Annotated in this window: 51 protein-coding genes and 1 tRNA gene (1 of these 52 cut by a window edge); 23 read left to right on the top strand and 29 right to left on the bottom strand. The window is 68.1% G+C overall.

Going from position 1 to position 56,243, the window contains the following annotated elements; translation table 11 throughout:
- The first annotated feature begins 252 nt into the window (after positions 1–252).
- Positions 253–1,074 (top strand): carbon-nitrogen hydrolase family protein, encoded by an 822-nt coding sequence (locus tag ABIC51_RS28870; protein ID WP_175854074.1) that lies wholly within the window; start codon positions 253–255, stop codon positions 1,072–1,074.
- Positions 1,075–1,114: 40 nt separating this feature from the next.
- On the opposite strand, the gene ABIC51_RS28865 is transcribed toward ABIC51_RS28870, so the two are convergent.
- Genes ABIC51_RS28865 through ABIC51_RS28855 form a run of 3 tightly spaced genes read right to left on the bottom strand, consistent with a single transcriptional unit; the run spans position 1,115 to position 4,125 of the window.
- Positions 1,115–1,426: an AtuA-related protein gene (locus ABIC51_RS28865; protein ID WP_027787796.1), complete on the bottom strand. Its 312-nt coding sequence runs from the start codon at positions 1,424–1,426 to the stop codon at positions 1,115–1,117.
- Positions 1,426–2,784, bottom strand: coding sequence for an acyclic terpene utilization AtuA family protein (locus ABIC51_RS28860; RefSeq protein WP_175854146.1), 1,359 nt, complete (start codon positions 2,782–2,784; stop codon positions 1,426–1,428). Before ABIC51_RS28860 ends, ABIC51_RS28865 begins: the two co-directional genes overlap by 1 nt.
- A gap of 42 nt (positions 2,785–2,826) precedes the next feature.
- The gene (locus ABIC51_RS28855; protein WP_175854076.1) at positions 2,827–4,125 is read right to left on the bottom strand and encodes a CitMHS family transporter; all 1,299 of its coding nucleotides are present in this window, start codon (positions 4,123–4,125) and stop codon (positions 2,827–2,829) included.
- A gap of 97 nt (positions 4,126–4,222) precedes the next feature.
- Between ABIC51_RS28855 and ABIC51_RS28850 the strand changes: the two genes are divergently transcribed.
- Positions 4,223–5,119, top strand: coding sequence for a LysR family transcriptional regulator (locus ABIC51_RS28850; RefSeq protein WP_027787799.1), 897 nt, complete (start codon positions 4,223–4,225; stop codon positions 5,117–5,119).
- A 51-nt stretch (positions 5,120–5,170) separates the two neighbouring features.
- Here ABIC51_RS28850 and ABIC51_RS28845 read toward each other — a convergent pair whose 3' ends face one another.
- Together ABIC51_RS28845 and ABIC51_RS28840 are read right to left on the bottom strand one after the other, a co-directional pair.
- Positions 5,171–5,755: a flavin reductase family protein gene (locus ABIC51_RS28845; protein WP_027787800.1), complete on the bottom strand. Its 585-nt coding sequence runs from the start codon at positions 5,753–5,755 to the stop codon at positions 5,171–5,173.
- A 134-nt stretch (positions 5,756–5,889) separates the two neighbouring features.
- On the bottom strand, positions 5,890–6,315 hold the full coding sequence (locus tag ABIC51_RS28840) for a VOC family protein (RefSeq protein WP_059695678.1): 426 nt from the start codon (positions 6,313–6,315) through the stop codon (positions 5,890–5,892).
- 112 nt (positions 6,316–6,427) lie between these two features.
- Between ABIC51_RS28840 and ABIC51_RS28835 the strand changes: the two genes are divergently transcribed.
- Positions 6,428–7,318, top strand: a complete 891-nt coding sequence (locus ABIC51_RS28835) for a LysR family transcriptional regulator (protein ID WP_059695676.1) — start codon at positions 6,428–6,430, stop codon at positions 7,316–7,318.
- A gap of 15 nt (positions 7,319–7,333) precedes the next feature.
- Here ABIC51_RS28835 and ABIC51_RS28830 read toward each other — a convergent pair whose 3' ends face one another.
- The 4 genes from ABIC51_RS28830 to ABIC51_RS28815 are packed head-to-tail and all read right to left on the bottom strand — an operon-like array spanning position 7,334 to position 12,308.
- A complete protein-coding gene (locus tag ABIC51_RS28830; protein WP_175854078.1) occupies positions 7,334–8,122 on the bottom strand; it encodes a hypothetical protein in 789 nt (262 codons plus the stop codon).
- A 55-nt stretch (positions 8,123–8,177) separates the two neighbouring features.
- On the bottom strand, positions 8,178–10,754 hold the full coding sequence (locus ABIC51_RS28825) for a TonB-dependent siderophore receptor (protein ID WP_175854080.1): 2,577 nt from the start codon (positions 10,752–10,754) through the stop codon (positions 8,178–8,180).
- Positions 10,755–10,808: 54 nt separating this feature from the next.
- Entirely contained in the window at positions 10,809–11,795 is a 987-nt protein-coding gene (locus ABIC51_RS28820; protein WP_175854082.1) for a FecR domain-containing protein, read from the bottom strand.
- 3 nt (positions 11,796–11,798) lie between these two features.
- Entirely contained in the window at positions 11,799–12,308 is a 510-nt protein-coding gene (locus ABIC51_RS28815) for a sigma-70 family RNA polymerase sigma factor (RefSeq protein ID WP_060193784.1), read from the bottom strand.
- Positions 12,309–12,781: 473 nt separating this feature from the next.
- On the opposite strand from ABIC51_RS28815, the gene ABIC51_RS28810 reads away from it, so the two are divergent.
- The 3 genes from ABIC51_RS28810 (at position 12,782) to ABIC51_RS28800 (ending at position 15,579) form a co-directional block, all read left to right on the top strand.
- Positions 12,782–13,942 (top strand): porin, encoded by a 1,161-nt coding sequence (locus tag ABIC51_RS28810; RefSeq protein WP_175897736.1) that lies wholly within the window; start codon positions 12,782–12,784, stop codon positions 13,940–13,942.
- A 23-nt stretch (positions 13,943–13,965) separates the two neighbouring features.
- Positions 13,966–14,118 carry a hypothetical protein gene (locus ABIC51_RS28805; RefSeq protein WP_175897737.1) on the top strand — a complete coding sequence of 51 codons (153 nt, stop codon included), beginning with the start codon at positions 13,966–13,968 and terminating at the stop codon, positions 14,116–14,118.
- Between the two features lie 237 nt (positions 14,119–14,355).
- Positions 14,356–15,579, top strand: coding sequence for a lytic transglycosylase domain-containing protein (locus ABIC51_RS28800; RefSeq protein WP_124535648.1), 1,224 nt, complete (start codon positions 14,356–14,358; stop codon positions 15,577–15,579).
- Positions 15,580–15,610: 31 nt separating this feature from the next.
- On the opposite strand, the gene ABIC51_RS28795 is transcribed toward ABIC51_RS28800, so the two are convergent.
- On the bottom strand, positions 15,611–16,129 hold the full coding sequence (locus ABIC51_RS28795) for a hypothetical protein (protein ID WP_226128674.1): 519 nt from the start codon (positions 16,127–16,129) through the stop codon (positions 15,611–15,613).
- Between the two features lie 47 nt (positions 16,130–16,176).
- Entirely contained in the window at positions 16,177–16,446 is a 270-nt protein-coding gene (locus tag ABIC51_RS28790; RefSeq protein ID WP_081078874.1) for a hypothetical protein, read from the bottom strand.
- Between ABIC51_RS28790 and ABIC51_RS28785 the strand changes: the two genes are divergently transcribed.
- Positions 16,445–16,582: a hypothetical protein gene (locus tag ABIC51_RS28785; protein WP_162269106.1), complete on the top strand. Its 138-nt coding sequence runs from the start codon at positions 16,445–16,447 to the stop codon at positions 16,580–16,582. The genes ABIC51_RS28790 and ABIC51_RS28785 overlap by 2 nt on opposite strands.
- Positions 16,583–16,787: 205 nt before the next feature.
- On the opposite strand, the gene ABIC51_RS28780 is transcribed toward ABIC51_RS28785, so the two are convergent.
- Positions 16,788–17,534 carry a MipA/OmpV family protein gene (locus ABIC51_RS28780; protein WP_226128672.1) on the bottom strand — a complete coding sequence of 249 codons (747 nt, stop codon included), beginning with the start codon at positions 17,532–17,534 and terminating at the stop codon, positions 16,788–16,790.
- A 246-nt stretch (positions 17,535–17,780) separates the two neighbouring features.
- Here ABIC51_RS28780 and ABIC51_RS28775 point away from each other — a divergent pair, with 246 nt between their 5' ends.
- Positions 17,781–18,506 (top strand): response regulator, encoded by a 726-nt coding sequence (locus ABIC51_RS28775; RefSeq protein ID WP_027787824.1) that lies wholly within the window; start codon positions 17,781–17,783, stop codon positions 18,504–18,506.
- A complete protein-coding gene (locus tag ABIC51_RS28770) occupies positions 18,507–19,883 on the top strand; it encodes an ATP-binding protein (RefSeq protein ID WP_175897738.1) in 1,377 nt (458 codons plus the stop codon).
- Positions 19,884–19,937: 54 nt separating this feature from the next.
- Here ABIC51_RS28770 and ABIC51_RS28765 read toward each other — a convergent pair whose 3' ends face one another.
- Genes ABIC51_RS28765 through ABIC51_RS28750 form a run of 4 tightly spaced genes read right to left on the bottom strand, consistent with a single transcriptional unit; the run spans position 19,938 to position 24,869 of the window.
- The gene (locus ABIC51_RS28765) at positions 19,938–20,978 is read right to left on the bottom strand and encodes a FecCD family ABC transporter permease (protein ID WP_175897739.1); all 1,041 of its coding nucleotides are present in this window, start codon (positions 20,976–20,978) and stop codon (positions 19,938–19,940) included.
- Complete coding sequence (locus ABIC51_RS28760; RefSeq protein ID WP_175897740.1) at positions 20,975–21,991, bottom strand: ABC transporter substrate-binding protein; 1,017 nt, start codon at positions 21,989–21,991, stop codon at positions 20,975–20,977. Before ABIC51_RS28760 ends, ABIC51_RS28765 begins: the two co-directional genes overlap by 4 nt.
- On the bottom strand, positions 21,988–22,764 hold the full coding sequence (locus ABIC51_RS28755) for an ABC transporter ATP-binding protein (RefSeq protein WP_457766337.1): 777 nt from the start codon (positions 22,762–22,764) through the stop codon (positions 21,988–21,990). Before ABIC51_RS28755 ends, ABIC51_RS28760 begins: the two co-directional genes overlap by 4 nt.
- 20 nt (positions 22,765–22,784) lie before the next feature.
- Positions 22,785–24,869 carry a TonB-dependent receptor gene (locus ABIC51_RS28750; RefSeq protein ID WP_175897936.1) on the bottom strand — a complete coding sequence of 695 codons (2,085 nt, stop codon included), beginning with the start codon at positions 24,867–24,869 and terminating at the stop codon, positions 22,785–22,787.
- Positions 24,870–25,247: 378 nt separating this feature from the next.
- On the opposite strand from ABIC51_RS28750, the gene ABIC51_RS28745 reads away from it, so the two are divergent.
- Complete coding sequence (locus ABIC51_RS28745; RefSeq protein WP_175897742.1) at positions 25,248–25,547, top strand: hypothetical protein; 300 nt, start codon at positions 25,248–25,250, stop codon at positions 25,545–25,547.
- A 34-nt stretch (positions 25,548–25,581) separates the two neighbouring features.
- Here ABIC51_RS28745 and ABIC51_RS28740 read toward each other — a convergent pair whose 3' ends face one another.
- Together ABIC51_RS28740 and ABIC51_RS28735 are read right to left on the bottom strand one after the other, a co-directional pair.
- Positions 25,582–26,490 (bottom strand): SphA family protein, encoded by a 909-nt coding sequence (locus ABIC51_RS28740; protein WP_175897743.1) that lies wholly within the window; start codon positions 26,488–26,490, stop codon positions 25,582–25,584.
- 162 nt (positions 26,491–26,652) lie between these two features.
- A complete protein-coding gene (locus ABIC51_RS28735) occupies positions 26,653–27,576 on the bottom strand; it encodes a LysR family transcriptional regulator (RefSeq protein WP_175897744.1) in 924 nt (307 codons plus the stop codon).
- Between the two features lie 117 nt (positions 27,577–27,693).
- Between ABIC51_RS28735 and ABIC51_RS28730 the strand changes: the two genes are divergently transcribed.
- The 5 genes from ABIC51_RS28730 to ABIC51_RS28710 are packed head-to-tail and all read left to right on the top strand — an operon-like array spanning position 27,694 to position 32,748.
- Positions 27,694–28,575, top strand: coding sequence for an intradiol ring-cleavage dioxygenase (locus ABIC51_RS28730; RefSeq protein WP_175862808.1), 882 nt, complete (start codon positions 27,694–27,696; stop codon positions 28,573–28,575).
- A complete protein-coding gene (locus ABIC51_RS28725; protein ID WP_027787834.1) occupies positions 28,572–28,874 on the top strand; it encodes a Dabb family protein in 303 nt (100 codons plus the stop codon). Before ABIC51_RS28730 ends, ABIC51_RS28725 begins: the two co-directional genes overlap by 4 nt.
- Positions 28,875–28,881: 7 nt before the next feature.
- Positions 28,882–29,949: a maleylacetate reductase gene (locus ABIC51_RS28720; protein WP_060086611.1), complete on the top strand. Its 1,068-nt coding sequence runs from the start codon at positions 28,882–28,884 to the stop codon at positions 29,947–29,949.
- A 50-nt stretch (positions 29,950–29,999) separates the two neighbouring features.
- On the top strand, positions 30,000–31,658 hold the full coding sequence (mhpA, locus tag ABIC51_RS28715) for a bifunctional 3-(3-hydroxy-phenyl)propionate/3-hydroxycinnamic acid hydroxylase MhpA (RefSeq protein ID WP_175897745.1): 1,659 nt from the start codon (positions 30,000–30,002) through the stop codon (positions 31,656–31,658).
- A gap of 13 nt (positions 31,659–31,671) precedes the next feature.
- Complete coding sequence (locus ABIC51_RS28710; RefSeq protein WP_226128668.1) at positions 31,672–32,748, top strand: alpha/beta hydrolase family protein; 1,077 nt, start codon at positions 31,672–31,674, stop codon at positions 32,746–32,748.
- Positions 32,749–32,931: 183 nt separating this feature from the next.
- Here the strand turns inward: ABIC51_RS28710 and ABIC51_RS28705 are convergent, their stop codons facing one another.
- Positions 32,932–33,372 (bottom strand): nuclear transport factor 2 family protein, encoded by a 441-nt coding sequence (locus ABIC51_RS28705; protein ID WP_060193757.1) that lies wholly within the window; start codon positions 33,370–33,372, stop codon positions 32,932–32,934.
- 44 nt (positions 33,373–33,416) lie between these two features.
- On the bottom strand, positions 33,417–35,441 hold the full coding sequence (locus ABIC51_RS28700; protein ID WP_175897747.1) for an oxidoreductase: 2,025 nt from the start codon (positions 35,439–35,441) through the stop codon (positions 33,417–33,419).
- 150 nt (positions 35,442–35,591) lie between these two features.
- On the opposite strand from ABIC51_RS28700, the gene ABIC51_RS28695 reads away from it, so the two are divergent.
- Complete coding sequence (locus ABIC51_RS28695) at positions 35,592–36,128, top strand: PadR family transcriptional regulator (protein WP_175897748.1); 537 nt, start codon at positions 35,592–35,594, stop codon at positions 36,126–36,128.
- A 100-nt stretch (positions 36,129–36,228) separates the two neighbouring features.
- On the opposite strand, the gene ABIC51_RS28690 is transcribed toward ABIC51_RS28695, so the two are convergent.
- The 6 genes from ABIC51_RS28690 to wecB all read right to left on the bottom strand — a co-directional run bounded on the left by ABIC51_RS28690 (position 36,229) and on the right by wecB (position 44,731).
- The gene (locus tag ABIC51_RS28690; protein WP_175897749.1) at positions 36,229–37,209 is read right to left on the bottom strand and encodes an NADPH:quinone oxidoreductase family protein; all 981 of its coding nucleotides are present in this window, start codon (positions 37,207–37,209) and stop codon (positions 36,229–36,231) included.
- Positions 37,210–37,357: 148 nt separating this feature from the next.
- Positions 37,358–39,187 (bottom strand): acyl-CoA dehydrogenase, encoded by a 1,830-nt coding sequence (locus ABIC51_RS28685; protein ID WP_175897750.1) that lies wholly within the window; start codon positions 39,185–39,187, stop codon positions 37,358–37,360.
- Between the two features lie 110 nt (positions 39,188–39,297).
- Positions 39,298–40,065 carry a class II aldolase/adducin family protein gene (locus ABIC51_RS28680; RefSeq protein WP_175856047.1) on the bottom strand — a complete coding sequence of 256 codons (768 nt, stop codon included), beginning with the start codon at positions 40,063–40,065 and terminating at the stop codon, positions 39,298–39,300.
- Between the two features lie 68 nt (positions 40,066–40,133).
- Positions 40,134–42,458: a xanthine dehydrogenase family protein molybdopterin-binding subunit gene (locus ABIC51_RS28675; RefSeq protein WP_175856045.1), complete on the bottom strand. Its 2,325-nt coding sequence runs from the start codon at positions 42,456–42,458 to the stop codon at positions 40,134–40,136.
- Entirely contained in the window at positions 42,455–42,916 is a 462-nt protein-coding gene (locus tag ABIC51_RS28670; RefSeq protein WP_021157241.1) for a (2Fe-2S)-binding protein, read from the bottom strand. The genes ABIC51_RS28675 and ABIC51_RS28670 overlap by 4 nt, the downstream gene beginning before the upstream one ends.
- A gap of 597 nt (positions 42,917–43,513) precedes the next feature.
- Positions 43,514–44,731 (bottom strand): non-hydrolyzing UDP-N-acetylglucosamine 2-epimerase, encoded by a 1,218-nt coding sequence (gene wecB, locus ABIC51_RS28665; protein ID WP_059695625.1) that lies wholly within the window; start codon positions 44,729–44,731, stop codon positions 43,514–43,516.
- Positions 44,732–46,054: 1,323 nt separating this feature from the next.
- Between wecB and ABIC51_RS28660 the strand changes: the two genes are divergently transcribed.
- Together ABIC51_RS28660 and glmS are read left to right on the top strand one after the other, a co-directional pair.
- The gene (locus ABIC51_RS28660; protein WP_301761455.1) at positions 46,055–47,143 is read left to right on the top strand and encodes a hypothetical protein; all 1,089 of its coding nucleotides are present in this window, start codon (positions 46,055–46,057) and stop codon (positions 47,141–47,143) included.
- A gap of 49 nt (positions 47,144–47,192) precedes the next feature.
- Positions 47,193–49,010 carry a glutamine--fructose-6-phosphate transaminase (isomerizing) gene (gene glmS, locus ABIC51_RS28655; RefSeq protein WP_027787847.1) on the top strand — a complete coding sequence of 606 codons (1,818 nt, stop codon included), beginning with the start codon at positions 47,193–47,195 and terminating at the stop codon, positions 49,008–49,010.
- Between the two features lie 48 nt (positions 49,011–49,058).
- Here the strand turns inward: glmS and ABIC51_RS28650 are convergent.
- A tRNA-Arg gene (locus ABIC51_RS28650) sits at positions 49,059–49,135 on the bottom strand.
- A 180-nt stretch (positions 49,136–49,315) separates the two neighbouring features.
- Positions 49,316–50,146 carry an undecaprenyl-diphosphate phosphatase gene (locus tag ABIC51_RS28645; RefSeq protein ID WP_027787856.1) on the bottom strand — a complete coding sequence of 277 codons (831 nt, stop codon included), beginning with the start codon at positions 50,144–50,146 and terminating at the stop codon, positions 49,316–49,318.
- A 477-nt stretch (positions 50,147–50,623) separates the two neighbouring features.
- On the opposite strand from ABIC51_RS28645, the gene ABIC51_RS28640 reads away from it, so the two are divergent.
- The 5 genes from ABIC51_RS28640 to ABIC51_RS28620 all read left to right on the top strand — a co-directional run bounded on the left by ABIC51_RS28640 (position 50,624) and on the right by ABIC51_RS28620 (position 56,169).
- A complete protein-coding gene (locus ABIC51_RS28640; protein ID WP_175856039.1) occupies positions 50,624–51,535 on the top strand; it encodes an aldose epimerase family protein in 912 nt (303 codons plus the stop codon).
- 163 nt (positions 51,536–51,698) lie between these two features.
- Positions 51,699–52,400 (top strand): peptidoglycan DD-metalloendopeptidase family protein, encoded by a 702-nt coding sequence (locus tag ABIC51_RS28635; protein WP_027787858.1) that lies wholly within the window; start codon positions 51,699–51,701, stop codon positions 52,398–52,400.
- A 368-nt stretch (positions 52,401–52,768) separates the two neighbouring features.
- Positions 52,769–54,388 carry an acyl-CoA synthetase gene (locus tag ABIC51_RS28630; RefSeq protein WP_175856037.1) on the top strand — a complete coding sequence of 540 codons (1,620 nt, stop codon included), beginning with the start codon at positions 52,769–52,771 and terminating at the stop codon, positions 54,386–54,388.
- A gap of 76 nt (positions 54,389–54,464) precedes the next feature.
- Positions 54,465–54,788: a DUF2288 domain-containing protein gene (locus ABIC51_RS28625; RefSeq protein ID WP_059695605.1), complete on the top strand. Its 324-nt coding sequence runs from the start codon at positions 54,465–54,467 to the stop codon at positions 54,786–54,788.
- Positions 54,789–54,798: 10 nt separating this feature from the next.
- Positions 54,799–56,169 carry an MATE family efflux transporter gene (locus ABIC51_RS28620; protein WP_175897751.1) on the top strand — a complete coding sequence of 457 codons (1,371 nt, stop codon included), beginning with the start codon at positions 54,799–54,801 and terminating at the stop codon, positions 56,167–56,169.
- Positions 56,170–56,218: 49 nt separating this feature from the next.
- On the opposite strand, the gene ABIC51_RS28615 is transcribed toward ABIC51_RS28620, so the two are convergent.
- Positions 56,219–56,243, bottom strand: the final stretch of a protein-coding gene (locus tag ABIC51_RS28615) for a hypothetical protein (RefSeq protein WP_091922310.1). It continues 152 nt past the right edge of the window; only the last 25 of its 177 coding nucleotides appear in the window; the start codon falls outside the window, past its right edge; the stop codon is at positions 56,219–56,221.

Raw genomic sequence — 56,243 nt, 5'->3', positions numbered from 1 at the left:
CCGCGTTGTTTTCGGTTGGTCAAATGGGCACTCAACCGTCCTTAACGACCGCACGCGATGCAACTTGAGGTTCGACTGGTCAGACCGGCAAAAAAAGTTGAGCCCAGGCCGGCGACAGTACGCGGGATCAATACCCCTGACGGGTTAACACGCCGGCGGGATGGGAAAACCGGCGGTTCGGCGCATACTCGGGCGTTCCGACGTCCAACGTTGCGGAGCCGGCCGCGCCGGCCCCGCCCACCGAAATCGCCCATGAAACTGAAGCTCGACATCGTCCAGCTCGCCGGTCGCGACGGCGACACGCACTACAACCTGCAGCGCACGCTCGAAGCGATCGCGACCTGCGCACCGGGCACCGACATCGTGATGTTTCCGGAAGCGCAGCTCACCGGCTTCCTCGATCCGTCGAACCTGGCCGAATGCGCCGAGCCGCTCGACGGCCCGAGCGTCGGCGCGGTCGTCGCGGCCGCACGCGCGCGCGACGTTGCCGTCGTGGTCGGGCTGATCGAGAACGACGGCGGCCGCTTCTACAACACCACCGTGCTCGTCACGCCGGACGGCATCGCGCTGCGCTACCGCAAGACGCACCTGTGGGTGAGCGAGCACGGCGTCGTGCTGCCCGGCGACCGCTACGCGACGATCGAATGGCACGGCGTGCGGATCGGCCTGCTGATCTGCTACGACAACGAATTCCCCGAAACCGGCCGCGCGCTCGCCGAACTCGGTGCCGAGCTGATCCTCATCACCGACGGCAACATGGAACCGTACCGCCCGGTCCACCGCACGTCGGCAACGGCACGGGCGATGGAAAACCAGGTGTTCACGGTGGTCGCCAACCGCGTCGGCGGCAGCACGCACGACGTCGTGTTCGCGGGGGGCAGCCTTGCGGCCGATCCGTTCGGCAACCTGATCTTCGAGGCCGGCAACGGCGAATCGCGCCACGCGATCGAGCTCGATTTCGACCAGCTCGCCGCGTCGCGCGCGGTTTACGACTATCGCAGGGACCAGCGCCTGCACATCGCCGGCGAACGTATCGAGCATGCGGACGGGCTTCGCGAGTTGCTGATTCCGTGACGGGGCTCGCCCGCCCGGGCAGCGCCGTCCGTCACGCCCGTCACGCCGGCTCCGGCACCTCGATCGCCAGCAGCGCCGAACTGACCGACTTGCCGTGCGCGTCGAGCGCGAGCGAGCGCGTGACGCCGCCACCGAGCGCATCGCGCAGCACGAAATTGAATGCCCCGAGCGCCGGCAGTTCGTACCGCACGACGTCGCCGTGCACGATACCCGCGAGCCACGCCTTCACCGCATCGGCACCCAGATGCGTGCGCAGATGATCGTAATGGCGCGGATCGCGGCAAATCACCGACACGTTCAGCGTATTGCCCTTGTCGCCGGTGCGCGCATGCGCGAGTTCACGCAGTTGCATCATGCCTCCACGAATGAAAACGACGGCGTCACGGCCGCGCGCGGCAGCAGCACCGACTGCACGGCGATCACCTCGCGCGTCGACTTGAACGCGCCTCCGCCGCCGGCCGGCCCGTTCGTATAGAGCGTCTCGACTTCATTGCCGATCCGCGCCGCTTCGTCGGCGCTCGCCGCGCGGCCGGCCACCCGCACACGCACCTCGGCCGGCTCGCCGCGCACGGCCGGCGTCGCGTCGCCATACAGCGCATCGACGCCGATCAGGTCGAAGCGCAGCTCGGTCGCGGCGACGCCGGTCAATGCCAGCCGCTCGCGGACGATCCCGAGCGCGAGACGCGCGCGTTCGAGCGCGCCCGGGCCGCCGTACGAGATCTGGCCTTCGCCGATCCAGCCGTCGACATACGCCACCGACACCTTGAGCGTGTCGGGCCGCGCCGTGCCGCGCCCGCCCGTCACGCGCACGCGGTCCGCCGCCTCCTCGGCGACGGCGACGTGCGTGAAATCCGCGACGACGTCGGGCTGCAGGTACCGCGCCGGATCGTGTATCTCGTAGAGCAGCTGTTCCTTGCAGGTCGCCGCGCTCACGCGGCCGCCCGCGTGCGGCACCTTGGTGATCACGACCGAGCCGTCCGCCGCGACTTCGCCGATCGGAAACCCGAGCCGCGCGAGGTTCGGCACGTCCTTGTAGCCGGGGTCGGCGAAATAACCGCCCGTCACCTGCCCCGCGCATTCGAGCAGGTGGCCGACGACCGTCGCGGCCCCGAGCGTGTCCCAGTCGTCCATCCGCCAGCCGAACGCGTGGATCAGCGGCGCGGCGAACAGCGACGGATCGGCGACGCGCCCGGTCAGCACGACGTCCGCGCCGGCCGCGAGCGCATCGACGATCGGCGCGGCGCCGAGATACGCGTTCGCGGACACGATGCGGTCGCGATACGCGGCGACGTCGTCGCCCGATTCCTCGAAGCGAAACGCGCCGCGCAGTACGACGTCGAGCACGTCGTCGCCTTCGACGGCCGCGACCTTCAGCCCGGCGACGCCGAGCGATTGCGCGATCCGTGCGGTGCGCCGTGCGGCCGCCCGCGGATTCGCCGCACCCATGTTCGACACGATGCGCACGCCCTTCGGCACGGCAACCGGCAGCACGGCGCGCATCCGCGCGTCCAGCAGCGGGTCGTAGCCGAGCGACGGGTCCTGGCGCCGCGCCTGCTGCGCGATCGCGATCGTGCGCTCGGCCAGGCATTCGAAGACGAGATAGTCGAGCTGCCCGTGTTCGGCCAGCTCGACCGCGGGCTCGATCCGGTCGCCCGAGTAGCCGGCGCCCGCGCCGATGCGCACGCGCCGTTCAGGTTGCTTTGCTGTCATGTCCATACCGTCGTCGTCCGGCGGGTGCGCCGCCGGTGAAAATCAAAAGATGCCCAGCACGACGCACGCGATCGTCATCACGATCGACGCGCCGAACAGCAGCGGAAACGTGAACTTCTGGTGCTCGGCCAGCTCGATGCCGCACAGGCCGACGACGAGGAAGGTCGCGGGCGTCAGCGGGCTGACCGGGAAACCGGTGGTCATCTGGCCGAGCAGCGCGGCCTGCCCGACCTGCACGGCCGGTACGCCGAGCTGGCCGGCCACCTCCGCGATCACGGGCAGGACGCCGAAGTAGAACGAATCGGGATCGAACAGCATGCTGAGCGGCATCGACGCGAGGCCGAGCGCGACCGGGATGTGGCCGGCCATCGACGGCGGCACGAAGCCGACCGCCGCCTGCGCCATCGCCTTCAGCATCCCGCTGCCCTGCATGATCCCCGTGAACACGCCGGCCGCGAGCAGGATGCCGGCCATCATCAGCGCCGCGCGCGCATGCGCGTCGATGCGCTTCCTCTGCATGTCGACGTCCGGGTAGTTCACCATCAGCGCGATGCACAGCCCGACCATGAACATGATCGCCGGCGGGATCTTCTCGCCCATCACGACCATCGTGCCGAGCACGACGAGCGTGAGCACGAGGTTGAACCAGAACAGGTGCGGCCGGCGCAGCGCCTGCTCGTCGGGCGTCAGCTCGCGGGTCGGCAACGGAATCGACGCATCGTCGCGCGACAGGCCGAGCCGCTTCTCCTCGCGCCGCCCGAGCCAGTACGCGACGCCGAACACGAACACGAGCCCGATCGCCTGCACCGGGATCAGCGGATTGAACAGCGCCGACACCGGCAGATGCAGCGAAGCGGACGCGCGGATCATCGGCCCCGTCCACGGCAGGAAGTTGATGCCCGCGGCCATCGACACCGCGGCGGCCAGCACGCGCCGGTCCATCTTCAGCCGGTCGTACAGCGGCAGCACGGCCGGAATCGTCACGAGGAAACACACGGCGCCCGAGCCGTCGAGGTGGATCAGCAGCGCGAGCAGCGTCGTGCCCATCACGATGCGCGTCGGCCGCGTGCCGACCGCGCGCAGGATGCGGTCGATGATCGGGTCGAGCGTGCCGGCGTCGGTGATCGTGCCGAAATAGAGGATCGCGAACACGAACATGCCGACCACGGGCGCGAGGCCCTTCAGCCCGTCGATGACGAACTTGCTGGTGTGCAGCCCGAAGCCGCCGATCAGCGATGCGGCGATCGGCACGATGATCAGCGCGACGAGCGGCGACATCCGCTTCGACAGAATCGCGGCCAGCAGCACGACGATCGTGCCAAGCCCGAGTAACGGCAGCATCCGTGTCTCCTACCTTGTCTTTTGTTGGAGACGAGCGTAAGGTCGGCGCAGCGATAGCACAATTGAAATGATTTGATCGCAGCAATCACGAACCGTTATGGATCTGAATCTTCGCGACATTCGCGCGTTCGTCACCGTCGCGCACGCCGGCAACTTCACGCGCGCCGCCGCGCGGCTGCACCTGTCGCAGCCGGCGCTGACCGTGCAGATCCGCCGGCTCGAGGAAATCGTCGGCGCGCGCCTGTTCGACCGCAACAGCCGCAGCGTCGCGCTCACGCAGACCGGGCGCGAGCTGCTGCCGCTGCTGCAGCGTTCGCTCGACGACATGGAGCGCGTGCTGCGCGACGCGCGCGCGCTCGGCGAAGGCACGAGCGGCACGGTGCGGCTCGCGTGCCTGCCGACCTTCGCGTCCAGCGTGCTGCCGGAGCTGATCCAGTCGTTCCGGCGCGACGTGCCGCGCGCGGGCTTCGAGATCCGCGACGGCGTCGCGAGCCTCGTCACCGCGCTCGTGCGCAACGAGGAGGCCGATCTCGGACTGACGGGCGGCGACACGTTCGATGCGTCGCTGGAGGTGCTGTATGCGGGCGCCGACCGGCTCGTCGCCGTGTGCCCGAAAGATCATCCGCTCGCGCGCAAGCGCCGCGTGAGCACCGCCGATGTCGCGGCCGTGCCGCTCGTGCTCACCGCGCAGGGCACGAGCGTGCGCAGCGTCGTCGATGCCGCGCTAGACGCGGCCGGCTGCACGCCCGACATCGCGTGCGAGCCGACCTACATGATGACGGCCGTCGCGATGGTGCGCGGCGGGCTCGGCGTGACGATCCTGCCCGCGACCGCGCGCGAGGTGCGCGCGGAGCCCGAGCTGGTGGCGAAGCCGATCGACGATCCCGCGTTCGTGCGGCCGATCGCGCTCGTCACGAAGCGCGGCCGCACGCTGCCGCGCGTCGCGCAGGCGTTCGCGGAAACCATGCTGACGGAATTGAAAAAGCGCGCGTGAACCGCGCGCCCCGATCGGGACAGCCCGCCCGCGCGTGATGCCGGGTTCGGCTTACTTCACGTCCGGATCGACGTGCAGCGATTCGCCGATCGCATAGAAATTGCCGCCCGCGATGTAGTGCAGGCTGCGCAGTGCCGGATCGGCCGATTCGAAATACCAGTGACCGTCGCGGAACACGCGCGTGTCGGACCACGCCGCGACCACCTCGCCGATGAACAGGTCGTAGGTCTGCTGGTTGTGCGGCTCGGGAACCAGCCTGCACGCGAGCCAGCCCGAGCAGCCGGCGACGAACGGCAGGTCGTGACCTTCGACGTCGAACAGCGTGACGCCCGCCTCGCGCAGCTTGTCCGGACGCTCTGCGAGACTGTGGCTGCCGACCGCGTGCGTGAGCTGCAGTTGCGCGGCCGTCGGCACCTGGATCACGAACGTGCCGCTGCGCTCGACGAGCTCGCGCGTCTTCGCGGACTTGTCGAGCACGACCGTCAGCTTCGGCGGCAGGAAGTCCAGCGCGCACGCCCACGCGGCGGCCATCACGTTGTCGACGCCGTCGTGGCGGGCCGACACGAGCACGGTCGGGCCGTGGTTGAGGAGACGGTAGGCTTTCTTCAGCTCCACCGGAGCGATGTGACTGTCCATACGGATTCCCTGGAGAACGGCGCGCACGGACGGATGCCGTGCGGCGCGCGGCGCCGGCCGGTGCGCAGGTGCGCGGCCGAGCCGAAGGCCGCATTCTCGCACCCAATTTCAATCGGTGCCGACAACGCCGCCGGTCACTTCGCGAACAACTGGCCGATATCGCGGAACGCCTTGAATTCGAGTGCATTGCCGCACGGATCGAACAGGAACATCGTCGCCTGCTCGCCGACCTGCCCCTGGAAGCGCACATACGGCTCGATCACGAAGGTCACGCCGAACGATCTCAGCCGCTCGGCCAGCGCTTCCCAGCTCGCCCAGTCGAGCACGATCCCGAAATGCGGCACCGGCACGTCGTGACCGTCGACCGCGTTCGTATGCGCGCTTTCCTGCGATGCGGTCTTCGGATGCGCGTGGATCACGAGCTGATGCCCGTAGAAGTCGAAGTCGACCCACTGCGCGCTCGAACGCCCCTCCGCCAGCCCGAATACACGGCCGTAGAAATCGCGCGCGGCCGCCAGGTCGTAGACCGGGATCGCCAGGTGAAACGGGGAAAGACTCATGGTTGCCTCGTGATGGAACGCTCGCGTGGCGCGAGGACGGCACCATGGTAGTCAAGGTCGATCGAAAATCAAATCAATATATAGTTTCGTCATTCACAAACGGAATTGATGAATGATCCGCGAACTGAGAACCCTCGTCGCCGTCGCCCGGGAAGGCACGTTCGCCGCGGCAGGCCACCGTATCGGGCTCACGCAGGCGGCCGTCAGCGCGCAGATGCAGCGTCTCGAAGCCGAGCTCGGCTTCGCGCTGTTCGACCGGCAGGGCCGGTCGGCGCGGCTCAACGAAATGGGCCATCACGTGCTCGACCAGGCGCAGGCGCTGCTCGGCCTGTACGAGAACCTGAGCTCGACGGCCCCCGGCTCGCCGGCCGCCGTGCGCGTGACGATCGGCGCGATCGCGTCGGTGCAGAGCGCGCTGCTGCCGGCCGCGCTCGCCGATTTCCATCGCCGCCATCCCGCGTGCCGCACGCGCGTGATACCGGGGCTGTCGATCGAGCTGGTCAACCGGGTCGACGCGGGCGAGATCGACATGGCCGCGATCATCCGGCCGCCGTTTTCGCTGCAGAGCGACCTGCACTGGACGACGCTCGCGCAGGAACCGTTCCGGCTGATCGTGCCGCGTGGCGTGAAAGGCAAGGACTGGGCCGAACTGCTCGCGCGCGAACCGTTCGTGCGCTACGACCGCGCATCGTTCGGCGGGCGCCAGGTCGATCGTTTCCTGAAAAAGATGCACCTCGCGGTGCGCGACACGTGTGAGCTCGACGAACTCGACGCGATCGTCAAGCTGGTCGGGAACGGCGTCGGCGTCGCGATCGTCCCGCAGACCGCCGTCTATCGCCGCTGGCCGGCCGGCGTGCGCGCGATCGACCTCGGACACCATACGTTCCACCGCGACATCGGGCTCGTGCACCGCGCGCGGCGGACGATGTCGGAGCCGGCGCAGCAGCTCGCGCAACTGATCGAAGCGGCGTCACGACGGCGCGCGCCGCCGCAGGCGGCATAGCGCCGACGTCGTCGGTCAGCGCCGCCCGGCCGCCCAGTCGACCGCCGCATCGAACAGCGCGACACCGGCCGGCGACAGGTTCGCGAACGTGTCGTTGTCGAGGAAGAACATCACGCGGCGCGCCGGCGCGAGCGCTTCGTAGTCCATCGTCGCGCCCTTCTCGTACGCGAAGATCGCGGCCTTGTCGGGTTGGCCGTACACGGTCGCGATCGTGATCGCGCCGAGCCCCGGCTTGCCCCAGCTCATCGGCGCCTGCTTGCCGTACACGCTGGTCGCGCCGGCCGGCAGCCCGGCCGAGATCGGGTGCGGCGCATTGACGAGCCACAGGTAGCGTTCCTTGCCCGTTTCGCCGAAGTCGACGTCGTGACGCTTGCCCGTCATCGCGAGATCGTCGAGCAGGTCGTTTTCCCACGTGACGAGCGGCTTGTCGAGCGTGCGCCAGCCGGGCCGCACGTTCTTCGACGACACCGTCGACGAGATCACGACGAGGTCGGCGTCGCGCGCCGCGTCGGGCGTCGAGGACTCGTCGATCAGGCGCACCGCGTAGCCGCGTTCGCCGAGATGCTGGCCGATGCGTTCGTCGACCTTCAGGTTCGGGCCGCGCAGCTGCACGAGCATCGCGACGCGCGTGACGGCCTGCGGTGCATCGGCCGCCCGCGCGGGCGCAGCCACCCCTGCTCCGAAGCCTAGGCCCGCGCCGATCGCGAGCACCGAGGCCGCGATCGCGCGCAACGCGCGGCGCCGCGCACCGGCGGCACCGGTGGCAATGGCGCGCACGGCGCCGGCCTTCATGTTCCGGTTCATCTGGATCTTCTCCGAAGCCGCGCGCCGCCGTGACGGCCGCGCGGCGATTGCGTGGTCAGAACTGCAGCGTGGTGAGCAGCGACACCTGTCGCGCATCGCCGATCGCGACGAAATAACGGTTCGCGCTCGACGGGTAATAGGTGCGGTTGAAGAGGTTCTTCACGTTGAGCTGGAACGACAGCTTCTGCTTGCCGATCCGCGTGTCGTAGGTCGCGAACGCGTCGGCGAGCACGTACGACGGCAGCGTGAAGCTGTTCGCCGAATCGCCGGGCCGCGCGCCGACGTAGCGCACGTCCGCGCCGACGCGCAGGTCGTCGCCGCCGGCCAGCGTGCCGACATCGTAGACGGCCGCGAGCGACGCCGTATGGCGCGCGACGTTCCACAGCTGGTTGCCCGCGTAAAGCGGATCCTCGGTCGTCTTCGCGTCGATGTACGCGTAGCTCGCGATCACGTTCACGCGCTCGCCGATCCGGCCCGACACGTCGAGCTCGATCCCGCGCGAGCGCGCCTTGCCCGACGTGCGCCAGTCGGTCAGCTTGGTCGCGTCGTTGTATTGCGACACGAGCACGTTCTTCTTGTCGATGTTGAAGAGTGCCAGCGTGCCCGTCATCCCGCCCGGCAGGTCGAGCTTGCCGCCCACTTCCCACGCGGTCGCTTCCTCGGGCGGCGTCGCGCCGTCGATGATGTAGCCCGTCATCGGCGCGATCGACGAAGACGGCTTCAGCGACTGCGAATAGCTGCCGTACAGCGAGAACGTATCGGTCCACTTGTAGACGACGCCCGCGCGCGGCAGCCACTTCGAGCCGCTGAGATCGGTGTTCGCGGTGAACGGCCGGCCGCGCCCCGCGACCTGGTTGTACGTGATGTAGCGCAGCCCGCCCGACACCATCCACTTGTCGGTCAAGTGGATCGTGTCCTGCACGAACGCGGACGCATCGTGCAGCGTGTCGGTCTGGTCGCTGTCGCTCGCGGACACCGTGCTCGACGGCGGCAGCAGCCCGTAGACGGGATCGACATAGCTGAACGGCGTCTTCACGGCCTGCCGCAGCATGTCCTTGCGGTAGATGCGACGGTATTCGGTATCGAAGCCGACCTGCACGTCGTGCCGCATCCCGCCGAGCACCAGCTTGCCGTTCACGTAGCCGATCCCGTAGCTGTCGGTGCTGAGCGAGCCGTGCGTCGCATCGTTGCTGCGCGACAGCGTGCCCTTCACCGGATCGACGCCCGTCGTGCGCAACTGGTTCGCGTCGTAGGTCTCGCGGTTGTAGCTGTAGCCGAGATGCGCGCTCCAGTCCGCGTTGAACTGGTGATCGACGCTCAGCTGCGCGAGGTGCGATTCGCCGTCCATGTTGTTGAACGGCTCGTCGAGGCGCCGCCGCGCGGGAATGTCGAGCGGCGCGTTGGTACGCGGGTCGAGCGCCGTGCCGCGATCGAACGGCGAATGGAAGGTCCGGTACTGGTAGGACACCACGACCTGCGTATCGCGGCCGTACCACGCGAGCGACGGGGCGACGAAGGTCTGCCGGTATTCGCCGAAGTTGCGCCAGTACTGCTCGTTCGATTGATCGACGATCAGCCGGTACGCGAGCCGCGAATCGCCAACCGGCCCCGTCGAATCGAAGGTCGCGCTGCCGCCGTTCTTGCCGTGCCCGAACGTCGACGCGCCGAGCGAGATCGCGTTGTAGCGCACGAGCTGCGGCTGTTTCGTGACGACGTTGACCACGCCGCCCGGATCCATCAGCCCGTACAGCAGCGACGTCGGCCCCTTCAGCACCTCGACGCTGTCGACCGCCGCGTTGAACGCGCGCCCCTGCACGAGCGGCATCCCGTTCTGCATGACCGAGCCGTCGCGATTGCCGCCGAAGCCGCGCTTCATGATCGTGTCCTGCGTGCCCGCGAGCGTGTTGCCCTGCGTGATGCCGCTGACGTTGCCGAGCGCGTCGTCCAGATTGCGCGGACGCTGGTCGCGCAGCACCTGTGCCGGCACGATGTTGACGGCCTGCGCGGTGTCGAGCAGCGGGATGTCGGAACGCAACACGCCCGCCTCCTTCGGCGCGCGATAGCTTTCGGCGCGCAGCGCGCTGTCGCGCACCGTGATCGCCGGCAACTCGGCGCCCGCGGCCACGCCGGCCGCCACGGGTCGTGCGACCGTGCCGTCCGCGCGCTTCAGCGTGTAGCCGCCGCCGGGCTGCCGCAACGCGACGAGCCCCGTGCCCGCCAGCAGGCGGTCGAGCGCACCGTCGACGTCGAAGCGGCCCTGCACGCCGCCGCTCGTCAGGCCGGCCGTCAGCTCGGCCGGAAACGCGAGCAGGATGCCCGCGTCGCGGCCGAACCGGTTCAGCGCCGCTTCGAGCGGCCCGGCCGGAATGTCGAACGCACGGCGTGCCGCGCGCTGCGCGGCCGGCGCAGCATCAGTGCCGGTGTCGGCCAGCGCGGGCAGCGGCAGCAGCGCGGACACCAGGACGGCACCGGCGAGCCGGCGCGCGAGGTGCCCGGGCGCGGCAGGTGCGGCCGGGCGCGCGGCGCGCGGCAGATGTCGGGCGGGCGCCGGACGGCGCCGATACGTGAGACAGATGGAAACCATGATCGGGAAGTCGGTGGACGATGGGCCAGTGCTGCTTTCATTACCCATGTCACGCGAACATCGAGAAACAGCTCAGGTCGGCGGAAATTTTTTTCGACACGCTCAGGAACGGGCCGGCACGACCGTCGCCCAGTAGCGCGTCAGGTAGTGCACATCGATCGGCAACGTCGCCTTCAGCGTGTCGAGCACACGCGCGGGATCGTCGAGCGGATAGGTGCCCGACACGCGCAGGTCGGCCACGGCCGCATCGCAGCGCAGGCTGCCGCGGCGATAGCGGTCGAGCTCGGCGACGAGGTCGGCCAGCCGCATGCGCGACGCGACCAGCATGCCGCCCGTCCACGCGGACGCATACGCATCGAGCGGTGCCTGCACCCCGATCGCATCGCGCGTGAAATCCGCGCCCTCCCCGGCCGCGATCACGCGCGCGCCTGCCGCCGCATCGTCCGGCTGCACGCGCACGGCACCGGCGAACACTTCGACCCGCGTCGCGCCGTCGCGCTGCCGCACCGCGAAGCGTGTACCGAGCGGCCGCAACTCGCCTTGCGCGGTCGCGACGACGAGCGGCCGCGCGGGCACGCGATCGTCGTGGCTGCTCGTCACCATGATCGTGCCGCGCAGCAGGCGCAGGCCGCGCGCGGCGGCGTCGAAGCGCACGTCGAGCGCCGTGTCGGTATCGAGGACGACGACCGTGCGATCCGCGAGCGTCACCGTGCGCCGCTCGCCGACCGCCGTTCGCAGGTCCGCCGGCCAGATCGCCGCGCGCCGCGCGGGCTCGGCCATCCATGCGGCGCCGCCCGCGAACAGCAGGACGGCCAGCGCCTTCACGGCCGCGCGGCGGCGGCCCGCACGCGGCGACAGCAGCGCCGCGTGCGCGGCCTGCGGGTCGAGCCCGGCCGTGAGCCCGCCCAACCTGTGCTGCATCGTTTCGATATGGCGCCATGCCGCGTCGTGCGCCGGATCCTCCGCGCGCCAGCGCGCGAGCGCGGCGTCGAACGCTTCGCCGGTGCGGCCGGCCTGCCGGTCGACCCACCATTCGACCGCGCGACGCGCAACCTGCGGCGGCACCGCCGGCGCTCCCGGGGCGGCCATCGGTCAGGCCGCCATCGCGAAGAAACACTGCGTGCCGGCCTTCACGAGATAACGCTTCACCGTCGCGAGCGACACGCCGAGTTCGCGCGCGATCTCGGCCTGCGTGAGCCCGTCGAGTTGCGCGAGCAGGAACGCACGCTTCGCCGCGAGCGGCAGGCCGTCGAGCAGCCGGTCGATTTCGAGCAGCGTCTCGAACACGACGGCCCGCTCCTCCGGCGACGGCGCATGCGCTTCGGGGCGCTGCGCGAGCGCATCGAGATACGCGCGCTCGATCTGCTCGCGCCGCCAGTGGTTGCTCAGCACGCGCTGCGCGACCGTGGTGAGGAACGCGCGCGGCTCGTCGGCGCCGATCGGCTCGTCGCGTGCGAGCAGGCGCATGAAGGTGTCGTGCGCCAGATCGGCCGCGCGGTGCGCGCAACCGAGCTTCCGGCTCAACCAGCCGCGCAGCCACGCGTGGTGGCCGGTATAGAGGGCGTCGATTTCTCGATGGAGGGACAGCTGGTCAGCAGACATGGCCGGGTTCCGGGGTGCGCAGGCATCAACGATCTTGTAAATGAGAATGATTATTATATACAAAACCGGATCGACGACCGGCGTGCCACGCGCGCAACGACAACGCGACAGGAAGGGAGACGCCGCCGCGATACCGTCGCCCGACGCGTCGTTAACACATTCATTACACCGCGGCCAAATCGATTCATTAAATAGTTATTTGACGGATCGATAACAATATCCGGGCCGCCTCGACGCCCCGTCAAATCGATCGAGATTATCGCGAGATATGCAAGCCGGAATGACCAAATTGCGAAATGACAATCAATTGATACGCAATTTTCAATAATTCAAATCCCTCGATCGTCGAGACTGGAGCACATCCCTGTCTGTCTCAAGCCACAAAAGAGAATTTCGTTTTTCCGTTTTAATCGCACTCGGTAGTCTCCTGCCATTCCGGATCACGAATACAAGCCAATGCGCAAGGAGATGAAATGAAACGCACGACCCTCTCGCTGATTTCCATCGCGTCATTCGCGGCGATACCCGTCGCGCACGCGCAGTCGAGCGTCACGCTGTATGGCGTGATCGACACGTCGATCACCTACGTGAACCATGCGCAGGGCAAGGACAACGCGTGGATGCTCGGCAACAGCAGCGCGGGCAACCTGGCCGGCAGCCGCTTCGGCGTGAAAGGCACCGAGGATCTCGGCGGTGGGCTGAAGGCGCTGTTCCAGCTCGAGAACGGCTTCGACCCGAGCAACGGCCGGCAGGGCCAGAGCGGCCGCATGTTCGGCCGGCAGGCGTTCGTCGGCCTGACGAGCGACCGCTACGGCACCCTCACGTTCGGCCGCCAGTACGATCCGCTCGTCGATCTCGTGCAGGGCATCACCGCCGACAATTATCTCGGCAGCGTGTTCGCGACGCCCGGCGACGTCGACAACTACGACAACAGCTTCCGCGTCGACAACGCGGTGAAGTACACGTCGCCCGTCTATGCGGGCCTGCAGTTCTCCGCGATGTATTCGTTCGGCGGCATCGCCGGCAGCACCGGCGCCGCGCAATCGTATTCGGCCGCCGTGTCGTACAACAACGGGCCGTTTAGCGTCGCGGGCGGGTACTTCCACGCGACCAACAGCCCTGCGTCGAACGGGCTGCGCAACGGCTGGACCAGCTCGTCGGATGGCACCTTCGACGGCCCGATCAACAACGGCTATGCAAGCGCGCACTCGATCGGCATCGCGCGCATCGCGGGCCAGTACGTCGCCGGCCCGTTCACGTTCGGCCTCGGCTACAGCAACGCGCAGTATCGCCGCGATGCGAGCTCGGTATTCAACTCGAACGAGCACTACAACACCGGGCAAGGCTTCGTGAACTACCAGGCGACGAACGCGCTGCTGGTCGGCGTCGGCTACAGCTATACGCGCTCGGGCGGCGACACGTCGGCCACCTATCACCAGGTATCGGCCGGCGCGGACTACAACCTGTCGAAGCGCACCGACGTCTACCTGACCGCCGCGTACCAGCACGCAAGCGGCCGGACCGGCGACGGCAACGGCGGCTCGATGGGCGCGCAGGCGTCGATCGGTTCGTACGGCTACGCGGGCACGAGCTCGCAGACGATGGTCAACCTCGGCCTGCGTCACCGCTTCTGACGCAAAACGGCCGGCTGTCCGCCATGCGGCCGGCCGAATCCGCATCGACCGATACGGCGGCACCGGCCGCCGGCGTGTTTCCCGATCGCCTTTTCATCGCCCGTTTCACCCCGGATATCGGCTGCCTGCCGATTTTCATCCGGTTTGATTCAGCACCGATTTCCTGGAACGAATGACGCGATGCGTCAGTATTCCGGCGCCGCCATTGCCCCGGCATTCACCGTGAAATCCGGCCATATTTACCGATAATGCTTCGCCGCACGCCGCGATCGGACACGATAAAAAGGCGTGTCGGGCGCATGGGCAAATGCAAAGGAAAGTTTGACGCGAGCCATTTGCCTGCTCGCTATGGCACACTTCGCGTCTCGCGTAATTTCCTTGCACCGGGCGCCCGGATTCCGCCCCATCCTGCCATGCCGCGTCAGACCACCCGTTCGATCAGCCGAGAAACGCTGAAAATCGCCTCGACGATTGCGCTGTCGTGCGCGCTGCACGGTGTCGCGCGGGCCGATTGCCTCGACGACGCGGCCGCGTTCCAGCACGTGAGCGTCAGCCTGATGCGCGGCATCGCGCAGGTCGAGTCGGGCATGAACCCGAACGCCGTCAATACCAACACGAACGGCACGGTCGACATCGGGCTGATGCAGATCAACAGCACCTGGCTGCCGACGCTCGCGCGCGAAGGCATCACGCGGGAGAGCCTGTTCGATGCGTGCACGAACGCGTATGTCGGCGCGTGGATCCTGTCGCAGAACATCCGCCAGCTCGGCGCCAACTGGAACGCGATCGGCGCGTACAACTCCGCGTCGCCCGACAAGCGCCTCGCGTATGCGCGCAAGGTCTATGATGCAATCCGGACCATGCCGGATTCGCCGGATACTCCCATGCCCATCCTTCCACCGTCCTTTACGCCGCCGCAACAGGCCCAGGCGTACAACCCGTTCGCGAGCCTGAGCGTGTCCGCCCCGCAGCAGGTCACGCGCCCGCGCACGATCTCGTCGGCTCCGCCGCCGGCGCCCCCGCAGGGCGGCCCCGCCGGCCCGGCCGGCACGTACAACTTCGGCTGGACGGTCACCGGGGCGGACCAGGCCAAGCCGACCCAGGTGTTCGACGACGGCGCGCGGGTCTACGTGCAGTTCAGCGACATGAAGCACCTGCCGGCGATCTTCACGGAAACGTCGTCGGGCCGCGTGCTGATGTCGTGGGAGCTGCAGTTCCCGTATGCCGTCCTGACGCGTCCCGCGCAAACGTTGATCTTCCAGCTCGGGCCGTTCGAGGCGCGTGCGCAGCGTGGTGGAGCCGGTGGCGCAGGCATGACTGCGCAGGCCGGTACGGCGAGCCCGGCGACGACGGCCGTATCCTCGAAGAAGTCGGCGAATGCCACGACGAATACGGCAGCCGGCCCGGCGGCGGCAGCGACGACAAAACGCACGGCATCGGCCGATGCGCTCTGGTACGTGAATACGCCTTCGACGTCAGGAACGACGGCAGCGTCGCCGTCCACCGCGAACATTCCGGCCACGCTGCCGACGGCCATCACGTCGAACACGCCGCCGCCCGCGCCGGCCCAGGTGCCGGCTGCGGCCGCTCAGCCTTCGCGCGTCAGCACGGATGCGCTGTGGTACATCTCGAAGTAACGCATCCGGGATCGCCCGCGTAGCACGGCGATCATTTCTCCACGGTCGGCGGCAGTTCGGGCGCGTTCATGTCGTCCACCCATTGCAGTTCGGCCGTGCCGTTCTTCCTGAAATACACGCGCAGATAGCGCGACGTCGACGATTCCGGCTGCGGAATCGTCACGTCGATCGCCTTGTGTTCCGCCTGGGCGCCACGCCGGATCTCGGCCAGCGGTTGCGCGAACACCCATGTGAGCTTCGCCGTTTTCCCCGGCGTGACCCGGCAGCCGCACGCAAACCCGCCGCCGCCGCCGAAGGCCTCGCCCGCCTCGCGTGCCGAAGGATTGCCGAAGCATCCCGACTTGTGCTCGTTGTCGAGCCAGAACTCGTGAAGCTTTCGCGTGTACTCGTTATAGCCGGTGATGCATACGGTGCGCGGCCCGGATGCAGTGCCATCATGTCGTCCGCATCCGGCCAGCACACCCAGCGCCGCCAGTGTCAGCGCGCGGGCCCCTGCCCGGGCCATCATCGACAGCCTCGCAGACGCGGCGATCCCGGGCACGGCACGCATGCCGACGACCCACGCTCGCGCACCCCTATCGTCACCGGCAAGCCCCCTCACCCGCGCCGCACCCAGATCACCTTGCCGTCGCGAATGCCGAGGTCGCGTCGCTCCTGGCGATAGTCCATCGTGCCCGGCAGCGATTTGCCGTCGCGCTCGAGCACGCGCCACAGACAGCCGTCGAGCAGCGCGGCCGCATCGGCCTCGGTTTTTCCGACCAGCGCGTCGTCCGGCGCGGCGTCCGCCTTGCACGCGCTCGCGGCGCCCGACGGCGCGGGGTTCATCACCGCGCCGCCGGCGGTGGCGTTGGGGTGCTTCGTGTTCATGTCCGCACATCCTGCAAAGGTTGCGCTCGCAACGAGTGCAACGAGTATCGCGATCGTGTTCTTCATCGGTTTCTCCCTGTCGCGCCCCGGTGTGCCGTATGCGGCCTTCGTGCACGGCCCGGCGTCGCATGAATGATCGGTGGCGCGCGCCGCCGACCGTTCCTCGACGAAGGCCGGCCGGCGCATGTCGGCGGTGACGCGATACGGTCCGGCCGTGGCGGCGAACCGGGTCGCAAGTCCGGCACGGCGCCGGACCCGCCTGCATGTTACCGCACGCGATTCGCCGCGACGGCTGCAACACCGACGCCGACGCGTACGGCATGCGCGCGCCGGCAACTCACTCAGAACTTGTAGGTCACGCCCGCGATGCCGTAATAGTTGCTGCGCGACTGGACGATCGGACTGTCGCCGTAGCGACCAAGCAAGCGCGTCACGCCCCCCGTCGCGAGCACCGACCAGTGCTGCGACAGCGTCCAGTTCCACGCGATCGCCATCGACGCGCTGTCGATCCCGCCGCTCGTCGAATACGGCCGGAACCGGCTCGTCATCGACTGTGCATCGGTCACGCCGTAGAACGTCTGCGTGTAGCGCCCCGAGCCCCCGTGCACGGTTCCCGTCACGATGATCTCGTGCTGCGAGGTCTTGAACACGGGCACCGCGAGATCCATGTGCCCCGACACACCTCGCGACGTATGCGTCACCGGTGTGTCGATCGTGACGCTCAGCTCCGCCGCGTTGAAGAGCGTCACGCCCGCGCGCACGCCCACCAGCACCGAGCCCGGAATCCGGCCCATGCCCTTCAGGTAGTCGGAGCCCGGCATGTCGAAGCGGTTCTCGTCCGCACGGCCCGCGTCGTAGCTCACGGCCGCCGACAGGAACACACCGTGCGGCAGGTCGAGCCGGTAGCCGGCGCCCTCGGTGCTGTCGATGAAGAAGCCGTTACCGAACTTCGCGGAAAGCCCCGGCGCAACGACGCCGCGGTACTGGTTGCTGCCCGGGTAGCGCGGTGCGAAACCGCCGCCAAGCGACAGCGAATACTGGTTTTCCGCGTGGGCGGCGGCGGCGAGGGTCAGGCCGGCGAGCGGCATGCAATAGCGGTAGCGGCGAAGTATTGGGCGCACAATATTGAGATAGAAGTGACGGAGCCCGCAGTCTAGGTGCCGCCCCGCGCCGAGACTGTCCTGAATCTTCGGAGAATCTGTGCTCAATTGTGTTTGATTGTTCGAGATTGTCGTACCGCTCCCCCGGCGTTCGGTGCGCCGGATAGAATCTGCGGGCCGCGCCGCACCCCGGCTTGCCACGGCGTGAGATGGCGCGCGCATCCTGAGGAGACCATGAACGAAGATCCGCTCAAATACCGCGTGCTGCTGATCGAGGACGACGACCGCCTCGCGCAGCTCGTTCGCGAATACCTCGACAGCTATGAATTCGCGGTGACGGTCGTCCGGCGCGGCGACCTCGCCGTCGCGGCGGTGCGCGAGCACCAGCCGGCCCTCGTGATACTCGACCTGATGCTGCCGAACCTCGACGGGATGGAAGTCTGCCGGCGCATCCGCGCGTTCACCAACGTCCCCGTGCTGATCCTGACCGCGCGCCTGGACGTCTACGACCAGGTCGCGGGCCTCGAGACGGGCGCCGACGACTACGTGACGAAGCCGATCGAGCCGCGCGTGCTGGTCGCGCGCGCCCGCGCGCTGCTGCGCCGTGCGCAGCCGGCCGCCGCCGACACGCCCGTGGCCGCCCCCGAAGCGCTCGTGTTCGGCGAGCTGGCGATCTCGCCGCCGAACCGCACCGTGACCTGGCGCGGCGAGCCGGTCGACCTCAAGACTGCCGAGTTCAACCTGCTGCTGATTCTCGCGCGCGCGGCCGGCACCGTGCTGAGCCGCGACGACATCCTGAAGCAGCTGCGCGGGATCGAGTTCGACGGACTCGACCGCTCGGTCGATTCCGGCATCTCGAAGCTGCGCCGCCGCTTCGAGGATGCGTCGTCGGAGCCGCACAAGATCAAGACGATCTGGGGCCGCGGCTACCTGTTCAGCCCTTCCGCGTGGGACGAATAAATGCTGCGCCCGTTGATCAGGCTGTACCTCGTCGTGATCCTGTTCGTCGCCGCGTCGATCATCTTCGTCCAGCTGTCGTTCGACCGGATCTTCTACGATCGCACCGCGCAGGCGGAGCGGGAGTCGTTGACGACCTACGCGTTCGTGCTCAACGATTACCTCGAACGCCACCCGGGCGAGCAGCGCAAGTTCGCGCTGCGCGAGCTCGCGAAACACGGCAACGAAAGGTTCGACTTCATGCCGATGGCCACCGCCCGCGCGCAATTGAGCGGCGAGCCGCTGCGCGATCTCGACGCCGGCCGAATCTCGATCAGCTACGACCACAAGGATTACTACATGCCGCTTGCAGATGGTTCGGTACTGCATGCGCGGCCGATCGAAGCATTCAGCCTCGACATCAAGATCTATGCATACATGCTGCTCGCGCTCAGCGCACTGCTCGCGGTGGTGCTGTGGGTTCACTATCACTGGCGCGACCTGCGCAAGCTGCAGGACGCCGCACGCGCATTCGGCGCCGGCACGCTGTCGACGCGCGTGAAGCTGTCGGGCAAGTCGAACATCGACGAACTGTCGCAACAGTTCAACGACATGGCCGAGCGCATCGAGGCATCGATCAAGCAGCAGCGCGAAATGATGCACGGCATCTCGCACGAACTGAAGACGCCGCTCGCGCGGCTCGAGTTCGGGCTCGCGCTGCTCGCCGAGCCGGATGAAACGGGCCGGATGCGCGAACGCCGCGACGCGCTGCGCCGCGACGTGCGCGAACTCGACGAGCTCGTCACCGAGCTGCTGACGATCGGCCGGCTCGAACAGGGCGCGAGCCAGCTCGCGCCGATGGAAGTCGTCGTCGACGCGTTGATCGACAGCGTCGCCGGCAACGTCTCGAACGATGTCGCCGATCGCGGCATCTCGCTCGACGTATCGACGCTCGGTGCTCCCGCGACCCACGTGTGCGACCCGAAGCTGGTTGCCCGCGCGTTGCTGAACCTGATCCGCAACGGCGCGCGCTATGCATCGCGCACCGTGCTGCTCGCCGCCGCCAGCGACGCGTCCGGCGCGCTCGTGCTGAGCGTCGACGACGACGGCCCCGGCATTCCGGCCGCCGAACGCGCCCGCGTGTTCGAACCGTTCCAGCGGCTCGACTCCAGCCGCGACCGGCAAACCGGCGGCTTCGGGCTCGGGCTCGCGATCGTGAGGCGCGTCGCGCAGGTGCACGGCGGCGACGTGCGGCTCGAGGATTCACCGCTCGGCGGCGCACGCTTCGTGATCACGCTGCCCGTGCGAACGCTGCCGGACAACCTGTTCGACGTGCCGGATACCCTCGCGCGGGGCGACGCATTCGGCCGCGGCACAAGGATGGCCATCCCGCGGCAATGACGCGCGCCGCAAGCGCCCTCGCCTGAGCGCCCGCCGCCGGTGCACACGCGTTGCTCAGCGGCGGCGCAACAGCGCGACGAAGAACAGGCTGCCGAACATCGAGGTCACGATCCCGATCGGCAGATCCTCCGGCGCCGCGAGCGTGCGGGCGGCCACATCGGCCCACACGAGCAGGATCGCGCCGGTCAGCGCGGCAACCGGCAGCAGCCTGCCGTGCTCGGCACCGACGACGCGACGGCACAGATGCGGCGTCACCAGCCCGACGAAGCCGATCGCCCCGCTCACCGCCACCATCGCACCGGTCGCGAACGACGCGACGACGAACACCTCGCGCCGCATCCGCGCGCTCGGCACCCCGAGCGCGGCCGCGGCCACGTCGCCCGACATCAGCGCATTCAGTTCGCGCCGGCGCGCGTACAGCGCGCCGCCGGCAAGCACCGCGCATGCGGCCGGCACCGGCAGCAGATCCCAGCGCGCGAGCCCGACGCCGCCGAGCATCCAGAACAGCACCGACGACGCGGCGCGCTGATCGCCGAGATACAGCAGCAGGTTGCCGAACGCGGCCATCATGAACGACACCGATACGCCCGCGAGCAGCAGCCGGTCCGATTCGAGCCGGCCGCGCCGGTAAGCGAGCGCGATGACGCAGGCAGTCGCCGCAAGCGCGCCCGCGAAGGCGGCAGCCGACAGCGTGAACGGGCCGAGTGCCGCGCCGGCCAGCACGGTGACCGCGACGGCGCCGAGCATCGCGCCCGCGCTCACGCCGAGCAGGTGCGGATCGGCCAGGCGGTTCGCGGTCGCCGCCTGCAACGCGACGCCCACCGCTGCCAGCGTCGCGCCGACGATCGCGGCGAGCAACGCGCGCGGCATCCGGATCAGCCAGACGATGCTGTCGTCGCCCGCCCCCGCCGCGAACGCGCCGGCCTCGCCGAACGCCGGCACGATGTGCGCGGCGACGATCCGCACCGCCGCCGGCATCGCGATCGGCGCCGGACCGAACGCGGCCGATACGACGATCGACACGACCAGCAGCAGCGCCAGCGCCGGAAGCACCGTGCGCATGCCGGGCCGCGACGCACGCACGTGCCCGCTCATCGCGCCGGCCCGGCGAACGCGGCCGGATACAGCGCGCGCGCCAGCGTCTCGACGGCCGCGACGTTCTCGGGGCCCGGCGTCGCCGCATCGTAGGGAATCACGATGAAGCGCCGGTCGCGAATGGCGGCCACGCGCGCGAGCGACGGCTGGCTCAGCAGGAACTGCTGCTTCTGCGCGGCCGTCACGGCCGAATAGTCGACGATCACGATCACCTGCGGATCGCGCGCGACCACGCTTTCCCAGCTCACCTGCGTCCAGCTGCGCGGCAGGTCGGCCATCACGTTGCGCGCCCCGGCCGCCGTCAGCAGCGCGTTCGGCATCGCGAGCGCGCCGGCCGTCATCGGCTTGTCGGTGCCGCTGTCGTAGACGAACACGCGCAGCGGCGCCGGACGCCCGATCGCGCGCGACACCGCCGCGAGACGCGCGCGCATCGCGGCCACGACCTGCGCGGCGCGCGCGTCGACACCGAAGATCCGGCCGAGATTGTTCAGGTCGCGGAACACGTCGTCGAACGACGCGGCCGTCTGCTTCATCACGTGCGAGCACGATTCGGTCAGCTCGTAAGTCCGGATGCCGAACGGCGCGAGGGTCGCCGGCGTCACCGCGCCGCCGACATGCATCCCGTAGTTCCAGCCCGCGAGATAGAAGTCGGCACGCGCGGCCGCCAGCACCTCGAGCGACGGATACTGGCTCGCGAGTTCGGGCACGCCGCGCAGCGCGTCGCGCACGCGCGCGGTGCCCGTCTTCCAGCCGCCGATGCCGGTGTAGCCGACGAGCCGGTCCTTCAGGCCGAGCACGAGCATCATCTCGGTCAGGTTCACGTCGTTGCTCACCGCGCGCGTCGGCGCGCGGTCGAACGTCACGTCGCGATCGCAACTGCGCACGGTGACGGGATAGGCACCCGCATGCGCGGCCGCGCAGCCGAGCAGGGTCGCGGCAACCAGCCGGCGGAATGCGGACGACGACGCAGACTGCAACGCGGAGGGCAGGACAGGAAACGGCATGGCGGTCATTCCGGATGAAGCGGCGTGATACGCGGCCGGCCCGTGACCGGATGGCGATCGACGAGCGCGACGACGCCGAACACGTCGCGCAGCAGCGCTTCGGTCAGCACGTCGGCCGGCGCGCCCGATGCGACGACCCTGCCGTGCGCGAGCACGTGGAGCCGGTCGCAATACGCGGCCGCGAGATTGAGATCGTGAATCGTGGCGAGCGTCGCGATGCCGAGGCGCCGCACGCGCGCGAGCAGTTCGAGCTGATGACGCAGGTCGAGATGGTTGGTCGGTTCGTCGAGCAGCAGCAGTTCGGGCTGCTGCGCGAGCGCACGAGCCAGTAGCGCGCGTTGCTTCTCGCCGCCCGACAGCGACGCAAAGCGTTGCGCGCGGCGCTCGACGAGGCCGACGTCGTGCAGTGCGGATTCAACGATCCGGCGATCGTCCGCCGTCTCCGCGTCGAACGGCCGCTTGTGCGGCGTGCGCCCCATGCCGACCAGTTCGTCGACCGTCAGCCCGAAATCGTCGGGCGTCTCCTGCTGCAGCACCGCGATGCGCTGCGCGACCGCGCGCGGCCGTATGCGCCACACGTCCTGCGCGTCGAGCGCGACACGGCCCGCATCGGGCCGCGCGTAACGGAACACGCAGCGCAGCAGGCTCGTCTTGCCGCTGCCGTTCGGGCCGACCAGCCCGACGAACTCGCCGTCGGCCACGCTCAGCGTCACCGAATCGAGCACGGCGATCGCGCCGCCGGGAGACCAGCTCACGCGTTCGATGTCGAGCATGTGCGCCACGGGAGGCTCGCCGCGCCGCACTAGAAGCGCATCGTCGCGACGAGCTCCGCCGAGCGCGACGGGCCGAGCAGCCATTGCTCGCCGGCGTTCGACGTCGTCACCGCGTACGTGCGGTTCGCGAGATTGCGCAGGTACAGCGCGAGCTCGGTGCGCGACGTCGGCTGCCAGCGCAGCGACGCATCGAACACCGTGTACGACGGCACCTGTATGCGGTTCGCGTCGTCGCCGTACGTCGCGCCGACGTAACGCATGCCCGCATTCGCCTGCCAGCGCTCGGCAAACGCCCAGCCGAGCCACAGGTTCGCCGTCTGCTGCGGCACGTTGGCCGGCGCATTGCCGGCGCGCGACACCGTCGCGCTGCCGACCTTCTGGCTGAACTCGTCATAACGCGCGCGCAGCAGCGCGACGTTCGCGTCGACCGTCCAGCCGTGCGGCAGCCGCGCGCCGCCCGTCAACTCGATGCCGCGCGACGATTGCCGGCCGACCTGCTGGCGCAGCGCGGGATTGAACGGATCGGTGCTGAGCAGGTTGCGCTTCGTGATGTCGTACACCGCGAAGGTCCAGTAGGCGCGGCCGTCGAGCAGCGTCTGCTTGACGCCGGCCTCCCACTGTTCGCCGGTGGCGAGCCGGTAGTTCGCCTGCGACGCGGACAGCGTCAACAGCGAGCCGAGCCCTTCCGCGCCCGTCGTGTACTGCGCATACGCGCTGAGCGTCGGCGCGACTTCGAACACGAAGCCCGTGCGCCAGCCGACGTTCGCGAAGCGCTTGTCGAAGCCGGCGCCGCTCGCCGCCTGCTCGCGGCTGAACGCGATGTGGTCGTAGCGCAGGCCGCTCACCCACGCGAGCCACGGCAGCACGTCGAGCCGGTTCTCGGCGAAAACCGCCGCCTGCCGTGCCCGTGTGCTGAACTGCGGCACCGTCGGGTCGGGGCTCGTGAACACGCCGGGATCGAAACCGTGCGCGGGCACCGTCGATTCGCCACCATACGGCGAATTGTTGGTACCACTGAACGTGACCTGGCTGAATTCCGTGCCGACGACGAAGCGGTTCGCGCGGCCGAACAGCGTACCGTCGAAGCGTGCGCTCAGCCGATCGCCGATCTGCCGCTGGTGATGGCCAATGTCCAGATAGTCGCCGCGCGTGACGAGACCCGTCGCGGTGTCGAGCGCATACGATTCGGCATTGCGCCAGTGGCGGTTCGACGTCAGGTAGTAGAGCTGGTTGTCGATCGTCACGCCGGCCGTCGGCCGGTAGCGGGCCGACAGGCGCGTCCACTGGTCGTAGTAGGCAATCGTCGCATCGCCGACGTTGTAGTTGAGCTTGCGCAGCGACGGATCGAGCACGCCGTTCGGTGCCGGCACGCCATGGTAGGTCGCCGGCATCTGCCGACCGTAGTCGAAGTCGAGCGTCAGCGTGAGCTTCGGGCTCACATCGAATTTCAACGCGCCGCCGACGGCCGTCGTATGCGTATCGGCCCGCTCGGCGAGGCCGTTCGCACGTGCATCGCTCGCGTAGAAGCGGTAAGACAGCCGCGGGCCGAGCGCGCCTGTCGTATCGAACGCAAAGCGCTTCGCGCCGTCGGCGCCGACACCGGCCTGCAGCGTCGTCTCGCGCGTGCGCTGCGGCCGCTTCGGCACCACGTTGACGACGCCGCCGATCGCCCCCTCGCCATACAGCACCGACGCCGGGCCGCGCAGCACCTCGATACGCTCGACCGACCACGTGTCGAACGGGAAGGTGATCGTGCCGGCCGCCGGCATCAGCCGCACGCCGTCGAGCAGCGTCATCACCGATTCCTGCCCGCTGAAGCCGCGCACGCTCAATGCGGTGCCGCCGGTGCCGGGCGCCATCGCGCTCGCGAACCCCGCAGTGCGCGTCACCGCGTCGAGCACCGTGCGATCGCCGCGCGCCTCGATCGTGCCGGCCGTGACCGACTCGACGCTCGCCGGCGTATCGAGACTTGCCAGCCCGAGCCGCGAGCCCGTCTCGAGCGGTTGCGTCAGCGGGTCGGCCGGTGCGGATCGCGCGCTGACGTTGATCGCCGGCAGCGCATGGCGGTCGTCGGGTGCGGCCGCTTCTGAGGCAAGCGCGGCGGACGTCGCCATCGCGCACCCCACCCAGGTTGCGCAACCATACGCGGCACGCGAGCGCCATCCCCCGTCGTACCGGCGCGAGCCGGCGTGCAGCCGCGCGTCGCGCGCCCGCATGTGTTTCGTCTTCGTCACTTCGTATCGGTCTTCGTGTGGTGTCGTCGCACGTGGCTTGCCCAACAGCGTCGGACGGCCGTCGATCCAAACGTCGGATGATACGTTATATCAATTTATCCCGTCAGGGTTTTGTCAGGATTCGTGGACCAGCACGCCCGGCCTATGGCTGAACCCGTGACGGGTCGCCTCTACAGCATCACTGGATAAATCGGCCGGTACGCCGGCTCACGTGTCGCCGACACGACCGCGTCGGCCGCCGCGAAGCCAGTCCGCCCGATGCATGCCGCTTTCGACGCCGCGATGCAAACGCAATCGCAAAAGCGCACCGGCTCTCGTCGACCTGCCGCTCGCGAATATGCGACAACCGTCGCGTTGCATGACGTCCCGGTCGCACTGGGGAAACGGCTATCGGCCGATACGCTGTTCGCACTCGATCGTGGCGCCCTGGCCGATATCCTGGCCGGCGGTCGTGCCGACATCCGCCGGATCGCGGCCAGGCAGAGCGCCACGCGCCTCCGTCGGGATTACGACTTCGCACACGCAGACGACCGCTACGACCCGCCCCCGCGCCCGTGACGCGCGCCGCGACCGGCCGGCGCAACGGCGCCGCCTAGATCGGAAAACTGAACTGCACCCACAGCTTGTCGCCCTGCGGCCGGTTGCGCACCGCGAACTCGTGCTGGTATTTCACGACCACGCCCGACGCCGGCCCCCACATGTAACGCAGCTGCGGGCCGATCGCGACCGACTGCCCGCGAAAACCGTCCGACGCGACCTTGACGCCGTCCTGCGTATCGTCGGTGAACTGCTTCAGGAACGTGCCCTGCACGCCGACCTGCACGCGCCGGTCGATCGAATAGCCGACCAGGTAATCGAGCACGGCCACCGCACCCGAGTGGTACCGCGTCGCATGGTTCGGCGAATTCAGCTCCAGCAGCGTGGTCGTCGAGATCTCCCAGTCGCGGCCCGGAAACCAGGTCGTGCTGACGTACGGCAGGAACGCATACGTGTTCAACCCCGTGTTCGCGATCCGGTTCGCCGCATACGCGCCGCTCGGCACCGCGAACGACGGCGAGAAGAACGCGAAGAAGGTCTTCGATGCGTTCGCGTAGTTGATCATGAACGGCTCGAGGATCACGTCACCGAGCGACGTGCGGTTTCCCGTACCGCCCGGCGTCGACAGATGCAGGTGCACGATCGGTACGATCGCGCTGCTCGACAGCGAGAACGGCCCGAACGTCGCGCCCCAGGTATGGACCACGCGCGGCGTTTCCGCGACGACGCTCAGATGGAATCCCGACACCGCGCTGCCGCCGTCCGGTCCGGCAAACCGGTTCGATACCGAGTACAGCGCGTAGTTGAAGTACTGCGTGTTGCCGGGCAGCGGAAGCAGCCCGTTCAGCACCGTGTTGACGCCGAACGGATAGCTGACCTGCCCGTTCTCCGTGGCCGACGCCGGAACCTGCATGGCGCCAGCGATCAGGAATGCCAAGGGTACCCGTCGCAAGGTGAATTTCATGTCGTCTCCAGACCGGATTGTTATCGTGTCATCGCGTGCCGGGCATCGCAGGCCCGGGGAGACGCAATGTAAAGCGCACGACAGCGGCGAAAAAGACGACCTTCAGGAGAACAGTTCTTCGTTACACGGAGAAATGCGCGGCGGTACGGCGACGGCCCGCGATCAGCGGCCGACTTCCTTCCATTTGCGCGCGAGCCCGAGGCGTTCGAAACGCTCGATCAGGAACTCGGTGAAGACGCGGATCTTCGCCGGCTGGTGACGGCGGCTCTGGTACGCGATGTTGACGGTGAGCGCCGGCAGTTGCCAGTCGGTGAGCACCGGCACCAGCTTTCCCGCGACGATATCGTCGTGGATGATGTAGAGCGGCTGGATCAGGATGCCGAGCCCGGCAAGCGCCGCCGCGCGGATCACCTGCCCTTCGTTCGCATCGAGCACGCTCCTGATCGTGACCGACTGCTTCTTCGCGCCGCGGCGGAAATGCAGCACGTACGGATCGTTCGCGAGGTTGTAGACCAGCAACCGGTGGTCGCACAGCGCATCGGGCGTCGCCGGCGCGCCGCACTTCGCCAGATACCCGGGCGATGCGGCCAGCACGCGCCGTGTCTCGGCGAGCTTGCGCACGGTGATGCCCGAATCCGCTTCATGCTCGCGCGTACGGATCGCCACGTCGATGCCCGCCTCGATGAAATCCGGGTAGCGGTTCGCCGCGATGATCTGCACGTTCAGGTTCGGGTAGCGCCGGTGAAACTCCGGCAACGCCGGCGCGATATAGATCGACGCGAACGATACGGAAGCGGTCACGCGCAGCGTGCCGGCCGGATTGACGCTCGTTTCGTTGACCGCCGCATCGGCCTCCGACAGCTCCGTCAGGATCGCGACACAGCGCCGGTGGTATTCGTGCCCCGCGTCGGTCAGCCACAGGCGGCGCGTGGTCCGCTCGACGAGCCGCGCCCCCAGCCGCTCCTCCAGCGCATTCAGGCAGCGGCTCGCCGCCGCGCTCGACATGCCGAGCCGCTCGGCGGCCTTCGACAGGCTCCCCAGCTCGGCGACCTGCACGAAAAATTCGATCTGCGTCCACTTGTCCATGCGTTGGATTCTTCCACTTGGCGGAGAACAAAACTCCTCCAAACCATCTTTTTTACGATCCGGGGAGGAATTAATGTTACGTCAACGCGCCATCCAACGACATCAGGAGACAACCCCATGCGCAATCTCAACGAAGACACCATCACGCAGGCCGTGATCGCATCGCTCTCCGGCTGTCGCGACGAGCGGCTGCGCACGGTCATGACCAGTCTCGTCCAGCACCTGCATTCGTTTGCGCGGGAGACCCGGCTCACCGAGGCCGAATGGCAGGCCGCGATCGGCTTCCTGACCGCGGTCGGGCACATCACCGACGACAAGCGCCAGGAATTCATCCTGCTTTCCGACGTGCTCGGGCTGTCGACCCTCGTCACCGCGCAGAACCATGCGAAACCGGCCGGCTGCACGGAGGCGACCGTGTTCGGCCCGTTCTATGTCGACGGCAGCCCCGAGTTCGCGATGTTCGACGACATCGCGAACGGCGCATGCGGCGAGCCCTGTTTCGTATCCGGCCACGTGCGCGGCATCGACGGCATGCCGGTCGCGCACGCGTCGCTGGAAGTCTGGCAAGCCGACGAGGACGGGCACTACGACGTCCAGCTTCCGGCCGACGACGGTTCGGTCACGCATCGCGCGCGCGGCCGGCTACGCACCGGCGCCGACGGCCGTTACGCGTTCCGCTCGATCCTCGCCGAACCGTATCCGATTCCGCACGACGGCCCCGTCGGCGCCATGCTCGACGCGCTCGGCCGTCATCCGTGGCGCCCCGCTCACCTGCATTTCATGATCGCGGCGTGCGGTTACGAAACGCTGATCACGCACGTGTTTCGCGACGGCGATCGTTATCTCGACTCCGACGCGGTATTCGGCGTACGGTCGACGCTCGTCGCCGACTGGGTGCGGCACGCGCCCGGCATCGCGCCGGACGGTTCGCGCATGGACACGCCGTTCTACACGCTCGATTACGACTTCGTGCTCAATCCCGCCGGGCGCGGCGCATGATCCGGCACGTCGTGATGTGGAACGTCGCAGGCGAAACCGACGGCGAACGCGCGGCGGCACGCGCCAGTGTGAAGCGTGCATTCGAAAGCCTGCGCGGCCGGATTCCGGGCATGACGCACCTCGAGGTCGGCGCGGATTTCAGCGCGGCCGATTACGCGTGCGACCTGATTCTCGTCGCCGAATTCGAGTCGCGAGAAGCGCTCGACGGATACGCGACGCATCCTGAACACGCACGCGTACGCGACTCACTGGCCGGCCTGCGCATCGCGCGCCACCAGGTCGACTATGCAATGGAGTGACGACGACATGAATTTCATTTACCAGGCACGCCCCGCACGCGTGATCTTCGGCGCAGGCAGCCTCGACCATCTCGAACGCGAAGTGCTGGAACTGGGCGCGCAGCGTGCGCTCGTGCTCTGCACGCCGGAGCAGCGCGACCTCGCGCAACACATCGTCGAGCGGCTCGGCGCGCGCGCGGCCGGGTTGTACGATCGCGCGACGATGCACGTGCCGATCGAAATCGCCCGCGATGCGCAGGCGTTCGCCCGGTCGTGCGGTGCGGATTGCGCGATCGCGATCGGCGGCGGCTCCACGATCGGCCTCGGCAAGGCGATCGCGCTCGAAAGCAGCCTGCCTATCCTCGCCATCCCGACGACGTATGCGGGCAGCGAGATGACCCCGATCTACGGCCTGACGGAAGGCGGCATCAAGCGCACGGGCTCCGACGCGCGCGTCCTGCCGAAAACGGTGATCTACGATCCCGCGCTCACCGTCACGCTGCCCGTCGAGCTGTCCGTGACGAGCGGCCTCAATGCGATCGCGCACGCAGCGGAAGGCCTCTACGCGAACAACGCGAACCCGGTGATGAGCCTCGTCGCCGAAGAAGGGATTCGCGCGCTGGCGCGCGGCCTGCCCGGCGTGCGCCGCAACACCGCCGATCTCGGCGCACGCGGCGACGCGCTCTACGGCGCATGGCTGTGCGGGATGGTGCTCGGCAACGTCGGCATGGCGCTGCATCACAAGCTCTGTCATACGCTCGGCGGCAGCTTCAACCTGCCGCACGCGCCGACCCATACGGTCGTGCTGCCGCATGCGCTCGCGTACAACGCGGCGCACGCGCCGGACGCGATGCAGCGCATCGCCCGCGCGATCGGCACGAACGACGCGGCGCGCGGCCTCTACGCACTGGCGCTCGACAACGGCGCGCCCGTCTCGTTGAAGGCGATCGGCATGCAGGAAGCCGACCTCGATCGCGCGGCCGATCTCGCGGCCGCCAATCCGTACTGGAACCCTCGCCCGATCGAACGCGACGGCCTGCGCGCGCTGCTGCAGGACGCGTTCGACGGCAACCTGCCCGGCTCCACCGCGCGCTGAATCGAACACACGACAAACCAACAAACGCCACCATCATGGAGACATCCCACATGAATACCGAATCGAGCGCGCACGGCGACGGCACCGCCGAACACTGCGACGTCGCGATCGTCGGCTACGGCCCGACCGGCCTCGTCGCAGCATCGATGCTGGGCCGCGCCGGCCATCGCGTGATCGTCCTCGAACGCTGGCCGACGCCCTACGGCCTGCCGCGCCTCACGCACATCGACGGCGAAACCGCGCGCATCGTGCAGGCCAGTGCAGACGTCGATCACGCGCTGCGCAACGCGAAGGCCGTCGACACCTACCACTACTGCGACGCGAACGGCGACCTGCTGCTCGAACTGAACTGGACCGGCCGCGCATGCGGCTATCCCGCGCACATCTCGATCTACCAGCCCGACATCGAGGACGCGATCGATGCGCGCGCCAGCGCCTTCAGGAACGTGACGATCCTGCGCGGCTGGGAAGTCGACGCACTGCGGCAGGACGACGACGGCGTGACGCTGACCGCGCATCCGTCCCGCTGCGGCCAGGACGCGCAATGGGCCGACAGGCCGCGCGTCATTCGCGCGCGCTACGTGATCGGCGCCGACGGCGCGAACAGCCTCGTGCGCCGCACGCTCGGCATCGAACGCTCCGATTTCGGCTGCAACGAACGCTGGCTCAATCTCGATTCGGAAAACAAGCGCGATCTCGGTGACGGCTGCGCGCGCACGACGATCTACTGCGATCCGGCGCGCGCGTACATGCACATGCCGATCGGCACGAAGCGCACGCGTTTCGAGCTGCGCGTGCTGCCGAACGAATCGACGGCCGAATGGGAAACAGAAGAAGCCGGCTGGAAGTGGCTCAACGACCACTACGGCTACGGCCCGGACGACCTGACGCTGCTGCGGCACGTCGTCTACACGTTCGAGACGCGCATGGCCGAACGCTGGCGCGACGGCCGCGTGCTGCTCGCGGGCGATGCGGCGCACACGATGATGCCGTACATGGGACAAGGCGCGTGCTCCGGCATGCGCGACGGTATCAACCTCGCGTGGAAGCTCCACCTGGTGCTGACCGGGCGCGCGTCCGCCGACCTGCTCGACACCTATGAAGCCGAGCGCCGCCCGCACGTGACGGCGATCACGCAGATGTCGCTGTTTCTCGGGCAGGTCGTCAACGAGGACGATCCGCGCAAGGTCGCCGAGCGCGACGCGGCGTTCCGCTCCGGCAACATGCCGCCGATGCCGCCGTTCCCGAAGCTCGGCCACGGCATCGTGCACGCGCAAGCCGACGGCACGCTGCTGCCGTCGACGGGCGCACCGGCCCCGCAAGGTCGCGCACGTCGCGGCGCGGCCGAGGGCCGTTTCGACGACGTGGTCGGCCAGGGTTTCCAGCTCGTCACGCGCGAGCACCCTGCCCGCCATCTCGACGACGCGCAGCGCGCATTCCTCGCGCAGCTCGGCTGCCACGTGGCCGTGCTGGCCGACGACGTGTGCGCGCCCAATGCCGTGGTCGATCTCGACGGCGAGCAGCACGCGTTCATGCACGCGCACGGCATCGCCGCGTATATCAAGCGGCCCGATTTCATCGTGTTCGGTTCGGTAAGCGACCTGCGCGATCTCGGCGCGCTCGTCGACGCGCTGCGCGCCGCACTGCACTGGTCCGCCGTTTCGAGCGAGCCTGCCGCGGCTTCGGCAGCCGTCACCCACGCTTCGTGAAGGAGGCCGACGCATGACGACCGAACTGTCACCGTTCGCGCTGTCGCTGCAGCGCGCGATGCCCGTCACGCGCCTGCTCGATTGCGGGATGGACTACGCGGACGCAACCGCGCTGCACGCCCGCACGTCCAACGGCGAACCGTGGGACGTCGCGGCCGAAGCGCTGGCCGACACGCAGCTCGCGCGCGCCGCGCAGGCGGCGGATGCCGGCCACCTGGTCACGGCCGCCGACGCGCAGGCGATGGCCATCGCGAACCTGCTGTTCGCGCAGATGGCGTTCAACCACGACGTGCCGCGCAAGCGCGCGCTCTATGCGCGGCTCGTCGACGCGTCGCACGGCCTCGCGCGCTGGTCCGACAAGCGCATCGAACGCGTCGAAATGCCGTACGGCGATGCGCGCCTGATCGGCTGGCTGGTGCGGCCGCCGGCGGAGCGCGTACGCGGCACCGTGATCGTGTTCGGCGGCCAGAGCGGCTGGGGCTTCGCGTACTGGCCGATCGCGCGCGCACTCGCGGCACGCGGCCTCGCCACGCTGCTCGCCGAGGGGCCGGGCCAGGGCGAGACGCGGCTCGAACAGCGGATCTTCGTCGACGTCGACATGAGCGCCGCCTATCGGCGCTTCGTCGATCACGTCGCCGATCGTGTGCCCGGGCCGATCGGTATCTGGGGGAACAGCATCGGCGGGTTGTGGGCGGCGTCGACTGCCGCGAGTGACCGACGGATCGCGGCCTGTTGCGTGAACGGCGCGCTCGCGGCGCCGACGCTGCTGCCGTTCCGCACGTTCGTCGAGCAGGCCGCGGCGATGCTCGGCAACGACGATCCCGATGCCGTGGCGGCGAACTTCGCGCGGATGCGTTTCTCGTCCGAACGCGACCGTATCGCGTGTCCGCTGCTGGTGCTGCACGGCGGTGAAGATCCGCTGATCCGGATCGACGATCAACAGCCGTTTCTCGATGCCGCGACGTCCGGCGATGCGACGCTCAAGGTCTGGCCGGACGGCGAGCACACGATCTACAACCACGCGTCCGAGCGCACCGCGCTCGTCTGCGACTGGTTCGCCGAGCGGCTCGCGCGAGCGGCAGCCGTGTGAACACGCATGCGGTGCCGGCCGTGCCGACGGTCGACACCGCGCGTGGCATCCGGCATGACGACGTCGCACCGCCGCCTGCCGCGACGCCGTCGATTTCCACGTGCGTGAAGCCGTACTTCGCCATCCGCTCACGACGGCCGGCCGAACCGGGACACGCGCGCAGTTGCGCGGTCATCGTCCGCTTCAACCCCCAACCTTGAACGCCGGCAACTGCTGCCCGAGCCGCGCACCCATTTCCGTACCGAGCGCCTGCAGCGCATTGAACGGCCGGACCATCACTTCGAATTCCACGATCCGCCCTTCTTCGTCGAAGCGGATCATGTCGATCCCCTTCAGCGCCTTGTCGCCGACGCTCGCGCTGAATTCCAGCACCACGCTCAGGCCGTCGTCGGTGACGAACTGGCGGTAATAGACGAAATTCTCGAGGATCGTGATCACCGTGCGCAGCGCCATCAACAGCGCGGGCGCCGGCCCGTACGGCTTGAACGCCATCGGCGAACGGAACACCGCATCCGGGTGAACGATCGATTCGAGCGCACTGAAATCCTTGTTGTCGATCATCGCGTGCCACACGTCGAGCGATTTCGCGACAGCGGGATGAACTTGCAGCGGTGAGTGTGTCATCGGAAGTCTCCTGACTCATCGGACGGAAAAGAAACGAATCGGCGTCAAAGCGTCGCGGCCAGCGTTGTGCCCTGGTGAATCGCGCGCTTCGCATCGAGTTCGGCGGCCTCGTATGCGCCGCCGATCAGATGCACGCGGCATCCGGCGGCCTGCAGTTGCTCCGCCAGTTCGCGCGACGGCTCCTGCCCCGCGCAGATCACCACGTTGTCCACCGGCAGCGTCTGTTCGACGCCGTCGATCGTCACGTGCAATCCTTCATCGTCGATGCGACGGTACGTCACCGCCGACGACATGCCGACGCCGCGCGCCTTCAGCGCCGTGCGGTGGATCCACCCGGTGGTCTTGCCGAGCCCGTCGCCGATCTTCGATGCCTTGCGCTGCAGCAGATGCACCTGCCGCGCGGCCGGCTCGGGTTGCGCACGGCCCAGCCCGCCGGCACTCGCATACGATCGATCGACGCCCCATTCGTTGAAGAACCGGTCCGCGTCCACCTGTTCGCCGCCATCGCGATGAACCAGATATTCCGCGACGTCGAAACCGATGCTGCCGGCGCCGACGATCGCGACGCTGCGGCCCACGGCCTTGTCGTCGCGCAGCACGTCGAGATAACCGAGCGTCTTCGGATGCCCGACGCCGTCGATCGGCGGCGTGCGCGGCACGATGCCCGTCGCGATCACCACCTCGTCGAATTCGCCCTGCAGCAGCATCTCAGCGCTCGCGCGCGTATTGACATGCAGCGTGATGCCGCGCAACTCGATCTGCCGGCGGAAGTAACGAAGCGTCTCGTTGAACTCTTCCTTGCCGGGCACCTTCTTCGCGATGTTGAACTGGCCGCCGATCTCGGCCCCCGCTTCGTACAGCGTCACCGCGTGACCGCGCTCGGCCGCCGTGACCGCGAAACCGAGGCCCGCCGGACCGGCGCCGACCACCGCGATGCGCTTGCGCTGCCGTGCGGGGCGGATCACGAGCTCGGTTTCGTGGCAGGCGCGCGGATTCACGAGGCAGGACGTGATCCTGCCGCTGAACGTATGGTCGAGGCACGCCTGGTTGCAGCCGATGCACGTGTTGATTTCGTCCGCGCGCCCTTCCCGCGCCTTGCGCACGAATTCGGCGTCGGCGAGGAATGGCCGCGCCATCGACACCATGTCGCAATAGCCGTCGGCGAGCAGCTGTTCGGCGACTTCCGGCGTGTTGATCCGGTTGGTCGCCACGAGCGGGATGCCGACCTTGCCCATCAATTGCCGCGTGACCCATGCGTACGCGGCGCGCGGCACCTTGGTCGCGATGGTCGGAATGCGCGCCTCGTGCCAGCCGATGCCGGTATTGAGGATCGTCGCACCGGCCGCCTCGATCGCCTGCGCGAGCCGGATCACCTCGTCGAGCGTCGAGCCGCCTTCGACGAGATCGAGCATCGACAGCCGGTAGATGACGATGAAGTTCGTGCCCACCCGCTCGCGCACGCGCCGCACGATCTCGACCGCGAAACGGATGCGATTCTCGTAGGCGCCGCCCCACGCGTCGTCGCGATGGTTCGTGCGCGCGGCAATGAACTCGTTGATCAGGTAGCCCTCGGACCCCATGATCTCGACACCGTCGTAGCCCGCATGCTGCGCAAGCGCCGCGCATCGGACGAAATCGGCGATCGTCTCGTCGACTTCGTCGCCACTCAGCGCATGCGGCGTGAACCGGTTGATCGGCGCTTTCAGCGCACTGGGTGCGGCGAGCGCCGGGTGATATGCGTAGCGCCCGAAGTGGAGGATCTGCAGCGCGATCCTGCCGCCCTCCGCATGCACCGCGCGCGTCACGACGCGATGGCGTTCGGCTTCCGCTTCGGTCGTAAGCATCGCGCCGCCCGGCGCCGGACGGCCGCGTTCGTTCGGCGCGAAGCCACCCGTGACGATCAGGCCGGCCTCGCCTCGCGCGCGCTCCGCGTAGAACGCCGCCATTCGCTCGAATCCGTGCGGCGCTTCCTCGAGGCCGACGTGCATCGAACCCATCAGGACGCGGTTCCTGAGCGACGTGAAGCCCAGTTCGAGCGGGGTCGTCAGATGCGGATAGCGGGATGCCATCGAGTGTCTCCATTTTTATGCAACAAGTTGCACAGATGGTAGTTCACCGCGTTCGTTTACGCAACAAGTTGCATAAACGTGGCCCATGGCTTGTACTGTGGCCCCGATATGGCAAGATGCGGTTCATTCCGCTGCCTCCTCCGATCCGACATGTCCCTGCCTCACGCACTCCTCACCGCGCTCGCCGAACGTCCCGGTTCGGGGTCCGAGCTCGCCGACCGCTTCGATCGCTCAATCGGCTATTTCTGGCAGGCCACGCACCAGCAGATCTACCGCGAACTGGGGCGCCTCGAGGAAACGGGCTGGATCGAATCGCTGCCCGCCGAATCGGGGCGCGGCCGCAAGCGCGCGTACCGGATCCTGCCGGCCGGCAAAAAGGAACTGCGGCGCTGGATCGCCGAACCGGAAGATCCGACGCCGCTGCGCGAAGCGTTGATGGTGCGCCTGCGCGCGGAAGCGGTGCTCGGGCCGGCCGGCCTCGATGACGAAATCAGGCGGCGCATCGCGCTTCACCAGGAAAAGCTCGATCTGTATCTGCAGATCGAGGCGCGCGATTTTTCGACGCCCGATGATTCACGCACGAAGCGGCTGCAGCATCTGGTGCTGCAGGCCGGCATTGCGAACGAGCGGTTCTGGGTCGAGTTTTCGCAGCATGCGCTCGACACGCTGCGCCTGCCAAAGGACTGAACCGGGTTCGCGCGGCGGCCGCCGGCACGGCTGCACCGTTGTCGCACCGGCGCACGCGGCCGTCGCGGCGCGCATTGCGCCACGACGCGCCATACCGTGGTCACGCGTCCGGCAGAATCACCACCTTGCCCTTCACCTGCCGGTTTGCCATCCGCGCGATCGCGTCGGTCGCACCGGCCAGCGACACGCGTTCGGTGATCGCAGGCCGCACCTTGCCGGCCGAGAACCATTCGGCCAGCAAGCGCATGTTCGCGACATGCTGCGCCGGGTCGCGGCGCACCGCGTCGCCCCAGAACACGCCGAGGATGTCGCGCTCCTTGAGCAGCGCGAGGTTCAGCGCGATCTTCGGAATCTCGCCGGCCGCGAACCCGACGACGAGGAACCGGCCGCGCCACGCGGTCGCGCGCAGTGCCGCCTCGGTGTATGCACCGCCCACCGGATCGTAGACGACGTCGGCGCCGCGCCCGCCGGTCAGCTCGTCCACGCGGCGGCGCAGGTCTTCGGTCGCATAGTCGATCGTCTCGTCCGCGCCGGCTTCACGGCACAGCGCGAGCTTGTCCGCGCTCGACGCCGCCGCGATCACGCGCGCGCCGAGCGCCTTCGCGATCTCGATCGCGGCGAGCCCGACCCCGCCCGCCGCGCCCAGCACGAGCAGCGTCTCGCCCGCCTGCAGCCGCGCGCGCTGCTGCAACGCATGCAGCGACGTGCCGTATGCGAGCACGAGCGCCGCGCCCTGCTCAAACGTCATCCCCTGCGGCAACGGGGCGATCTGGTGCGCATCGGCCACACACTGCTGCGCGAACCCGCCGTGTCCCGTGAACGCGACCACCGAATCGCCGGGCCGCCACGCGGTTACGCCCTCGCCGACCGCGTCGATCACGCCGGCAAACTCGGCACCCGGCGAAAACGGCAGCACCGGCTTCACCTGATACAACCCCTGAACGATCAGCGCGTCGGGAAAATTGAGCGACGCGGCCTTCACCCGGACCCGAACCTGGCCGGCCGCCGGTTCGGGAATCTCGACGTCCTCGATGCGCAAGCTGTCGATCGGGCCAAATGCGGTACACAACAGGGCTTTCATGCGCTTCTCTCTCCTTGCGCGGCGCGGCCGCGCATCGATGCGGTTTGCGGGATGTTCCCGCGCGCCCGGTTCAAGACGCATGTGCGATGGCCATCCGAGCCGGCCTTCGCGACATCGTCAGTATTCCGGAATGTCGGTGCGGCCACGTTCAGAACCACGCGTCGCGCATGTCGAGCGTCGTCGTGTCGACGCTCGACAGCAGACCGAGCTGCGCGTCCACTTTCGGCAATTCCCAGCGAAAAAAGTAGCGGGCGGCCGCACGCTTGCCGTCGTGGAAATCGCCGGTTTGCCCGTGCGCGGCGAGCGTCACGTCGAGCCACAGCCACGCGACGACGAGATGACCGAACGCTTCCAGATAGACACTCGCGTTCGCGAGCCGCGCCTGCTGATCGCCGATCGAGCCGAGCTGTCGAGTGACGTCGATCAGCCGCGACCAGCGCTGCGCCAGCGCATCGGCCTGCTCTCGCAGGCCCGCGTCGAGCGCCCGCGCGCGTTCGACGCTCGCGCCGATTCTCCCGTCGAGCGCGCGCAGCAGTGCGCCATCGTCCTGCGCGACCTTGCGGCCCAGCAGGTCGAGCGCCTGGATTCCGTGCGTGCCTTCGTGTATCGGGTTGAGCCGATTGTCGCGATAGAGCCGCTCGACCGCGTAATCGCGCGTGTAGCCGTAGCCGCCGTGCACCTGGATCGCGAGGTCGTTCGCCGCGAGACACCACTGCGACGGCCAGCTTTTCGCGATCGGCGTCAGGATGTCGAGCAGCCGCTCGGCCTGGGCGCGCACGGTCGCGTCGTCGTGCGCGCGCGCTTCGTCGACCAGCTTCGCGCAGTACAGGATCAGCGCGAGACCGCCTTCGACATAGGCCTTCTGCGCGAGCAGCATGCGCCGCACGTCAGGATGCTCGACGATCGGCGCCTGCGGCGCGGCGGCATCCTTGCCCGCCGGCCCCAGCGGACGCCCTTGAGGCCGGTTCCGCGCGTAGTCGAGCGCGTGCAGATAACCCGTGTAGCCGAGCGCCACCGCGCCCGCGCCGACACCGATGCGCGCCTCGTTCATCATGTGGAACATGTACGCGAGGCCGTGGTTCGGCCGGCCGACCAGATAACCGATCGCACCCGCCCGCCCTTCCGGCCGGTAGCGCGTGCCTTCGCCGAAGTTCAGCAGGCAGTTGGTGGTGCCGCGGTAGCCCATCTTGTGGTTCAGCCCGGCGAGCACCACGTCGTTGTGCTCGCCCTGCGCGGCGCCGTCGGTACCGGGCAGGTACTTGGGCACGATGAACAGCGAGATGCCGCGCGGGCCGGGCAGCAGCCGGCCGTGTTCGTCGGGGATCTTCGCGAGCACGAGGTGGACGATGTTCTCCGTCAACTCGTGTTCGCCGCCCGAGATCCACATCTTGTTGCCGGTCAGCCGGTAGCGCGGGCCGAGCGGCGAGTCGCACTCGAAATCCGCGCGCGTTGCGATGTCGGACAGCGACGAACCGGCTTGCGGCTCGGACAGGCACATGGTGCCGAAGTAGCGCCCTTCCAGCTCCGGGCGCGCGAACGCGTCGATCTGCGCGGGGGTGCCATGCGCGACGAGCAGGTTCGCGTTGGCGACGGTCAGGAACGGATAGGCGGCGGTCGCGATGTTCGCGGCCTGGAAGAACAGGAACGACGCGGCTTCGACCAGCTTCGGCAAGCGCATGCCGCCGAGCGCTTCGTCGTGGCCCGCGGCGATCAGCCCGGCGTCCGCGAAGGCGCGCACGGCCGGTTCGACGTCGGGGATCAGCGTCACGCGCTCGCCGTCGAAATGCGGTTCCTCGCGATCGCCTCGTGTCGCATGCGGCGCGAACAGGTCTTCGGCAATCCGCTCGCTGGTATCGAGCACCGCGTCGAAGGTCTCGCGACTGTGCTCCGCGTAGCGCGGCAGCGCGACGAGCGCCTCCGCATCGAGCCAGTCGTACAACAGGAACGCGAGATCGCGTCGCGACATCAACAAGCTCATCGTGCTGCCTCCCGGGGGGGCCGGCTTCGTCAGCCGAATGAAGGGTTCCGTGATTGCGAATGCTGGCAGGAATTTAGCACGGTCGTTCGCAAACAACAACGACGGACGCGCTAGTCCGCGTACCCCGGATTGCGCCGATCGAGCCGGCGCAGCAGCCCGGGCCAGACGAGCGCGCCGGCCCCCATGCCGCGCGTCACCGCGGCGATCTGCTGCTTGATGCCGTCGAGAATCGGCTGTGCGACCGGCAACAGCGCGGTGCCGCCGGCCTGCGCGCGCACCTGGATCATGCAGGCCGCTTCGAAGAAATACATCGCGACGAACGCGTCTGCCGGCGTCGCTCCGACGGTCAGCAGGCCGTGGTTGCGCAGCATCAGGTTCGTGTTGGCGCCGAGGTCGCGCACGAGGCGCGCCTTTTCGCCTTCGTTGAGCGCAATGCCCTCGTAGTCGTGATAGCCGAGCGACGCCAGCACGCCGAGCGACTGCTGCGACAGCGGCAGCAACCCGCCCGCCTGCGCCGACACGGCGACGCCGTTGATCGAATGCGTATGCATCACGCACAGCGCGTCGTCGCGGGCCGCGTGCACCGCGCTGTGGATGGTGAAGCCGGCCGGGTTGATCTCGTACGGCGATTCGGACACCTTGCGTCCTTCGAGATCCACCTTCACCAGCGACGATGCCGTGATCTCGTCGAACATCATGCCGTACGGGTTGATCAGGAAATGATGCTCCGGGCCGGGGATGCGCGCGGAAATATGGGTGAACACGAGATCGTCCCAGCCGAACAGCGCGGTGAGGCGGTAAGCCGCCGCCAGGTTGACTCGCGCGTCCCATTCGGTGGGGGAAACCGCCTGCTTCACGCTGACATCGGACGAGGCCATGTCGACACTCCTTGTTCAAGGATGGATGCGTACCGGGCCGCACGATACGGCCCGGCCTGGGGACTGCATCACCCCGCGCGGGGCTTCGCGAGCTGATCGGCAACCGGCAGGCTGCGGATGCGCGTGCCGGTCGCCGCGAAGATCGCATTGGTCAGCGCGGGCGCGACGGGCGGCAGGCCCGGCTCGCCCACGCCGCCGAGCGGTGTCGCGAAATCGTCGGGCGCGACGAGATGCACGCGGATTTCACGCGGCGCCTCGTTCATTCTCAGCACCTGGAACCCGTTGAAGTTGCTCTGCTCCGGATGGCCGTCCTTGAACGTGATCTCGCCGTGCAGCGCGATGCCGAGCCCCATCACCACCGCCCCCTCGAGCTGCGAGCGTACGCGCTCCGGATTGACCTGCGGCCCGCAGTCGATCGCGATGTCGACCCGCGGCACCGTGATCTTGCCGTCGGCATCGACCTGCACCTCGCACACCGCCGCCGTATACGACACGAAGCTGCGATGCGCGGCGATCCCGAGCCCGCGCCCCTTCGGCAGCTTGCGCCCCCAGCCCGCCTCGCGCGCGACCGTCTCGACCACGCGCCGCAGCCGCCCGGTGTCGACCGGATACAGCGCCGGATCCTCGCCGTAGTTCACGTTCTTCACCGTGATGTGCGGCTCGAAACGCCGCGCGGGCCCGATCAGTTCGAGCAGGAAATCCTTCGGGTCGCGGCCGGCCGCGTGCGCCAGCTCCGACACGAAACTCTGGATTCCGAACGCATGCGGGATGTTGTAGACCGAGCGGAACCAGCCGATCCGCGTGTGCGCCTGCGCGGCCGGGTTCTCGATCCGCACGTTCGGGATCGCGAACGGCAGGTCCGCGATCCCCTGCGCGAGCTCGCCCGGCTGCTCGTGCACGATGCCGGCCCTGAAGGTCGACTGGATCGACGGCGCAACCGTGCGATGCTGCCACGCGACCACTTTCCCCGACGCATCGATCCCGCCGTCGAACGCTTCGAGCGACACGGCATGGAAATAGTCGTGCGCGAGGTCGTCCTCGCGCGTGAACGTCAGCTTGACGGGCGCGCCGACCGCCTTCGACAGCAGCGCCGCCTCCACCACGTAGTCGGGCTTCGACTTGCGGCCGAAACCGCCGCCGAGCAGCGTCACGTTGACCGTCACGCGCTCGCCCGGCAACCCGAGCGCCTTCGCGACCTCGTCGCGCGTGGTCTGCGGCGCCTGCGTGCAGGTCCACACTTCGCATCGGCCGTCCGCCACGCGCGCGACGGCCGCGGGCGGCTCCATCGTTGCGTGCGCGAGATGCGGGATGTAGTAGGTCGCACGCACGCGTTTCGTCGCGCCGGCCAGCGCCGCCGCCGCGTCGCCGTCGTTGCGGATCACGTCGCCCGGTTGCGCGGCAGCCGCTTCGAGCGTCTTCCGATACGCGGCCGAGTCATAGTTCGCATTGGGCCCGTGCTTCCAGTCGATCTTCAGTTGCGCGCGTGCCTGGATCGCCGTCCACGTGTCGCGCGCAACGACGGCCACGCCGCCGAGCGGCTGGAAGCCGGACGGCAGCGGCGTCGGCGTGAGCGGCACGACCTTGACGACGCCCGGCAGCTTCTCCGCCGCCGACGCGTCGAACGACGCCACCGTATCCCCGTAGGCCGGCGGGCGCGCGACGACCGCGTACAGCATGCCGTCGAGCCGCGTGTCGATCCCGTAGTGCGCGCGGCCGGCGACGATGTCGCGCCCGTCGATCAATGCCGTTTGGCCCTTGCCGATGTAGCGGAATTCGGCTGGCGCTTTCAGCGGCACCGTTGCCGGATCGGGTGCCGGCAACGCGGCCGCTTTCGCCGCCAGTTCGCCGAAGCCGAGCTTGCGTCCGCTCTTCGTGTCGACGACCTCATGCACGGTCGCCTTGACCTGCCGCGCGTCGACGCCCCACGCCGCGGCGGCAGCCTGTTCGAGCATCGTGCGCGCCGCCGCGCCCGCGCGGCGCAACGCGGCGAAGCTCTGGCGCAGGCTGCGCGACCCGTCTGTATTCTGGTTGCCGTAGCGCGGCTCGTCGCCGACGGCCTGTGCGACCTTCACGCGCGCCCAGTCCGCGCCCAGCTCGTCCGCCACCACGAGCGCGACGCTCGTGCGCACCCCCTGCCCCATCTCGGAGCGGATGCAGGTCACGGTGACCGTGCCATCGGGTGCGATCGCGACGAACAGGTGCGGATCGTCTCGCAACCCGTGCGGCATTCCCGCGCCGCCGTATCGCGGATCTGCACTGACGGGCGGCTGAACCGGCGCGGCCGCACGCACGAGCGACGGCACGCCGAACGCGAGCAGCAACCCGCCGGACGCGAAGCCGAGCAGCAGCGCGCGACGGCTTTCGTTATGGACGGAGAGTTCGGGCGCGCTCATGCGGCACCTCCGCGGCGCACGGCCAGGCGGATCGCCGCGCGTATGCGCGTGTAGGTGCCGCAGCGGCAGATGTTGCCGGACATCGCATCGTCGATGTCGGCGTCGGTCGGATGGGGATTCGTCTTCAGCAACGACGCGGCCTGCATGATCTGCCCGGACTGGCAGTAGCCGCACTGCGCGACGTTCAGTTCCTGCCACGCCTGCTGCAGCGGATGGGTCAGATCGGTCGACAAGCCCTCGATCGTCGTCACGCGCTTGCCGGAAGCGGCCGCGACCGGGGTGATGCACGACCGGATCGCGACGCCGTCGACGTGCACGGTGCACGCGCCGCACAGTGCCATCCCGCAGCCGAACTTGGTGCCCGTGTGGCCGAGAACATCGCGCAGATACCAGAGCAACGGCATGTCGGGATTGCCGTCGAAGTGCTGCTCGCTACCGTTGACGGTCAGCGTGATCATCGTTCACCTCCTGGTTGCGATACCCGCTTCGGGCGGGCATCGAGTGGGGATTCGAACGGCGCGGCGCACATTCCGAACAACCAGGCAAGGCGCCGTGTCGTGGGCCGCGTTGCCTGCAGGCACGGCCCGGCAGATGCTGCAAACGATGCTGCGGCCCGGTTGCCTGCGCAACATGGCAACGAATTCCCGGCCGCTCGCTCGTCCGCATGGATCGCCGATCCGCATTATCGAACCATTTCGGATTTGCCGTCGGATCGGGGGGATTCGGGCGTTTCAGGTAATCGGAGCGGGAAATTTGCCCGGAGATGGCGTGCCGCGACCGGTCACGCTTGCCGGAAAGGTGGGCTGGCGATTCAGGTTTCGATGCACGGCCGCAGGTGGTTCGCTCTCGTTCTTGCACGGCGACTGGCCACGTTCGCCGGGCGCTGCGGTGCCGCGGTAGCAAAGCCGGACGACCAGACCCGCCCTGTGCAATCAGCGGGCCGAGAAACCGGAAATGATCGATCGCGCAAACGCAAACGTCCGGCCGGCCTCCTGGCCAGACCGGATCATCCCGCGATTGCAACGAGCGGTTCGGACGCTAGCGCGCCGCGATGCTCACCGCGATCTCAACGCCTGCAACCCCAGCGTGAGCGCGTTGAACGGCATTTCCGCCGCCCCCATCGAAAAGCTTGTCGCCTTCGTGGGTACGCCCGAATTCCGCATCAGCGCATGAACGATCCGCTCGCTCGCATGACCGTCGCCGTACGGATTGCTCGCGCGCGCCATCTCCCCGTAAGCGCTCTCGCTGTCGAACAGCCGCGACGCTTCCCACACGATCCGCTCCTGATCGGTACCGACGAGCCGCGCGGTACCGGCCTGGATCGCCTCGGGCCGCTCCGTCGTCTCGCGCGTGACGAGCACCGGCTTGCCCAACGCGGGCCCTTCTTCCTGAATGCCGCCCGAATCGGTGATGATGAAATGCGCACGCGACATCAGGAATACGAACGACAGGTATTCCTGCGGCTCGATCAGGTAGATGTTCGGCAGGTTTCCGAGCCGGGCGCGCGCCGGCTCCCGCACGTTCGGATTCATGTGCAGCGGATAGACGAACTGGGCGTCGGGATAGCGCTTCGCGAGCGCGCACAGCGCATCGCAGAAATTCTGGAACGGCTCGCCGAAACTTTCGCGGCGATGGCCCGTGATCAGCACCATGCGCCGCGACGGCTCGAGAAACGGAAACTGTCCCGCGACCTTCTCCGTCAGCGCCGTCGTGCAATCCAGCATGCGCTTGACCTCGTGCAGCGCATCGATCACGGTATTGCCGGTCAGTACGACCGCCGCGCCCGGCACGCCCTCGCTGAGCAGGTTGTCGCGTGCCTGCCCGGTCGGCGCGAAATGCCACGACGATACCGCGTCGGTCACGCGGCGGTTCAACTCCTCCGGCCACGGCGACCAGATGTCGCCGCTGCGCAAGCCGGCCTCCACATGCCCGACCGGCAAATAGCGGTAGAACGCCGCCAGACTGACCGCGAGCGTGGTCGTCGTATCGCCGTGCACCAGCACGACGTCCGGGCGCAACTCGTCGAAGACGACGCCGATTGCCTGCAGAATGCCGGTCGTCACATCGGTCAGCGTCTGGCTTTGCCGCATCACGTTGAGATCGTAGTCGGGCTTGATGTCGAACAGCGTCAGCACCTGATCGAGCATTTCGCGGTGCTGCGCGGTCACGCATACCCTGGCGTCGACACCCGCCTGTGCTTTCAATGCACGCACCAGCGGTGCCATCTTGATGGCCTCCGGCCGAGTCCCGAACACAAGCAAAATCTTTTTCATCGTTATCCTCGTTGACCCATATCGCGCTGAATGACCCTGCTCGCGGCGCGAAGCATGTATTCAGACGGCACCTTCCGTACTCGCACGCGATCGACACGCTGCAGTGTCGCGGAGCGAGCGCGCCGCCCTGTCCACGTGGTCTGCGCCACGCGAATCGTCGTACTACCGGCGTCTCGTTGCACTTGATCAGTCACGTCATGAGTCGTTCCTCGCTTGGCCAGGCGTCACGTCCGTTCGTCACGTCCCCCTCCACTACAGCAATATTCAAACCAGTCGTACTGCGGCCGTGTCCGGTTCACACCGCATGCACCGCGCATACGCGGTGCACGATGAAATGTTTCACAACTGCTACGCGTGTCGCATCGCCGGTCAAGCGCGATACAGGCAAAAATCCAGGTAGTTTCATGGCCCCTTCAGCGGCGTCGTCCGACGAATCGCGGACGCGTGTCGCGCATTCGTTTCGCATCGGATCTCGCGGATCTGTCGAAGCGCGTTGCGTTTACTCGATCCGCCACTTTTGTCTGTGCAGCGGGCGGCGCAATCGGCCGCTCGGCCGCGATCCCGCACGAGGGATTTACCTGACGTGCAACCTCCTTCACGTCGCACGAATCGATGCATGCGAAATGTTGCGAATGTGTAACGCTGATCCGAAACGGGGCGGATACATCGACGCGCGGCCAATGCAGCGCATGCGCCTGCATGAATCGCATCGGCACCCCGGCCGATGCGCACACAACGAACGACACCGCGCGCATCACCGCGCAAAGTCACGCTGCCGGCGCGGCACGCGTTCGACAGACAATTCGCTGGACGCATCGAACGTGCGGGCTGCAATCTCGGTCGCGCGCGGGCAATCGGCCTGCACGCGGGCTGATTCTTCGATGAATCAAAATCCGCCGCCGCCGTCCGCACCGCGCCCCCGGCCTCCGCCCCTGCTCCTTGCTGCGCGCGGCGTCGCGGCCGATGGCTCACGCCTTGCTTAATGACAGTCAGGTGGACCTCGAAGCACGCGCCGGACAGCGGACGAACGGGGACGCCCAAGCAACGAAGCCGGGAGGAAACGCGACGTGTCCGCCGGGAGCGAAAAACAAGCGCTCCTGCGCACCGCGCGTGCCGACGTGTCCTGTTGCAATACGCGATCCGCGGGCCAGGTTCAGGCTCCGATGCACGGAACTGCCTCGTGGACGCATATCCCGGTACGAGCCTCGGGTTCACCCGCATCACCGTGAACCGAGCCGCAACGTCGACACGCTCGCCAGGCGCGACGCGGCCAACGCCGCGCCCGGCGACGATTGCACAGGACCCCGCGCAGGAGCCCAAGACATGAAACGGCCCGCGCTTTCCCCGACCGCACGCTCGCGCGTCGCGGCCACCATCGCGCTGTGCCGCCTGTGGCACGTCGCCTGCTGTCTCGCCGCTTGCGGCTTCGCACTGCACGCGAGCGCCGCCGAGCTCCGGCTCGAAGGGCTGTACCAGCGCACCGACGGTGCGATCACCGTGCGCCTGAACGGCGTCGGCATCGATCCGTATTTCGCGGCAAAAGCGCTGCTCGCCGCGTCCGACGCGCAACTCGACGCCCGTCAGGCCGCACTCGCGTGGATCGCATGGTTGCTGCCGCGCCAGCGCCCGGATGGCGGCTTCGATCGCTACTGCGTGAAGGACGGCCGCTACCGCTCATGTGCCGAAGCGGAAACCGACGACGCGATGACGGCGACCTGGATCGAATTGCTCGCCCGCTTCGCGCCGCCCGGCGGCTTGCCCGCCGCGTGGGAACTCAGCCTGAACCGCGCCGCCATGCATCTGGAGACGCTGCTCGACAAGCCCTCCGGCGTGTATCAGATCTCGTCTTCACTGCACGTCGCGCTGCTGATGGACAACGTCGAGGTACACAGCGCGTTCCAGGCACTCGCGGCGTACTACGTCCGGCGCGCCGACTACACGCATGCGGGCCCGTGGAGCCTGCGCGCCGACCAGCTTGCCTCCGCGATCCTGAAGGTGTTCTGGCGCGGCACGGCATCCGGTTTTCGCGCCAGCACGCAGCAGGTCAGCGATGCGAGTTTTTACCCGGCGAAGATCGCGCAGATCCTCCCGCTCCTGTCCGGTATTCAGGTTCCCGAACAATCCGGCGAGGTGATCTATGCACGGTGGATCCGGAAGTACGGCAGGAGCTGGCCGCAACTTGCCAACACCGACTACCCGTGGAGCCTGATCGCGCTGGTCGCGGTCAAGATGAGCGATTGGAGCACGGTTGCCTGCTGGCAAGCGCGATCGGGGCCATACCGGCACGGCGCGCACTGGAACGTATTGGAAGAGTCGCTTTATCTGGCATTCGAAAGCCGGATGGCCGATCCCGTCATCCCCGCTCGATGCGGGCTCACGACGGCGGCGGCAACGGCAACCGCATCGCGCTGACGCAACGGCGCGTGCGGTCCATGATGACTAAACGGGAAGGAGGCGTGTCATGTGTGGCATCGTCGGCGCAGTCGCGCAACGGGACATCGTCCCGATTCTGATTGAAGGTTTGCGTCGCCTCGAATATCGCGGCTACGATTCATGCGGCGTGGCGACGGTCGTCGACGGCCAGGCGCGCCGCGAGCGCAGCGTGTCGCGCGTCGCCGATCTCGACGCGCACGTGCGCACCGCCGGCCTGACCGGCAGCACCGGCATCGCGCACACGCGCTGGGCGACGCACGGCGCGCCGGCCACCTGCAACGCGCATCCGATCTTCTCGCGCGACGAAATCGCGCTCGTGCACAACGGCATCATCGAGAACCACGAAACGTTGCGCAAGCAACTTTCCGACGCGCACTACGAATTCGACGGCCAGACCGACACCGAGGTCGTCGCACACCTGATCCACAGCAAGTATCGCGGCGACCTGCTCGCCGCCGTGCGCGCGGCAACGTCGCAACTTCACGGTGCCTACGCGATCGCGGTGTTCAGCAAGCACGAGCCGCAGCGGCTGATCGGCGCACGGGTCGGCTCGCCGCTCGTCGTCGGCGTGACGGATGGCGAATGCTTTCTTGCGTCCGACGCGCTCGCGCTCGCCGGCATCACCGACCGCTTCATCTTTCTCGAGGAAGGCGACATCGTCGAGTTGACGCCGGGCGGCGTGCGCGTACTCGATCGCGGTGGCGCGCCGGTCGAGCGCGCGGTACAGACCATTTCGTCCGCGCAGGCCGCGGTCGAACTCGGGCCGTACCGGCATTTCATGCAGAAAGAGATATTCGAGCAACCGCAGGCCGTAGCCGCGACCATCCCGGATGCCGGGCTGTTCGATCCGGCCGTATTCGGCCCCGACGCCGCGCGCGCGTTCGAGCAGATCGACAACGTGCTGATTCTCGCGTGCGGCACGAGCCACTATTCCGGCCTGACCGCGCGCCGCTGGCTCGAAACGATCGCGCGCGTGCCCGCCCAGGTCGAGATCGCGAGTGAATACCGTTACAGCGACGCGCTCGCAACGCCGAATACGCTGGTGGTGAGCGTGTCGCAATCCGGCGAGACCGCCGACACGCTCGCCGCGCTGAAGTATGCGCAGGCGCTCGGCCATATCGATACGCTGGCGATCTGCAACGTGCCGACCAGCGCGATGATGCGGCAGGCAGGCCTGCGCTTCCTGACGCGGGCCGGCCCGGAAATCGGCGTCGCGTCGACCAAGGCGTTCACGACGCAACTCGTCGCGCTGTTCATTCTCGCCGTCACGCTCGGGCGGCTGCGCGGCTACGTCGACGATGCACAGCTCGCGCGCTACACGATGCAATTGCGGCGGCTGCCCGGCGCGCTCGAGGACGTACTTGGGCTCGAGCCGCAGATCGAGCGCTGGGCGGCGGAATTCTCGCAGCACGAGAATGCGCTGTTCCTCGGACGCGGGCTGCACTACCCGATCGCGCTCGAAGGTGCGTTGAAGCTGAAGGAGATTTCGTACATCCATGCGGAGGCGTATCCCGCGGGTGAGCTCAAGCACGGGCCGCTCGCGCTCGTGACGCACACGATGCCCGTTGCGACGATCGCGCCGAACGATGCGCTGCTCGAGAAGCTGAAGTCGAACATGCAGGAAGTGCGGGCACGCGGCGGGCAGCTTTACGTGTTCGCCGACGCCGATACGCGGATCGACAACAGCGAAGGCGTGTCGGTGCTGCGGATGCCGGATTATTACGGGTTGTTGTCGCCGATCCTACACGTCGTGCCGCTGCAGTTGCTCGCGTATCACGCGGCGTGTCTGCGTGGGGCGGATATCGACAAGCCGAGGAATCTGGCGAAATCGGTTACGGTGGAGTGACAGGGGGGTACCGCGGGCGGACTGGTGAAGGTCTTCAAGTGCTGAGACTGGCCCGCCCTACACGACTCGAACGTGTGACCTACGGCTTAGAAGGCCGTTGCTCTATCCAGCTGAGCTAAGGGCGGTCGGGGAGAAAAGACACGGCCTGCACGAGCCGCATCTGACGCAAGACTTCGAGCACCGGCAAAACCGGCAAACCACAAACCGGACTCGAAGCCCCGAAACAAAACGGGCCCGGCATGAAGCCGAGCCCGAAATTATACCCGATCATCGCGTCACATCATGCGAGACCGGCCAACGCAGCCTCAGACCGGCTGCGGATGCATCATGAACCAGCCGAGGCAGAACACGCCGGCGATCACGCAATACACGCCGAACGAAGCCAGCCGGCCACGCCCTTCGAAATAGCGCATCAGGAACCGCACGCTCAGGTACGCGGCGATCGCCGTCAGCACGCCGCCGAGCAGCGCATCGGCGAGCTGGTCGCGCGCATGGAACAGCTTCGGCAGTTCGAGCACGCCCGCCGCAAAGATGATCGGCGTACCGAGCAGGAACGAGAATTCCGCGGCCTTCTCCGCCGTCAGGCCCGCCGCATTGCCGGCGATCATCGTCAGCCCGCTGCGCGAGAAACCCGGAATCAGCGCGCCGATCTGTGCGAGACCGACGAAAAACGCCTGCTTGAACGTCATCTTTTCGGGTGCCTGATGCGCGCGGCTACGCTGGATGCGATCGCCGAGCCACAGCAGCACGCCGTTCACGATCAGCGCGATCGCGACGATCCGCAGGTCGTGGAACACGCGTTCGATGCGCTTCTCGAGAAGCAGCCCGACGATGCCGGTCGGGATCGTACCGATGATGAGCGCCCACATCAGGTGCCCGTCGTCGTTCTTGCGGCCGCCGAGCTGCGCGAAGAAGCCGCCGATCAGCGCGATCCAGCGCGCACGGAAATACCACAGCAGCGCCAGCGCGGTGCCGAGGTGCAGCGCAACGAGGAACGGCAGCAGTTGCGGTGCGTGCTTGTCGATGTGCATGCCGAACAGCGCCGGCACGAGCAGCGTATGGCCAAGGCTGCTGACGGGAAAGAGTTCGGTGACGCCCTGCAGGACGCTCAGGAATACCAGAAACCAGAGACTCACGCGTCGGTCCTTTTAATGAAGATTGAGCGGGAAGAGAAGCGGACGACGCGATGCGCGTCCGAAAAAACGCGCCCCGATTATGCCGAGCCCGGATTACTGCGCCAAGGCATTTGGCGGGATATTGCGGCAATGCACACAAACGCTTGCAACTTGTAAGCGCCCGGAAAGCAAAAAGCCCGCCATTTGCATGGCGGGCCTTTCGATTTCGGCAGGAATTGCCGTCAGCGGCCGAGCTGATAGAAAAATAATACCGTGCTGCCCGTGAACATGCCGAACAGTGCGAGTCCCATTGCCATTGCCAGATCCATGGCCCCCTCCACGAAGTGTCATGACCCGGCAACCTCACCGGTTTAGAGGCATTATCCCGACCGTTGACGGTCTTAAAAACTCGCGATTTCCCGAGAAGGGTTTTCCCCAAGCCGCCGCGGCCCGATAATGGGCGCGCCGTTCCCGTTCACCCGCACAACCCGATTCGCCATGCCGACCTTCCAGCAACACGACATTCACGAACTTCACGCCGGCCCGTCGCTCGTCCGGGTCGCTCCGCAATTCGGCGGCCGCCTGCTGTCATGGGATGTCGACGGCGAACCGGTCATCTTCTGGCCGGAAACGGCCGACTGGAGCAACCTCGCGCGCGTGCGCGGCGGCAACCCGCTGCTGTTCCCGTTCCTCGGCCGTCACCGCGTCGACGGCGAGCTCGGCCGCTGGCGCGACGCCGCCGGCGTGGTACGCGACCTGCCGATGCACGGCTTCGCGCGCGACCTGCCGTTCGCCGCGCAACCATCGGCCGACGGCGCCGCGTTGTCGATGACGCTCGACGCGACCGACGCACTGCGCGCGAGCTACCCGTTCGATTTCCGGTTCGAAACGACCTACCGGCTGGCCGACTCGCACACGCTCGAAGTCGCGCTGACGACGACCAATCGCGGCGACACGCCGCTGCCCTACTACGCCGGTCACCATTTCTATTTCGCGCTGCCGCACGGCGAACGCGCGGAAACCACGCTCGAACTGCCGCCCACGCATCGCTGCGCGCAGCAGCCGGACGGTTCGATCAGCCCGCCCGAGCCGGGCGAAGCGCGCTATCGCCTCGACAACCAAGATATTCTCGACCGCTTCCACTGCCTCGACGGCGTGCCGGCCACGCCGGTGCGCATCGTGATGCCGGGCCGGCGCCGCACGATCGAGATCGCGCTCGACGTGCCGGGCTCGATCCCATGGTACGCGGTCACGACCTGGACCGAAAAGCCGGATTCCGACTTCTATTGCGTCGAACCGTGGCTCGGCCTGCCGGATGCGATCCACAACGGCCTCGGGCTGCGCATGCTCGCGCCGGGCGCGACCGAAACGGCCACGCTGCGGATTCGCGTCCTCCCGCTCGCCGGCTGAAACGTGGGCCGAGACGCCGGCCACGCGGGCTGAGACGCTGGCCGAACCGGCGTCCGACGGCCCCCGGCAACGGCACAAACTGCGGTGCGCGGGTCGAACCCGTTAAAATCGGACGTTTTGTGTTGCCTGCCGCGTCACGAGCGGCAGGGTCTTGCGAGGTTCAATGTTCGGAACAACAACGAAGCGACTCTTCGCAGCCGCCTGCGCCGCCCTGCTCGTCGCGTGCGGCTCCGCGCCCGTCGGCCCCGGGTTCTATCGCGTCGAACGCGGCGATACGCTCTACAAGATCGCGCGCGACAACCGCACGTCGGTATCGAACATCGTGCGCTGGAACCAGATGACGAACCCCGATGCGATCGAAGTCGGCCAGGTGCTGCGCGTCGCGCCGCCGCCCGGCACGACCACCGCATCGACGCCGTCGACCACCGGCACCGGCAGTGCCGGCCGGGCCCGCCCCGCGCCTTCCGCACCGGTTGAATCGGCCGTCAAGCCGGCCACGAGCATCGCGCTGATCTGGCCGGCGGCCGGCAACGTGGTCCGCACGTTCGACGGCTCGAAATCGAAGGGGATCGACATCGCGAACTCGCCGGGCACGCCGGTGGTCGCGGCCGCGCCGGGTGTGGTGGTCTACGCGGGTAACGGGCTGCGCGGCTACGGCAACCTGATCATCCTCAAGCACAACGCCGACTACCTGACCGCCTACGCGCACAACCGTGCGCTGCTGGTGAAGGAAGGCCAGTCGGTCACGCAGGGGCAATCGATCGCCGAGATGGGCAACAGCGACAGCGATCGCGTCGCGCTGCATTTCGAATTGCGCTACGGCGGCCGGTCGATCGACCCGTCACGCTACCTGCCGGCGCGCTGAGCGCCCGACGGACGACACGCGACGCCGGCGCGCATCGCGTGCCGTCGCGGTGAAAATCGGGAAAGGTGATGTCAGCGCTTGCGCAGACGTCCGGTGAAACGGCCGGACAACGGATCGACGCGACAAGCGAACGCTACCAGCACGCCGATTCCGATCAGGCTGAACCCCGCAGCTATCAGAAGCAAATCCATGGTCACACACTGATTTTTAAGTGATCTTATGCGTCATTGCGGAATCGTGCACTGAGCCGCAGCAATTGGACGAGTGCGAGGATTCCCTACCCTCAGGCGTCATTGTGGATTCCCCTGCGTGAAACCCTGATGTAAGCCGTTCGCCTGACACCACGCCGCCACCCAGGAGACACTGCGATGCTGCCCGTCACCGACCGCTACGACGACCTGCTCTCCCGCTTCGCGTGGGACGTTCCGGCCCGCTACAACATCGGCGTGGACGTCTGCGACAAATGGGCGGACGGCAGCGGACGCCTCGCGCTGATCCACGAAACGGCGCAAGGCGACGTGTCCCGCATCACATTCGACGACCTGAGGAATGCCTCTAACCGGCTCGCGAACAGCTTCGTGCGCGCCGGCCTGCGGCGCGGCGACCGCATCGGCATCTTTCTCGCGCAGGGCCCCGAAACGGCCATCGCGCACCTCGCCGCGTACAAGCTCGGCGCCATCGCGGTGCCGCTCTTCACGTTGTTCGGCGTCGATGCGCTCGAATACCGGCTCGCGAACAGCGAGGCGGCCGCGCTCGTTACCGACGCGGCCGGCTACGCGAAAATCGCATCGCTGCGCGCGCAGTTGCCGGCACTGCACACCATCTATTGCATCGGCGACGATGCGCCTAGCTCTCCCGGCGTGCTGCGCTACGACGCGGCGCTCGCCGCCGAGACGCCCGACTTCGTGCCGGCCGATACGGACGCCGACGATCCGGCGCTCATCATCTATACGTCCGGCACGACGGGCAAGCCGAAAGGCGCGCTGCACGCGCATCGCGTGCTACTTGGCCACCTGCCGGGCGTCGAGATGTCGCAGCAGTGCTTCCCGCGCGACGCGCGCCTGTTCTGGACACCCGCCGACTGGGCATGGATCGGCGGCCTGCTCGACGTGCTGCTGCCGTCATGGCATCACGGCGTGCCCGTGCTCGCCCGCCGCTTCGAGAAATTCGACGGCGACGCCGCGTTCGCGCTGATGGCCCGGCACGGCGTCACCCACGCGTTCCTGCCGCCCACCGCGCTGAAGCTGATGCGCACCGTCCCGGCGCCGCGCGAACGCTACGCGCTGTCGCTGAAATCGGTCGCGAGCGGCGGGGAGACGCTCGGCACCGAACTGACGGCCTGGGGACGCGACGCGCTCGGCGTGACGATCAACGAGTTCTACGGGCAAACCGAGTGCAACATGGTGCTGTCGTCGTGCGCGGCGCTGTTCGATGCGCAGCCCGGCGCGATCGGCAAGGCGGTGCCCGGCCATGCGGTCGCGATCGTCGACGCGGACGGCACGCCGCTGCCGCCCGGCGTCGAAGGGCGCATCGCGGTGCGCCGCCCCGATCCGGTGATGTTCCTCGAGTACTGGCGCAACGCCGACGCGACCCGCGACAAGTTCGCGGGCGACTACCTGCTCACCGGCGATACAGGCATGATCGACGCCGACGGTTTCGTCCGCTTCGTCGGCCGCGACGACGACGTGATCACGAGCGCCGGCTACCGGATCGGCCCGGGCCCGATCGAGGACTGCCTGCTCACGCATCCGGCGGTGCGGATGGCGGCCGTCGTCGGCGTGCCCGACGCGACGCGTACCGAGATCGTCAAGGCGTTCATCGTGCTGAATCCCGGTCACGCCGGCGACGATGCGCTCGTTCAGGCACTGCAGGCGCACGTGCGCACGCGCCTCGCCGCCCACGAGTATCCGCGCGCGATCGCGTTCGTCGACAGCCTGCCGATGACCGCGACCGGCAAGATCGTGCGCCGCGCGCTGCGCGACGCGTAAGCGGGCCGCCACCCGCGCCGCCCGCCCGGCCGGATGGTTTATAGTGGCGCCACCACGCAGTCTTTCCAAGAAAACGATGTCCTCTGATCACCACGCCGCCGCGGGCGCGTCGCACAGCCCCCTCTACGCCAAACTCCTCGGCGAAACCGCCAAGATCGACTGGTGCGATCTCGAACGCTTCTTCGCACAGGGCAAGCTGCTGTCCGTTGCGCGCGACCTCGATCTCGTCAGCGTCGCGGAAGCGGTTGCCGCCGACGACGCCGAACAGGTCACGCGCTGGCTGTCCGCGGGTCTCGTCGCGCGCATGCCGGCCGAAACCGCCGCCGATTACGCGGCGCGCAACCCGGAGCTGTGGGCAGTCGTCGTCTCGCCGTGGGTGTGCGTGCAGGAACGCGCCTGACGCGTCCGCCATGTCCGAATCCGCGTTACCGCACGGGGCCGGCACGGGCTCGGCCACCGTCACGCACCGGCGCGTCCTCGCGCTCGCGTTTCCGATAGTCCTGGCGAACCTGACCCAGCCGATCCTCGGCGCCGTCGACACGGCCGTCGCCGGCCACCTCGACGGCGCGCAGTATCTCGGCGGCGTCGCGCTCGGCGGGCTGTTCTTCAATTTCGTGTTCTGGGGATTCGGTTTCCTGCGAATGGGGACGACCGGCCTCGTCGCGCAGGCGCACGGTGCCGGCGACACCGCCGGGATCCGCCTGAACGTGCTGCGCGCGTTGATCGTCGCGTTCGCGCTCGGCGCCGCGGTGCTGGCGCTGCAGGTGCCGCTGCTGTCGTTTGCGCTGTCGGCGCTCGGCGGCAGCGATGCCGTCCGCGCGACTGCGCTGTCCTACAGCCACGCGCGGATCTGGAGCGCACCGTTCGCGCTCGCGAACTACGTCGTGCTCGGCTACCTGCTCGGTGTGCAGCGCGTGCGGCTCGCGCTCGTCGCGCAGGTGTTCATCAATGCGGTCAACATCGGCGCCGTCCTGCTCTACGTGTATGGCTTCGGCTGGGGCATTGCCGGCATCGGCGCCGCGACGGCCACGGCAGACGCATGCGGCTTCGCGCTCGGCGCATGGATGCTGTGGCGGCTACGGCCGCGCGGCCTTGCGCCGATCGCGGTACGTGCACTCGCCGACCGCGTCGCACTCAAGCGGCTGATCGCGCTCAATCGCGACATCTTCCTGCGCACGCTGTGCCTGCTCGGCGCATTCGGCTGGTTCGCGCACCTCGGTGCGAAACAGGGCGATGCGACGCTCGCGGCAAACGCGCTGCTGCTGAATTTCCAGACGTTCATGGCGTACGGCCTCGACGGCTTCGCGCATGCGGCCGAGGCACTCGTCGGCGCGGCGGCCGGCGCACGCGACCGCGGTGCCTTCCGGCAGGCCGTGCGCGTCACCCTGCTCTGGTCGGCGCTCGGCGCGCTGCTGTTCGCGCTGGTGTACTGGGCCGCCGGCGGCTGGATCGTCGCGCGCCTGACCGATCAGGCCGAGATCCGCGAGGTTGCGCTGCGCTACCTGCCGTGGGCCGCGATTTCACCGATCGTGTCGGTCTGGGGCTTCCTGCTCGACGGCGTCTTCATCGGTGCGACGCAGACACAATCGCTGATGCGCGCAATGGTCGCGTCGCTCTCGATCTTCGTTGTCGCCGCACTCGCCGCCGTCGGCACCTTCGGCAATCACGGCCTCTGGTTCGCGCTGCTGCTGTTCATGGCCGCGCGCGGCGCGACGCTGGCGCGCTACCTGCCGGGGCTGTTGCAGCGCATCGGCACCGATACACCCGCGGCCCGCGCCTGACGGCGCGCCGAATCGGCCCTAAGCGGCCCTGAGCCGCCTTAAACAGCCGTTACTGCGCCGGTTTGGGCGGCGGT

The organism is Burkholderia sp. 572, assembly GCF_040545135.1.
GTDB lineage: Bacteria > Pseudomonadota > Gammaproteobacteria > Burkholderiales > Burkholderiaceae > Burkholderia > Burkholderia cepacia.
This window is presented reverse-complemented; position numbering and strand designations above follow the sequence as displayed.

Bases quoted from the DNA above. Each gene is read 5' to 3' on its own strand.
- ABIC51_RS28870 (WP_175854074.1), top strand. From the start codon at position 253: ATGAAACTGAAGCTCGACATCGTCCAGCTCGCCGGTCGCGACGGCGAC.
- ABIC51_RS28865 (WP_027787796.1), bottom strand. From the start codon at position 1,426: ATGCAACTGCGTGAACTCGCGCATGCGCGCACCGGCGACAAGGGCAAT.
- ABIC51_RS28860 (WP_175854146.1), bottom strand. From the start codon at position 2,784: ATGACAGCAAAGCAACCTGAACGGCGCGTGCGCATCGGCGCGGGCGCC.
- ABIC51_RS28855 (WP_175854076.1), bottom strand. From the start codon at position 4,125: ATGCTGCCGTTACTCGGGCTTGGCACGATCGTCGTGCTGCTGGCCGCG.
- ABIC51_RS28850 (WP_027787799.1), top strand. From the start codon at position 4,223: ATGGATCTGAATCTTCGCGACATTCGCGCGTTCGTCACCGTCGCGCAC.
- ABIC51_RS28845 (WP_027787800.1), bottom strand. From the start codon at position 5,755: ATGGACAGTCACATCGCTCCGGTGGAGCTGAAGAAAGCCTACCGTCTC.
- ABIC51_RS28840 (WP_059695678.1), bottom strand. From the start codon at position 6,315: ATGAGTCTTTCCCCGTTTCACCTGGCGATCCCGGTCTACGACCTGGCG.
- ABIC51_RS28835 (WP_059695676.1), top strand. From the start codon at position 6,428: ATGATCCGCGAACTGAGAACCCTCGTCGCCGTCGCCCGGGAAGGCACG.
- ABIC51_RS28830 (WP_175854078.1), bottom strand. From the start codon at position 8,122: ATGAACCGGAACATGAAGGCCGGCGCCGTGCGCGCCATTGCCACCGGT.
- ABIC51_RS28825 (WP_175854080.1), bottom strand. From the start codon at position 10,754: ATGGGTAATGAAAGCAGCACTGGCCCATCGTCCACCGACTTCCCGATC.
- ABIC51_RS28820 (WP_175854082.1), bottom strand. From the start codon at position 11,795: ATGGCCGCCCCGGGAGCGCCGGCGGTGCCGCCGCAGGTTGCGCGTCGC.
- ABIC51_RS28815 (WP_060193784.1), bottom strand. From the start codon at position 12,308: ATGTCTGCTGACCAGCTGTCCCTCCATCGAGAAATCGACGCCCTCTAT.
- ABIC51_RS28810 (WP_175897736.1), top strand. From the start codon at position 12,782: ATGAAACGCACGACCCTCTCGCTGATTTCCATCGCGTCATTCGCGGCG.
- ABIC51_RS28805 (WP_175897737.1), top strand. From the start codon at position 13,966: ATGCGGCCGGCCGAATCCGCATCGACCGATACGGCGGCACCGGCCGCC.
- ABIC51_RS28800 (WP_124535648.1), top strand. From the start codon at position 14,356: ATGCCGCGTCAGACCACCCGTTCGATCAGCCGAGAAACGCTGAAAATC.
- ABIC51_RS28795 (WP_226128674.1), bottom strand. From the start codon at position 16,129: ATGCGTGCCGTGCCCGGGATCGCCGCGTCTGCGAGGCTGTCGATGATG.
- ABIC51_RS28785 (WP_162269106.1), top strand. From the start codon at position 16,445: ATGTCCGCACATCCTGCAAAGGTTGCGCTCGCAACGAGTGCAACGAGT.
- ABIC51_RS28790 (WP_081078874.1), bottom strand. From the start codon at position 16,446: ATGAACACGAAGCACCCCAACGCCACCGCCGGCGGCGCGGTGATGAAC.
- ABIC51_RS28780 (WP_226128672.1), bottom strand. From the start codon at position 17,534: ATGCCGCTCGCCGGCCTGACCCTCGCCGCCGCCGCCCACGCGGAAAAC.
- ABIC51_RS28775 (WP_027787824.1), top strand. From the start codon at position 17,781: ATGAACGAAGATCCGCTCAAATACCGCGTGCTGCTGATCGAGGACGAC.
- ABIC51_RS28770 (WP_175897738.1), top strand. From the start codon at position 18,507: ATGCTGCGCCCGTTGATCAGGCTGTACCTCGTCGTGATCCTGTTCGTC.
- ABIC51_RS28765 (WP_175897739.1), bottom strand. From the start codon at position 20,978: ATGAGCGGGCACGTGCGTGCGTCGCGGCCCGGCATGCGCACGGTGCTT.
- ABIC51_RS28760 (WP_175897740.1), bottom strand. From the start codon at position 21,991: ATGACCGCCATGCCGTTTCCTGTCCTGCCCTCCGCGTTGCAGTCTGCG.
- ABIC51_RS28750 (WP_175897936.1), bottom strand. From the start codon at position 24,869: ATGGCGACGTCCGCCGCGCTTGCCTCAGAAGCGGCCGCACCCGACGAC.
- ABIC51_RS28745 (WP_175897742.1), top strand. From the start codon at position 25,248: ATGCATGCCGCTTTCGACGCCGCGATGCAAACGCAATCGCAAAAGCGC.
- ABIC51_RS28740 (WP_175897743.1), bottom strand. From the start codon at position 26,490: ATGAAATTCACCTTGCGACGGGTACCCTTGGCATTCCTGATCGCTGGC.
- ABIC51_RS28735 (WP_175897744.1), bottom strand. From the start codon at position 27,576: ATGGACAAGTGGACGCAGATCGAATTTTTCGTGCAGGTCGCCGAGCTG.
- ABIC51_RS28730 (WP_175862808.1), top strand. From the start codon at position 27,694: ATGCGCAATCTCAACGAAGACACCATCACGCAGGCCGTGATCGCATCG.
- ABIC51_RS28725 (WP_027787834.1), top strand. From the start codon at position 28,572: ATGATCCGGCACGTCGTGATGTGGAACGTCGCAGGCGAAACCGACGGC.
- ABIC51_RS28720 (WP_060086611.1), top strand. From the start codon at position 28,882: ATGAATTTCATTTACCAGGCACGCCCCGCACGCGTGATCTTCGGCGCA.
- mhpA (WP_175897745.1), top strand. From the start codon at position 30,000: ATGAATACCGAATCGAGCGCGCACGGCGACGGCACCGCCGAACACTGC.
- ABIC51_RS28710 (WP_226128668.1), top strand. From the start codon at position 31,672: ATGACGACCGAACTGTCACCGTTCGCGCTGTCGCTGCAGCGCGCGATG.
- ABIC51_RS28705 (WP_060193757.1), bottom strand. From the start codon at position 33,372: ATGACACACTCACCGCTGCAAGTTCATCCCGCTGTCGCGAAATCGCTC.
- ABIC51_RS28700 (WP_175897747.1), bottom strand. From the start codon at position 35,441: ATGGCATCCCGCTATCCGCATCTGACGACCCCGCTCGAACTGGGCTTC.
- ABIC51_RS28695 (WP_175897748.1), top strand. From the start codon at position 35,592: ATGTCCCTGCCTCACGCACTCCTCACCGCGCTCGCCGAACGTCCCGGT.
- ABIC51_RS28690 (WP_175897749.1), bottom strand. From the start codon at position 37,209: ATGAAAGCCCTGTTGTGTACCGCATTTGGCCCGATCGACAGCTTGCGC.
- ABIC51_RS28685 (WP_175897750.1), bottom strand. From the start codon at position 39,187: ATGAGCTTGTTGATGTCGCGACGCGATCTCGCGTTCCTGTTGTACGAC.
- ABIC51_RS28680 (WP_175856047.1), bottom strand. From the start codon at position 40,065: ATGGCCTCGTCCGATGTCAGCGTGAAGCAGGCGGTTTCCCCCACCGAA.
- ABIC51_RS28675 (WP_175856045.1), bottom strand. From the start codon at position 42,458: ATGAGCGCGCCCGAACTCTCCGTCCATAACGAAAGCCGTCGCGCGCTG.
- ABIC51_RS28670 (WP_021157241.1), bottom strand. From the start codon at position 42,916: ATGATCACGCTGACCGTCAACGGTAGCGAGCAGCACTTCGACGGCAAT.
- wecB (WP_059695625.1), bottom strand. From the start codon at position 44,731: ATGAAAAAGATTTTGCTTGTGTTCGGGACTCGGCCGGAGGCCATCAAG.
- ABIC51_RS28660 (WP_301761455.1), top strand. From the start codon at position 46,055: ATGAAACGGCCCGCGCTTTCCCCGACCGCACGCTCGCGCGTCGCGGCC.
- glmS (WP_027787847.1), top strand. From the start codon at position 47,193: ATGTGTGGCATCGTCGGCGCAGTCGCGCAACGGGACATCGTCCCGATT.
- ABIC51_RS28640 (WP_175856039.1), top strand. From the start codon at position 50,624: ATGCCGACCTTCCAGCAACACGACATTCACGAACTTCACGCCGGCCCG.
- ABIC51_RS28635 (WP_027787858.1), top strand. From the start codon at position 51,699: ATGTTCGGAACAACAACGAAGCGACTCTTCGCAGCCGCCTGCGCCGCC.
- ABIC51_RS28630 (WP_175856037.1), top strand. From the start codon at position 52,769: ATGCTGCCCGTCACCGACCGCTACGACGACCTGCTCTCCCGCTTCGCG.
- ABIC51_RS28625 (WP_059695605.1), top strand. From the start codon at position 54,465: ATGTCCTCTGATCACCACGCCGCCGCGGGCGCGTCGCACAGCCCCCTC.
- ABIC51_RS28620 (WP_175897751.1), top strand. From the start codon at position 54,799: ATGTCCGAATCCGCGTTACCGCACGGGGCCGGCACGGGCTCGGCCACC.